Genomic DNA, 53,370 nt, shown 5'->3' with positions numbered 1-53,370 from the left:
GACTTTGCAGGTACAGCTCATAAACATCGCCACGGGCAACAGCAACGATATACTGCTTTGCCTGCTCCAAGGTACGGGGCGGTGCATCAGGGCGGGATTTTAACCAGTACATATTGGCACTGGCATGGGCCAGCGGCCCAACCCATTGAAAAGCGTCTTCCCGCAATGGATTGCGTGAGGTGGAGTACAAACCGGCTTTGGGATCATTTTGCGCCGCTTCGTAAGCACGTAGCCAGGGCAATAAGCGGAACTCACACTGGATCTTGGCAATCTGACAACTACGCCGCACCAGCTCAGTGTTAAGGCCAGTAATTTGCTGATTCTGCTCAAAACTATAAGGAGGAAAATGCTCAGTGTACATGATCAGGCTTTCCGCCCTCAGTACCAGACTCGCGCTTAGCAGCAAAGCCCCCAACAACCATTTCATAGCGATTACGTGTATGACTGTAGATAAGGCTTACTATGGCTGATCTTCTGCAGAAACGATAGCCTTAGCGGTCAATTTATGTACTTATTTGAGTAGTAACACGTTTTGCCAATGATCAGCAAAATATAATCGCTATGGCAGATAGGTAGACTGGCAGACTCCTGAATACGAATTCAGCCTAGCAGGCATTTTTAACAGAAGGCCCTGTTTATCAGGGCCTTTACTACAACATGCGTTAACCTCTGTATTTTCGTAATAAAGCGAGTAATAAAAGTGGCAGGGCGAAGAACACACCCGTTGAACCACCAGATTTACCGCTATCAGGCTGGCTTGGTGTCGTAGGCGGCACCAAAGCCACATCGCTGATGTTAATTGTTGCACTGGACGCAGAGCCGATAGATACGCCAGCGGTAGAACTGCTCAGGTTAAGCTGGAACGAACGTGTACCCTGAGTACCCTCGCGGTTAATTAAGCTCACTACAACCGTTGCTGTTGTCTGATTAGCAGCAAAGTTAACCGTTTGGTTTACTGTCTGATAATCAACCCCCGCTGTTGCCGTACCATTTACCGAGCTAACATTTACGCTTACCGCTTGGGTTAAATCGTTGCTTCTGCGGATTTCAACCGTAGCGGTGTTACCCTCGGTAGCATTGATTTGTGTTTGTGCGAATACCACATCTGTCACATCAGCAATGGTCACTGTCGCTTCGGCCTGACCAAGTGCTGCACCATTAATCTGGCTGATTTTCAGCTTTAAAGAACGCGCCCCCTGGGCGGTATCGCGCTTAATGGTCTCCAGCATTGCAGTGCCCATGTTCTGGCCATCTTTAATGGTCACAGTTGCACTGACAGGCTTAAAATCAACCCCTTCAACAGCGGTGCCGGATTCAGCCGTAACAGTGAAAGTTGCATCGCCATCAGTGCCATTGGTGCGTTTAAATACTACCTCTACAATGTCGCCCTCAAAGGTCGATAGGGTAGAGCGTTCAAAACCCACTTCACCATTTAACGCTTTATTGTCGCTGGCAATGGTTACGCTCACAGGTGTATCGGTGAACGACGCACCAATGGCTTGGCGCACGATAATATCAAAGCGCGTATCTGGGTGACGTTCTGCGCGCGGTAAAATGTCGAACTCAATGGTTTTTTCACTTTCACCTGCAGCAAAAGCCACTTCTTTTAAACCAAATTTAAAATCCCGCAGCTCCCAGGCTGTATCATCTTTCGCCAGCAAGTTTACATGGCTTGGTGCAGATAAATCACCAGTGCGGCGCAACACAACCTGGCCTTTTTCTTCACTACGATTTAATACCAGCTCGTTAATGACAAAGCTGACGCTGGCGCTTGGTGCTGACTTGGCGGTAGTAAATGGGATAACTGCAGCGTTATCTCTTACATACGCAATATTGTTAGCAACACCAAATACACCGCAAGGATCACCATCTACAAAAATCTCTGGATCAGAAAAGAACAGATGTCCTGGATCTGTATAATTGCTGCCGAAACTCCAATCAACGGTTTTTCGCATAGAGTTTAAATCGTTGACATCTTTAGTGACGCTTTTTCTATTGCCGCAAGCGTAAGCCCGATTTGATTCTGATGTAACGGGCTCTGCGTCACTCACTTCATGCATTGTGCCAAAAACATGGCCAACTTCATGGATGAATGTCTGAACTGAACCTAAGCCAATTCTATCAAATACTATATTCTCACCGTTGTCACCATCAAATTTCAGGTATTTCACAGTTGTGAAGTAGCTGTCATATTCTGAGAAAGATAAGCGCAACACTCCATGGCCATTAACATTGTCTAGGCTCTTGTAAGGCTCGACGTCAAGGTTATCGCTTTCGCTTGATAAAAATTCACGGATATAAAAAACGACGTCTACCTTGTTGTGCAGGGTGTTTCTTATGTTAAGTAAATTTTCATCTTCGCAAGTGCTTTTGAAATTGGTGAAATCTAAAGCCAAATCTGATAATTGAATGCACTGAGTAACGTTAATAAGCTCTTTGGCTCCATGATCTCGGGTATTGTAGATGGCGTTATCAGAGACAGCGAAATAAGCCGGAACCAGTCGCGTGTTGACCTTTTGTTTTTCAAAAATACCGTTCAGCGCATCGAATTTTTTCTGAATTCGATCAACCGCAAATTGCGCACCATTTTCGTAGTATTTACCTTGTGGGTCTTTAGTGAATTTACCAGCAGATGTTTCTAAATAGCTTTTGTGGATGACCACCGCGACATTGGTAACATTAACTCCACTGCTAAAAACAGCGCCACCTGATGAACCATTGCTACGTACCTGGCTAAATGCCGCAGCATTTTGCTTGTTTAATGCTACCTGCTTGGCCTGCTCTGCAAACAGCAAGTCAGATAAAGGGGAGTGAACGGCGCCATCACATTGAGTATGATCATGGCCAGGCAGCCAGCTATTTGCTGACGCGGCTGACGTGATTAACATTGTAATTGTTGCTGCAAGTAATTGTTTTTTCATTAACATAACCTTTAAATCCGAAAGCTGACGTCATATTAGGGTATCAATTCAGCTTGAACAACAACCTGAAAGCAGCGATATTGGTTTTTACGCATGCAACTTTCTAAAAAAGCAGTGAACCTAGCAGCTACGGCTTAAAAGATAAGGCGGATACCCATGAGAACGCATTAGACGAGTTAAAATTCTGATGCTAGCTTAACAGATACCTTACTTAAAGACTAACCCATTTGGGCTATACCACCAGCAATAGAATCGAGGTGTTTACTATGTCAGTTTACTTACTAATGGCCGACAAAATTCTGGGCACCAATGCCAGCGGGTTGAATAACCGTGGCTATGTTCAAATTACAGAGCAGGACCTCAATCGTGCCAATGCGGCAATTCATAATGAAGCTCACCTTTTAAATGAAGTTGACAGGCTGCGTAACGAGCTAAATGTTGCACTTAATAAATACCAACACAGCGATGGTAAAGTGCAAACTTTGTCAGAGATGGCCGAACAATTAATCCTTGAAGAGCGAGACGCGAGTGTAAAGGCTTCAACCTATAGAAATATTTACATAAACGATGTTGGATCTGAAAGTAACTTCATTTCAGAATCGACAAGAGCAGATGCATTTGTTAAATCTCAGTTTTATAAGCTTGTCAAGAAGATGGGCTTTAACGAAGGGTTGAGCGTGGATGAGCTGGGCAAGCAGATGAGCTTAAATCAGCGCTATTCGTTCAACATCTACATCACTGCAGCTGCAGACTATATGATGCTACAGAAATATCTTTCTACAGTGTGCTGCGCACTGAGTGATTTTATAAAAACTGCGCAGAACGACCCTAACTCGGTGCTGTATGAAAACAAAGAAGCAATTGATAGGTTAACAGCAGTTAAGCACGCGCTGGTGCAAGATGTGTTAAATTACAGTCGCGTTGATTGTAGTATGTACAAAGATTTCCACAAAACCCGTGTCAATGAAATTGCCGAAAGTGTGAAACTCATCCCAGGAACGTCAAAGTTCATTGAGTCTAGCATTCCGCCCGTTTCGTTAGCTGCGGTTGATGCAATACTGCGTGAATACAACGCTACAGCAGAAATTAAGAGAATGATTTCTAATGAGCATGTGCGAAAAGCATTGGTTGAAAATGACAATAATGTGCTAATACCAAGCGCATACGCTACCAATCAATTCCAAATCAGAAGCTACAATCTGTAATGCATGCTAAACGCTTACCTAGGCTCCAGGAGCTCTTAGAGAGATATTTCTAAGAGTTCGGGCAATTACACCCATGTCAGAATGTAAAATGGGATGGTGCCGGCAGTGCTACTGTATTAAAGGCTGATGCTATACCAGCGAACTAAATACCATCACCGTCGATATGCAAGCCACATTCGCGGCCAAAGCCATTAAAGCGGGTATCTTCTTCACTCATGCCCTGTTCAAACTTTGCAGTAGAATGGGTATCGCCAACCGACAGATAGCCCTGCTCCCACAGCGGATGGTAAGGCAGGTTATGCTGTTTTAAGTAGTAAAAGACGTCCTTATTGCTCCAGTCGATAATAGGCTGCACCTTAACCACCCCCCGGCTGATTTCCACTATGGCTTTATCGGCGCGGGTGCTGCTCTGGCTGCGGCGCAAGCCGGTAAACCAGGTGCCCACATTGAGCTCGCGTAGCGCTCGCTGCATGGGCTCGACTTTATTAAGCTGATTATATTGCTTGATACCCTCAGCGCTTAACCAGAGCTGGCCATAGCGGGCTTCCTGCCACTGTGGACTGAGAGCAGCGCGATAAACCTGCAAGTTCAACCCCAGTCGCTCAGTCAGCTGATCAATAAACTGATAGGTTTCCGGAAATAAATAGCCGGTGTCGGTCAGCACCACCGGAATATCCGGTTTTTGCACACTGACCAGATGCAACATCACCGCGGCCTGAATACCAAAACTGGAGCTGAGCATCGGTTGCTCTGGTAAATGACGCAGCGCCCAGGCCACCCGCTCAGCTGCCGACAGAGGTGCCAACAGCGAGTTAATTTCCGCCAGCCAGACTTGCTGCACTTTGGTGCTCTGCTGCAGGATCTGCCGGTAATCATTCCGTACTTGCCCCATGCTGCTTACTCCGGCTCAGGCGTGAAAATCGGTTTTAGACACTTTGACCTCTGCAACCACACCGCTGCGGATCACAAAGTCACCAAAGTCTTCGCCGGCCTGCCGTTCGGTGGCCCAACGCCCGATAAGCTGGTCAAGCTGAGCTAAAATCTCTGCTTCCGCGACATTATCTAAAAACAGTTTCGGGATCCGGGTACCGACTTTGTTACCCCCCAGATAGACATTGTATTTACCCGGCGCCCGGCCAACTAAGCCGACCTCGGCCAGCATGGCGCGGCCACAGCCATTCGGACAGCCGGTAACCCGCAGCACGATATGATCATCAGCAACGCCGTTTTTGCTAAGCAAGCCCTCAACTTTCGTCACCAGTTCAGGCAGATAACGCTCCGCTTCCGCCATTGCCAGCGGGCAGGTCGGGAACGATACACAGGCCATCGAGTTTTTACGCTGCTCACTGTGGCTGTCATCCAGCAAACCGTATTGACGTGCCAGTTGTTCGATTTGCGCTTTTTGCTCGAGCGGCACGCCGGCAATAATCAGGTTCTGGTTTGCAGTCATCCGCAAATCGCCCTGATGGATCTTCGCGATTTCCGCTAAACCGGTTTTTAATGGTTTGCCAGGGAAGTCCAGCACCCGGCCATTTTCGATAAACAGCGTCAGGTGATGCTTGCCATCAATGCCCTCAACCCAGCCAAAGCGATCACCACGGCTGGTAAAGGCATAAGGGCGTACCGGTTCAAAGGCAACACCAACGCGCTTTTCCACTTCGCTACGGAAATTGTCGACGCCGATGCGATCGATGGTGTATTTGGTCTTGGCGTTTTTACGATTCACCCGATCACCATAATCGCGCTGTACTGTGACCACATGCTCGGCCACTTTCAGTACATGCTCCAGGCTGATAAAGCCCAGCTCTTCCGCCCGGCGCGGATAAGTCGAGGTATCGCCAAAGGTCATTGCCAGGCCGCCACCAACCAGCACATTAAAGCCGATCAGTTTGCCGTGCTCGGCAATAGCAACAAAGTTCAGATCGTTGGCATGCACATCAACATCATTATGCGGCGGGATCACCACTGTGGTCTTAAACTTACGTGGCAGGTAGGTATCACCCAGCACCGGTTCGGTCTCGGTGGTTTCAACTTTTTCCTCATCCAGCCAGATCTCGGCATAGGCGCGGGTTTTCGGCAGCAAATGTTCGCTGATCTTAATCGCCCACTGATACGCCTGTTGATGTAACTCGCTCTCGACCGGATTAGAGGTACACAGCACGTTACGGTTAACATCACCGGCGGTGGCAATCGAATCGATGCCAATACTATTTAAGAACTGGTGCATCGGTTTAATATTCGGCTTTAACACGCCATGGAACTGGAAAGTCTGGCGGGTGGTCAGGCGGATACTGCCATATAAGGTGTGCTCGGCCGCGAACTTATCGATGGCCAGCCATTGCGTCGGTGTAATAATGCCGCCGGGCATCCGCGCCCGCAACATCACATTGTGCAGCGGCTCCAGCTTTTGCGCCGCGCGCTCGGCGCGGATATCACGGTCATCCTGCTGATACATGCCGTGAAAACGGATCAACATAAAGTTATCGCCGGTAAAGCCACCGGTAATCTCATTTTGCAAGTCGCTGGTGATAGTGCCACGTAAATGGTCGCTTTCGGCTTTTAAGCGCTCGTTGTCCGACAACTTGCCCGGCGCGACAAATTCAGGATTAACAGGATACTGACTCATTAATACACATCCTTCTGATAGCGCTTGGCTATCCGTAACTGATCTAAATACTGTTGCGCGGCCTTTTCATCTTTACCGCCTTGCTGCTGCACGATGGTTAGCAACGCCTGATGCACGTCTTTCGCCATCCGGGCGCCGTCACCACAGATATACAGGTGCGCGCCCTGCTCTAACCATTGCCAGACCTCAGCGCCATGTTTCAGCAGCTTATGCTGCACATAGACTTTTTCCGCCGTATCGCGGCTAAAGGCAACGTCGAGCCGGGTTAGCAAGCCTTGCTTTAAGTAATTCTGTAGCTCCACCTGATACAGGAAGTCCTGGGTAAAGTGTGGGTTGCCAAAGAATAGCCAGTTTTTACCGCTGGCGGCACGGACATCCCGCTCCTGTAAAAAGGCGCGGAACGGCGCAATGCCGGTGCCCGGGCCAATCATTATCACCGGGGTGTCATCATTTTCTGGCAAGCGGAAGTTGTTATTGGTTTCAACAAACACCTTAATACTGCCACCCTCTGCTAACCGCTCGGCTAAAAAGCCGGAAGCGCCACCCAGATGCGGTTTGCCATAGGCCTCATAACGTACTACACCCACCGTTAAATGCACCTCGTCTTCCACTTCGGCCTGCGAGGACGCAATAGAATATAAACGAGGCTGCTGCTTACGTAGCGCATCGACCAGTTGCTGCGCGCTAATCAGCGCCGGATGCTCACGCACGATATCAATAATCTGCCGCTCGCTCAGGTAACTGCGTAGCGCGGTTTTATCGGCCACTAAAGCTTGTAACACTTCGCTGCCGCTGGCTTTAGCATATTTATCGACGAAGGCGGGATAGGACTGCGTTAGCTCCAGCTGTTCAGTCAAGGCATCACTTATGGTCAGTCGCTCTGTCCCCAGTAATACCGGGGTATTAGCGGCAATGCCGGTAAGCAGTAACAATTCTTTTACCAGCTGTGGGTCGTTACTGAAATAGACACCCAGGGCATCACCCGGCTGATAACGCAGCCCGGAGCCCGCCAGCGAAATCTCAATATGCCGCACATCTTTGCTGGAATCACGGCCGGTGATCTTCTGATTGGTATACAGCTCAGCGCTAAACGGCTGTTGTTTACTGTAACTGCTCTCTGCCGCCGCCGTTTGGCTGACACCCGGCCAGCTAATAACATCAGCCGTTGCCGCCGGCGCCTGCGCAAATTCCGGCTCTAAGGTCGTGATGAGCTGCTGCTGCCAGTTAGCGGCGGCAGTGCCGTAGTCGACATCCAGATCGGCCCGGGCAATAATAGCTTTGCCGCCTAATTCGGCGAGGCGCTGATCAAAATCCTGTGCGGTTTTGCAGAAAAATTCATAGCTGGTATCGCCTAAGCCCAATACCGCATAACGCAGCTCTGGCAGTTGTGGCGCTTTTTTACTAAATAGGAAGTTATAAAAGCTGATGGCATTTTCCGGCGGCTCTCCCTCACCATAGGTCGAGGTAACAATCACTAAAAAGCGCTCATTTTTCAGATTAGCCGCTTTATATTCGGCCAGGTCCTGCACCTTAACCGTAAAGCCTTTGCCACTGGCTGCCTTGCCCAGATCTTGCGCAACATGCTTGGCATTGCCGGTTTGTGAACCATATAGCACTGTTAAAGTCGCGGCAGGTGCCGCTACCGCCGAAGGAGCAACTGCCACACTCTGACCGGCCAATTGGGCACTGGCCGCCAGATAGCCACTAACCCAGGCTTGCTGGATCGGATTAAGCTGGCTTACCAGCCCCTGTAATTGTTTTACCTGCTGTTCAGACAGCGGGCTGGCCTGAGCGACCAGTGACGATAACAGCATAACAAACCCTGCTTAAATTAATTACCCACATTTTAGCCATCCAGATGACTACTGGTAAAAGAATGGATCTCTCTTGGTTATTCCAGAAAGGAATTAAAAACTCAGGCGGCCTGAATAAGTTCTTTCTAAAGACAGCGACAACCACTTAGTCAAACTCACTACTTTTTAGCCAATCCAACAATAAACTTCCTAAGCCCGTCACTGAATAAATAATTTTATTGTTTAAAATCAGCTCATTAATAGTTGGCATTCACTTTGCTCTACTAACAGGGTCAAATCAGCAAGAAGGATAAAATAATGAAAGCCTTAGTATTAACCGCCACCGTTGTCCTCGCTAACCCGGCTGTAGCTGAGCAAAGCTGCCAGTTTCAACTTGAGCACGATTTAGTTATTTCACCTACGCAGGTGATATTACAACAACAGCAACAGCCGCTGTGGACCATCGACCAACAAGGTCGGCTGTGGTTAGCCGGTAAAGAGCAAAGCACCGATGCTGAGAGCCGCGCTTTACTGCAACAATATCAGGCTGGTGTGCGCGAGCAGGCAATCAACACCGTCGAACTGGTGCAAGCAGGCTTACAACTGGCAGGTACCGCTGTCGAACAGGTACTCACCGAACTGACCGGTAAATCGCTGGCACAGCACCCACAGATGCGTGATGTGCTTGCGAAAATCCAAAAAAGCACCGACGAGATTATTGTACGCCGCGGCGAGCAACTGGAAGTGCGTGGCAGCGCCCTGTCAAAACTCGATCAAGCCTTTGGTCCGGAATTTGATGCCGCGATAGAAAGCCTGGTCGAAGAAAGCATGGGCAATATTATGCTGCAAATTGGCAAAGCCATGGTCAGCGGCCAGGGCACGTTCGAGCAGCGGATGGAAGCCTTTGGCCAGCGCATGGAGAAGTTTGGCGAACAGTTAGAGCAAAATATGCAGGCCAAAGCCAGTGTGCTGGAGCAGCGCGGTGAAGCCATGTGCCAGCAAGTGCAGCAGTTGGATCAACTGGAAAGCCAAATCCAGCAACGTCTGCCGGCCATGGCTGCCTACGACTTATTTAATAATGTAAAAACCGCTAAAAACTAAGCAACGAGTTCAATTTCCTAACCACGGCTTGGCGTACTGCTTCGCATGACAGTACGCCCTTTTTTATGCCCGCAACTGGCAGTTTTCAATAAAGCGCGTTAGCCTATCATTACTCTTTTCCCGGCTAAGGTAGCAATAAAGATGAGCATCCAACATATTGATCCTACAGTCCGTTATTCAGAAGCCGTTATTACCAATGGCCTGATCTTTTGCGCTGGCATGGTGCCGGATACCACGGCAACCGATATTAAAAGCCAAACCGAAAATGTGCTGTCTCAGATTGACGCCCTGCTGGAGCGTTGCTTTAGTCATAAACGCAAGCTGGTCGACGTCACGATTTTTCTGGCTGATATGGCCGATTATGCCGCGATGAACCAGGTATGGGATGCCTGGTTGGTTGAAGGCGCAGCACTGGCACGCACTACCGTAGCAGCTAAACTGGCCGATCCGCATTGGAAGGTCGAAATCAAAGTGGTCGCAGCGCAGTAAGAACTAGTCGAAAAAACACTACTTTGCCGGACATTATCAGTATGATAACTACATAAACGTAGTTGGCAGCGCGAATTGCTGCCTTGCAGAAACTTATCGATAACTGGACGTTCAGATGTTATTACTGAAAAAATTACGTTGGCCCCTGGCTATCGTAGTCATAGCGCTCTTGGCTTACTATGGTCTGAAACCTTACTGGTTAACGCAGCTAACCCAGCAGGAAAGCGCCAGAATTACTGCGCTAAAACAACAGGCCGTGCCGGCAGCACCACAGCAACGTCTTGATGCGGAGCGGATGATGGCCGACCTTAGCTGGCTGGCCGCGGCAGAGCGGCAAGGGCGCGCCCCGGGTACGCCGGGCGGCATCGCTGCCAGATTATGGATTGCCGAACAATTTGCCGCTATCGGTTTAACCCCCGCCGGCAGCGAGGGTTACCTGCACCCCTATAGCGTAACGGAACATTTTTCATTTAATCGCTGGCTTCGACGCAAAAATGCCGTTATTCCTGGAGTGGAAGATGCAGCCAATGTGCTCGGGTTATTGCCGGGTACTGAGCCGGGTTTAAAGCCACTGATTATTACCGCTCATTATGATCACCTCGGCATGCACGGCGATACCATCTTCTATGGCGCCGACGATAATGCCTCCGGCGTCGCCGCCATGTTAGAACTGGCACGTTACCTTACCAAGCATCCGCTGCGCCATCCGGTACTGTTTGCCGCACTGGACAGTGAGGAAAAAGGCTTGCAGGGTGCGGTAGCACTATTTCGTACCGGCCTGCTCAGTGCCGAGCAGCTAAGGTTTAATATCAATATTGATATGTTAAGCCGCGATACCGAACAGCAGCTGTTTGCCGTTGGCAGTTATCATCATCCCTGGTTACTGCCATTACTGGAACAGTTGCAACAACAGAGCGCTGTTAAGTTAATCGCCGCCCACGATCGCCCCTGGTACAAAGCCGGCCACAGTCAGGACTGGACGCTCAGTTCTGATCATGGCGTCTTTCATCAGCAGGGCGTCTCCTTTATCTACTTTGGCGTGGCCGATCATGCCGATTACCACACGCCAAGAGACACGGCAGATAAAGTCGATGTCGCGTTTTATCATCAGGTGGTAGAAACCGTGCTGAGCTTTTTACAACAGCTTGACCTGGCTCTGGCGAAGACTAAGCTCTAGAACGAGTCCGGCGCAGGTTGTTACACCTTTTTACAATTCGTTGTAAATTAACAGTTAGCAAGCTGTCATTTTAACGCTACACTGCGGCGGTGAGCCTAAAGCTAGTAACAGGAGGTTTAAATGAGTACAGCCATGATTTGGATTATTATCGGTGTGGCATTAATTCTTAGCGAATTACTGGCCACCAGTATTGTCGCAGTGTTTCTGGGGTTAGCCGCCATTGTCGTCGGCGTGTTACTGCAGCTCGGCTGGATTGAAGCGGCCAGTACTCAGTACACCGTCTTTGGTATTGTCAGTCTGGTCCTGCTATTTACCGCCCGAGGCCGTTTTAAACGCTGGTTTGTTGGTTTCACCGCCGACAAAGGCGAACATCCATCGCGCTTTACTGAAGACATCGGTGATACAGCCACAGTTTTAGCAGACTTTCAGCACGGCCGCGGCCGGGTAGTGTTGAACGGTGTACAGTGGGATGCGCAATCCAGTGACGAGTTAAAAGCCGGCGATCTGGCGCGTGTTGTTGCGAATGAGGGTATTCATCTCACTGTTGTCAAAGTTAACTAACGAAAAAGGAGTCTTAACTTATGGAACAATTAGATATTCAAACCATTCTAACCTTTGGCTTTGCGCTGGCGGTGGTGATCACCATTTTCAAATCAGCCCGGGTTGTACCGCAACGAAGCAATTATGTGATTGAGCGCTTAGGTAAATACTCACGCACGCTTGATTCGGGTTTTCACATTCTGATCCCTTTTGTCGATAAAGTTGCTTATATCCAAACTTTGAAAGAAGAAGTGATCGACGTTAAACGCCAAACCTGTGTTACCCGGGACAACATCCAGGTCGGTATTGATGGCATTTTGTATCTGCAAGTTATCGATCCGATGAAGGCCAGTTACGGCATCAACGATTATCGCTATGCCGCGGCACAATTGGCACAAACGACTATGCGTTCGGTGATTGGTCAGACCGATCTGGATAAAACCTTTGAAGAGCGTGCAAAAATCAATGAAGAAGTAGTACGGGCATTGGACGAAGCAGCAGGTCCTTGGGGCGTTAAAGTGTTACGTTATGAAATTGCCGATATCGAGCTGCCAATTAGCATTAAAGATGCGCTGGAGCAACAAATGCGTGCCGAGCGGGAACGGCGGGCCGCCATTGCCAAGTCCGAGGGTGAACGTCAGGCAATGATTAACGTCTCTGAAGGTCAGAAGCAGGAAGTGATTAACCTGTCGGAAGCTGACAAACAGCGGCAGATTAACGAGGCCGAAGGTCGGGCGCGTGAAATTGAGCTGATTGCCATCGCTACCGCTGAGGGTCTGCGCAAAATCGCCGAGTCCATTAACCAGCCTGGTGGTCAGGAAGCCGTTAGCTTGCGGGTTGCCGAGCAATATGTAAAAGAGTTCGGTAATCTGGCCAAAGCCAATAATACGATGATAGTGCCGGCCGAGCTGGCGAATATCGGTGGTGCGGTTGCAGGTTTAACAGAAATTCTGAAATCCGTACAAAAATAAACAATTAACTGCGCCGGCCAACACCGGCGCAGCTTTTAGGGTTGCATTACTGCTGATCTGAGCTTGGCAGCTCGTTCTGGCGGAAATCCTGGGTTTTCTCAGCCAGTAAAGCTGCCAGTTGCTGCTCCATCGCCTCAACTTTCTCCCGGGTCCGCAGTAGTACCTGACGCTGTACGTCAAATTCTTCCCGACTAACAAAGTCCAGATCAGCCAGCTTCGCTTGCAGTACCTGCTTAACCTTGCTTTCCAACTCATCGGCAAACTGCTTTAGCTGCGGTGGGATCACAGCGCCGATCTGGCGGGCGATCTCTTCAATTTTTTTCGGATCCAGCATCATCTTCTCCGGTGTTTTCGATTGCTCTGCTCTATTCTACGGCCTAAATGGCAGAACGCGAATGAAATTTCTGCCGTCAGGCCTTACAATGCCACCCCGGAACAAAAGGCAGGTCAGATGAAGTTAAATCCACAGCAAGACGCAGCGGTTAAATTTATTGGCGGCCCCTGTCTGGTGCTGGCAGGCGCCGGTAGTGGCAAAACCCGGGTCATAATTAATAAAATCGCCTACTTAATTCAGGAGTGCGAGTTACCCGCGCGACATATCGCGGCGGTGACTTTCACCAATAAAGCGGCGCGAGAGATGCGGGAGCGGATTAACGCCCAGTTACCCAAAAGCGCCACCCGTGGCCTGACCATCTCGACCTTTCATACGCTGGGACTGGAAATTCTGAAAAAAGAATTTCGCCAGCTTGGTTACAAAGCTAACTTCAGTTTGTTTGACGATCAGGACAGCTTTTCGCTGTTAAAAGAACTGACCGATGGCGAGTATAACGGTGATAAAGAACTGATCCGTAAGCTGCAAAACCGTATCAGCAGCTGGAAAAATGACCTGACGCTACCTGAGCTGGCACTGCAACAAACACAGGATGCGGAAACGATCAGCCTGGCGAATTACTATCTGCAGTACAGCAAGATGCTAAAAGCGTGTAATGCCTTTGATTTTGACGATCTTATTCTGCTGCCAACCCTGTTATTTCAACATCAGACCGAAACCCGCGAACGCTGGCAGCAGAAAATCCGCTATCTGCTGGTCGACGAATATCAGGATACCAACACCAGCCAGTATGAACTGGTGAAATGGCTGGTCGGCGAGCGGCGCCGCTTTACCGTGGTTGGCGACGATGACCAGTCAATCTATTCCTGGCGTGGTGCCCGGCCGCAAAATCTGGTGCTGCTGAAAAAAGACTTTCCCGAACTGCAGGTGATCAAGCTGGAGCAGAACTATCGTTCAGCGGAGCGGATCTTAAAAGCGGCGAATATTCTGATCGCCAATAACCCGCATGAGTTTGAGAAAAAGCTGTTTAGCGTCAACGGCTATGGTGTGCCGCTAAAAGTCTTGCCGTGCAAACACGAAGAAGACGAAGCCGACAAGGTAGTAGCCGAAATTATCTCGCACCGCTTTAGTAATCGCAGCCAGTACCGGGATTATGCAATTCTGTACCGCGGCAACCATCAGGCGCGGGTATTTGAAAAAGCACTGATGACTAACCGTATTCCGTATCGTATTTCCGGCGGCACCTCCTTTTTTGCCCGCAGCGAAATCAAGGATGTGATGGCCTATTTGCGCTTGCTGGTGAATCAGGATGACGATAACGCACTATTGCGGATTATTAATGTGCCGCGGCGGGAAATCGGCCATGCTACCTTAGAAAAAATTGGCAATCTGGCTAATCAACTGCATATCAGCCTGTTCGCCGCCTGCTGCCACCCGGAATTAGCGCATATTTTACCGGCGCGCAGTTTGCAGGCAGTACAGCAATTTGCTGACTGGATCAATCAGCTGGCAGATAATGCCCAGCGTGCTGAGGCCAGCGAAGCCATACGTGACCTGATCCGGCAAAGCCATTATGAAGCCTGGCTGTTTGAAACCAGTAACAGCCCGAAAGCAGCGGAAATGGCGCTGAAAAATGTCAACGAGCTGTACCGTTGGATTGTCGAAATGCTGGAAGGCAAAGATGACGAGCCAGCCATGACGATCAATGAAGTGGTCAGTAAACTCTGTCTGCGCGATATGTTAGAACGGCAGGAACAGGAAGATCAGGCCGATCAGGTGCAATTATTAACCCTGCATGCTTCAAAAGGCCTGGAATTTCCATACGTGTTTATGGTTGGGATGGAAGAGGGCATTTTGCCGCACCAAACCAGTATCGACGAAGACAATGTCGAGGAAGAACGCCGGCTGGCCTATGTCGGCATTACCCGGGCTCAGCGCGAACTGATCTTTACCTATGCCCGCGAACGCCGGCAATTTGGTGAAACCATCAGACCTGAACCCAGCCGTTTTTTGCAGGAATTACCGCAGGATGATTTAGAGTGGCAAAAGCCGGATCAGCCAAAAACGGCCGAACAGCGCCAGCAAACTGCCGCGGCGAATATTGCCCGCTTACGGCAATTGTTGAATAAAGGATAAACAACCCCCGATGGGTCGGCGCTTAGTTACTCAGCGCCTTTAACATCTGATCGCGCATCTCGGGCTGGAATACTGCATAGCGTCCACGCCCCAGCGCTTTTGCATGGTACATCGCGGCATCAGCATCACGCAGCAAAGCATCGGCATGATGATATTCCATGGTCAGCGGGGCTATACCGATACTGACCCCAGACTGAGTTTTATGCCCGTCCAACTGATAAGGCTGGCGGAATTTATCAATAATCCGCTGCGCCACCTCTTCGGCATCCTGAAAGCTTTGTAAATTCAGCAGCATTACCACAAACTCATCACCACCAAAACGCGCTGCCACATCATGTTCACGGATGGCACTGAGCAACCGCTTACTACTCTCAATTAAAAAAGCATCACCAATATGATGGCCCAGGGTGTCATTAATCAACTTAAAGCGATCCAGATCGAGAAACAGCAACGCCATACCCGGTTGGCTCTGGCGTTTGATCAATGCAAACTGCTGCTTAAGCTGCTGCAGAAACATTTGCCGGTTGGCGAGGCCGGTTAACACATCATGATTGGCATCATAAAACAGCTTTTGCTCGGCTTTTTTGCGCTCTTCTACCTGTAAACGTAAAAACAAATTGGTTTGCCGTAATTCCCGCGTACTTTCAAATACCTTACGTTCCAGCTCTTCCTGATGCTGGCGCTGACGCTCCGAGGCTAATTTACGCTGAATGGCAACGGCAATATGTTGTGAAACAAAACGCAGGATAGTTAATTCCTGCTCGGTATACTGATAGCCTGTTTCATAAGATTGCACTGCTATCACGCCCAGTACCCGCTGATCCACTTTTAATGGCGCACCCAGCCAGCTACTGGAGTTACGGTGTGGCTGGTTTAAACTGCCGATACCACGGCGGATCTCACCCCGCTCCACCAACTGCGCCGCTTCCTCACTATTGATCAAACGCGCTTCAGCACAGCGGATCACATATTCGGTAAAGCCTTTACCCAAGGGTCGGTCACTGGCGGCGGGGCTAAACTGGTCCAGATAAAATGGAAAGGTCAGTTTAGTACCGTCCTGATCCAACAGAGCTATATAGCAATTGTCGGCCGCCATTAAGCCACAAAGTACTTTATGCATAGCCCGGTAAAAGGTTTGCATATCCTGACTACTGGCCGTTAATTCGGATATCTCATATAAGGCGGCCTGCAGCTTTTCGGCATGGATCCGCTCTTTGATTTCTTTTTGCAGCGACTCGTTAGTTTGCCGCAGCTGCAAGGTGCGTTGCCGCACTGTCGTTTCCAGCAATTCGCGGCTTTTTACCCGATCCAGTGCGATAACGGTATTACTACCAATGCTATTAAACAGTTTCAGATCATGTTCGTTATAGCGGTACGCCGGATCATAGGACTGAATCGCCATCACACCGATAACTTTGTCTTCGCGCAATAACGGGATCCCCATCCAATGCGCGGATGGCGAGCCTTGCGACTGGATTTCACCACTGCTGACTAACGCATCAAACTGCGCCTCATCACAGAGCAAAGGTTGTTGCGTCCGCACAACATAACCGGTTAAGCCGCTGGAGAAAGCACTGGAAGGCACTGACACGATCAGTTGCTGATCTTTTTCGTCAGAAAAATACTGCAGGCTATATTGTGTGGTTTCGCTGTCATACAGCACGACATAAAAGTTTTCCGCATGCAGTAACTCCGACACCATCTTGTGGATCGCCGGATAAAACTCTGCCATATCGCTGATACTGCTCGCCAGTTCCGACAGTTTCAACAAAGCGCCCTGAATGGTATAGGCTTCTTTATAGCGCGCAACTAAAGCCAATAACCGCCGCAGTCGGGTATTGGTTTTATTGAGTTGATGCTGAAGTGTCGATAACTTATTCAAATCCGCCATTCCGTTGCACAAAAACACTGGTCAGAGCAATAATAACAAAGTGTTATTATGCATAAAGTTTAGACGCATGGAAGAGTGAGTAAAGAAATAAAACTGAATTAGTTTTAAGTGGCTTTAAAACAGCGTGAAGACAAAAAAGCCGCACTATTGCGCGGCTTTTCATGATGCAGCAGTAACTGGTTAAACGCCGTCGGTCATAAAACGGATGGCGGCAGCGATTTCATCTTCCGAACAGTTCATACAGGTACCCATCGCAGGCATATTGTTAAAGCCTTCGATCGAGTGCTTTAACAACACATCAAAACCCTGTGCCATACGCGGCTTCCAGTCTGCTGAATTTGGTTTAGGCGCATCCAGGGCACCTGTACCGTGACAGGCAAAACAAGCCGCCTGATATACTTGCTCACCGCTACGAGGCCCCGAGGCAACGGCAGCAGTTGCGGCAGCTGCGCCAGCAACATAAACCTGGCCAACTGGGGCAATACGCTTGGCAATGGCATCTTTTTCCTGGTCAGTGCTGGCATTGATACCCAGCGTGGTCAGCAGTAATGCCACTGCAAGTGATAATTTCTTCATAGTGATGATCCCATCCTAAAAGCCATACTGATTTTCTGGCATTATAGCCTGCCTTTGCCGCAGAACGGAAGAGTCCCTGTTCAGCCTTTGCACAACAATAACCCAAGATCAAATCGCGATGCTAATCTGCTAAAAGGCCCGTCAAACCTGCTTTATGCTTTTTTGAGTAGAAGCGCATTTTTTTAGGAGCAAAATTTTTTAAAATTAGCTCTGGGCAAAAGCGTCAGTTGTGATAGTCTGTTCAACCTGCGCGGAGTTGCAGGCTGCTGTCGAGAATGGACTCCGGGCGAAAGCTAAAGCGTTTTCCACATTACGCAATGCTAAAAAAATAAGAATCAGGGCACTTGCAGTTAGGCACCTTTCTTTTATAAGACAAACACTTAGAATTAAAATGTTCCCCATGCTGTCAATTACAGCGTGAATATCTCCTATTGTTTTGCACAAAGTTATCCACAGCTTATGCCTTAATAAGTCTCTATCCCGGAAACTTGTTCAGCTAGCCTGATCTGGTCTGCTATGGCATGCTATAGCATCAAGTCCGCGCAGGAACAGCATCATGGTTTATATCCCGACAAATCCGTTAATATTGGTTGACGGTTCTTCTTATTTATTTCGCGCCTATCATGCGCCACCGCATCTGACTAACTCCCGCGGCGAAGCGACCGGTGCCATTTATGGCGTCGTCAATATGCTGAAAAGTTTGCTGAAACAGTATCAGCCAACCCAGATGGCGGTAGTATTCGATGCCAAGGGCCCGACTTTTCGCAACGAAATGTATGCTGAGTACAAAGCGCACCGGCCACCAATGCCAGACGATCTACGCAGCCAGATTGAGCCGCTGCACAAGATTATTCGCGCTATGGGCCTGCCATTATTATGCATTAGCGGCGTTGAAGCTGACGATGTAATAGGTACCCTGGCCCGCCAGGCCAGTGCCGCTGGCCGCCATACGCTGATTTCAACCGGTGATAAAGATATGGCGCAGCTGGTTGATGAGCATGTCACACTGATCAATACCATGACTAATACGCTGCTCGATCCACCTGCAGTAATAGAAAAATTCGGTATTGGCCCGGAGTTGATTATCGATTATCTGGCGCTGATGGGCGATAAAGTGGATAACATCCCGGGTCTACCAGGGGTGGGGGAGAAAACGGCAGCGGCTCTGCTGCAGGGGCTGGGTTCTATCGCACAGATTTACCAACAGCTGGATCAGGTCGCAGGCCTGAGTTTCCGTGGTGCGAAAACCATGGCCGCTAAGCTGCAGGAATTTGAAGCCCAACTAAAGCTGTCATATGAGCTGGCAACCATTAAGTGTGACGTAGAGCTTCCCTGCGCGCTGGACGAATTGCAGATCCAGCCCGCCGACCGGGCACAATTGGCAGAGCTGTACCGGGAGTGCGAATTTAAACGCTGGCTGGCGGAAGTCCTGGCCAACAGTGAGCCGGCGGCGGGAATAGCGAACACCGAGCAGGCAGACAGTCCAACAACAGAAAGCCCTGAGCAAGTCAGACAAGTGATTGATCGCCAGCAGTATCAGACCATTCTGACCTCAGCAGATTTGACTGCCTTATTAGCCGAGCTGGAGCAAGCTGAACTGACGGCTTTTGATACCGAAACCACCAGCCTGGATTATATGCAGGCGGAACTGGTCGGGATGTCCTTCGCTACCGCGCCGGGTAAAGCCTGGTACCTGCCGCTGGCACACGACTATCTGGGCGCGCCGGCACAACTGGATCGTAAGGACTGTCTGCAACGCCTAACACCCTGGCTGGAAAATCCAGCCAAAGCCAAGGTAGGCCAGAATCTGAAGTACGACCAAAGTGTGCTGGCGCGTTACGATATTGCACTTAAGGGCGTTAAGTTTGACACTATGCTGGAGTCCTATGTGCTGAACTCGGTGGCCGGCCGCCATGATATGGACAGCCTGGCGCTGAAATATCTGGGACATAGCACCATCAGCTTCGAAGATATAGCCGGTAAAGGTGCCAAGCAACTCACCTTTAACCAGATTGAACTGGAAAAAGCGGCCGAGTACGCTGCCGAAGATGCCGATGTCACCTTGCGACTGCATCAGACATTGTGGCCACAGTTGCAGCAAAGCCCCGGCCTGGTCAAAGTATTCAATGAGATTGAACTGCCGCTGATTGCTATTCTGTCCGATATCGAGCGGCACGGCGTGCTGATCGATAGCCAGTTACTGGCCGAGCAAAGCAAGCAGTTAAGTCAGCGGATTGCCGAACTGGAGCAACTGGCTTATAAACAAGCCGGCAAAGAGTTTAATCTGGCCTCCCCGAAACAGTTACAAGAAATTCTGTTCGAGCAGATGAAGTTGCCGGTACTGAAAAAGACCCCGAGCGGCACGCCCTCTACAGCAGAAGAGGTGCTGGCAGAATTAGCACTGGAATATGAATTTCCCAAACTGATCACGGAGCACCGTGGCCTGAGCAAACTGCGTTCCACCTATACCGAAAAACTGCCGAAAATGATTAACCCGGCAACTGGCAGGGTGCATACCTCTTATCATCAGGCAGTCGCCGCTACCGGCCGCCTGAGTTCCACTGAACCCAACCTGCAGAATATTCCGATCCGCACCGAAGAAGGGCGGCGGATCCGCCAGGCTTTTATTGCACCGCCAGGTAAGCTGATTATGGCCATCGATTACTCGCAGATTGAACTGCGGATTATGGCGCATCTGTCGCAGGATAAAGCCCTACTGGACGCCTTTGCCAAAGGCCTGGACGTACACCGGGCAACCGCGGCTGAGGTATTTGGGGTAAGTCTGGATCAAGTTAGCAGTGAGCAGCGGCGCCGTGCCAAGGCCGTGAACTTCGGATTAATTTATGGCATGTCAGCCTTTGGTCTGGCCAAACAACTCGGCATAGGTCGGGGCGAAGCCCAGCATTATGTAGATCGCTATTTTGAGCGCTTCCCCGGTGTGCTTGATTATATGGAGCGCACCCGGAAACACGCTCATGAGCAGGGCTATGTCGAGACACTGTTTGGCCGGCGTTTATACCTGCCCGATATAAATACCAAAAATATCGGCCGGCAAAAGGCCGCCGAGCGGGCGGCAATTAATGCGCCGATGCAAGGTACGGCAGCCGATATTATTAAACTGGCGATGATTAAGGTACAGGCTTGGCTGCAGCAACATGCCGCTGACAAAGCAGCGATGATTATGCAGGTACACGATGAATTGGTGTTCGAAGTGACCACCGCCGATGTCAGTTGGTTAGCGACCGAGTTAAAGCAGCTGATGGCTAGTGCCGCTAAGCTCGATGTACCCTTACTGGCCGAAGTGGGTTATGGCGACAACTGGGATGAAGCCCACTAGGGCGTGGTAATTTAATTACATAAAAAGTCTTTAAAATGCACCATTTAGACTTTTATGTAGTTTTATTACAAAAAATTCTTGCAATCGCTCAGAAAATGACTAGAATTTGAGTCGTAGGGTACAGAGGTAAGATATTCTATCTTTCAACCAGGGTGTTGCACCCCGGATTCTGAAAGTAGGCTTTATTTAGCCGCCCCGCTGCTTGCAGCGGGGCGTTTTTTTATGCCCGTTTTTCTGATCACAAGCCAATGGCGCAGCAGCCAGTTGCAGTTCACGTAACTGAACAACACTTTTTAGAGCAAATACTTTAAACAGCGCAAAATTAGTGCTATACTGTGGCCGTCTTAGCGATAAGACACCCTGTTGATTTGATTTTTATATAGCTTCTCCCCGATTGCTATGACCGACCCTGCTGGGTCGGTTTTTTTTTGGGGATCCTGAAGGGTTTACTTAGGGCGCGTCGACGTTTGCTGTCGACTCGTCGCTAAACCAGCCGTTTAATACCTGCTCAAACTCAGGTAAGCCAAGCTTACTCAGCGAACTGAATACCTGCACCTGCACGTCGCCCATAAAAGCCAGTGCGGCTTCGCGCACTTCCAGCAACACCTTTTTTCGGGCGCCGGGCCCCAACTTGTCTGCTTTGGTCAACAGGATCAGCACCGGTAACTGGCTCTCCACGGCCCAGAAGATCAACTGCTGATCCAGATCTTTCAGCGGGTGGCGAATATCCATCAACACCACCAAACCTCTCAGGCTTTGCCGCTGCTGCAGGTACTCAGATAACGACTTCTGCCATTTTTCTTTTACCGCCAGCGGTACCTTGGCAAAACCATAGCCGGGTAAATCAATTAATCTTTTTTCCGGCGCCAGCGTAAAAGTATTAATTAGCTGGGTTCGGCCAGGCGTTTTACTGGTACGGGCCAGATTATTTTGCCGGGTCAGGGTATTCAGCGCACTCGACTTACCCGCATTGGAGCGGCCGGCAAAGGCGACTTCGATACCGGTATCGGCTGGCAAGGCCCTGATATCAGGGGCACTGGTCAGAAAACTGACCTGCTGAAAATTGAACTTAGGTTGTGACACAAGCTGCTCCGGCAGTTAAATTAGGGTTATTGTAACGGATCTGGAGGATCGGAAGAAGCTTTTGACTAAAGGATGGGATTTTACTTTGAGCAGTTTCGTGTAAAATAGGCGAAAAAACACCTTAATACTATTCATTATAGCCAGCTCACTGGCGTTTGAATGCGGACTGAGACGGATCAAAAATGAAAAAACTCGTACTACCTCTGACGCTGTTATTCGGTTTAATCGGTGCAGCAAACGCTTTCGATGGTGATGCCGAGGCTGGCAAAGCAAAATCTGCAACTTGTGCCGCCTGCCATGGCCCGGATGGTAACAGTCCGTTAGCTATCTACCCCAAAATTGCCGGCCAGCATGCTGAATACCTGTACAAGCAGCTTACCGACTACAAACTGGGTATGACTTCAGGTGGTAAAGAAGGTCGTTCGAATGCCATCATGTTTGGTATGGTAGCCGCGCTGTCTGACCAGGATATGAAAGATCTGGCCGCCTATTTCTCGTCACAGCGCATGACACCAGGCACGACACCGGAAGATGTGATTGAGGCCGGCCAGAAACTATATCGCGGTGGCGATGCCGAGCGCGGTATTGCAGCCTGTATCGCCTGCCACGGTCCACGTGGTGCTGGTACCAGCCTGGCGGGCTTCCCTCGTATCGGCTTTCAGAATGCTGATTACCTGAAAACCACATTGGAAGAATTCCGCGCCGGTACCCGTGCTAACGACATGAACGGTATGATGCGTGAAGTAGCGAAAAAGCTGACCGACGAAGATATTCGGGTTCTGTCGCAATACCTGGGCGGCTTACACTAAGCTGAACAAAGTCTGAATAAAAAACCGGCTATCAGGCCGGTTTTTTATTGCCTTTGTGCGAGATCTCTCACAAACACTGTAAGACATCACCCTGATTTTCAATTTTCAGGAACTTTTTTGCTATATTTTATACAGCATAAGTCACTGAAAATATTAAAAACCTAGACTAAAGTCGAATTTTTTTTGTATTTTTTATCAGCAAAGACTTGCCATCTGCTCAGAACAGAGTAGATTTAAACCGTTCGCCAAAGGCGATATAACAACAGGGAAATGCGGTAAAGGAAGCTATCAGCACCCACGGGTGCGCTGTGTTTTAAGATGCCCGGATGGTGTCAGGCGCTAAGGCGCACATGGATGATTACGAAAGTTACCAGGAAGGTCGCGAATAAGAAAAGAGTGCGCACGGACAGCAAATAACAATATATGGATAACTGGCAACACGATGTTGGCTGCGCTTCAGGATGATTTGAGCGATTCGAGAGAAGTGTCCACCACTAGGCACGAATAAACAGGGCGATAAGATATTCTTATCGCCCTTTGTTTTTTTAGGAAAGTTAGATGGAACCATGTCCACTCTGTCTGCACCAGGACAGTACCCTGTTTAGCCAGGACCCGCAGCGTCAGTACCGGCAATGTCAGCAATGCGCACTCGTTTTTGTCCCCGCCGCCCAGTTGTTAACTGCAGAGCAAGAACAACAGCATTATCGGTTACATAATAACGATGTCAGTGATGCCGGCTACCGACAGTTTTTAAGCCGTCTGGCCGGGCCCTTATTGGCCGCTTTACCCGCCGGGCCGCTGCAGGGGCTGGATTTTGGTTGTGGCCCCGGCCCGTTATTAGCCCAAATGCTACAGGAAGCCGGTCATCAGATGCAGCTGTGGGACCCGTTCTTTGCCAATAACCCTGAAGTGCTGACGCGGCGCTATGACTTTATTAGCTGCAGCGAAGCCATTGAGCACTTTGTCAACCCGGCACAGGAGTGGCAATGCTGGTTAAGGTTACTGCAACCCGGCGGCGTGCTGGCGATTATGACCAGCCACTATCCAGCGGTTAGCCAGTTTGCCAACTGGCACTATAAACGTGATCCTACACATATCCGCTTTTTCCACCCGGATACCTTTAACTTTTTAGCCCGCCGCGATCAGTTAAGCCTAAGTTTTCCTGCAAAGGATGTGGTGATCTTACGCAAAGCTGGTTAAAATGTGCGCCCTTTTTTACAGGTATCCAGATTACTATGACGCGTCAAAAAAAATCCCGTAAGGCCAACGACAACGGACAACGCCATTTGCCGGCCAGCGAAATCCGTAAGATCCGTGAGCACAAGGATGAAACCAAGAAAAAAGGCGCCGGTCTGAAATCAGGTAACCGCAATAGCATGCAGCAAGCCAAGGTCACTCAGGACAGTGCTGCCAGCAAACAGAAGAAAGACCCGCGCCTTGGCAGTAAAAAGCCCATCGCATTGCTGCCAGAAACCAGCCCGGAATTGTTACCTGCATCAACAGCGCCAGCCCCGTTACCCCGGGTACAGCTGAAGGCGGCAAAGGCTGAACCGCTAAGCCCTGAGCAGGAGCTGCAGCAACTGGAAAACGATCCTAAGCTGCAACTCTTACTGGAGCGGGTCGAGCGCGATGAGCTGTTAACCGGGAAAGATGCCAAGTATTTTAACCGCCAGACCGCCCGCATCAGCGAACTGTTAGCGCTGTTAGGGCTGGATGATGAGCAACCAGACACACCAACTTCAGAGCAGGATGAGGATCCGCTGAGTCGCTTCGAGCGTACTGACTGGCGTAAAGATTTATTAGGTGATGAGGATCCGGCGTGACCTGGTGGTTAGTATTACTGCTGATTACAGCAGTGTTGATTGTCGCGAGTCTGGCATTTTATGCCGGCAAGCTACTGTGGTTACTGCAGCAGCAGAAACAACAGCAGCAGCTGGCTGAGCAAAAGGCTCGCCAGCAACAGCAGGAAAAGAAAGCGTACCTGCAGGAAAGCATAGTGCTGATCAGCCGCGCCATGCTGGAACAGCAATGTGAATTCTCTGAGGGTGCGTTAAGGCTATGGGTATTACTGGACCACTGGCCGGCCGCAGATAAACCCGATGCTATAAGCAGTTACCCTGGGATTTATCAGATGTATCTGACAGTTAAAGATATGCCAACCCATCAGGCCCGCAAGGATCAGGACAAAAAACTGACCCGGCAGCAGGATAAAGTTCGTCTGACTGCCGAGAAAGATCTGAAAGCGCAAATCGAAGACGATTTGCGACTGATTCTGGCACGGTTTCAGCAGGCCTAGTGCCTGCTGCAATGGCGTTATTGCTTGTAAATCTGACCATCCTTCATCACAAAACTCACCTGGCCCATCAGCTGAATATCCTGCAGCGGGTTGCCGGGCACCGCAATAATATCGGCCAGTTTACCCACCTTAATTGAGCCCAGCTCCTGCTCCATACCCAGTAAACGCGCGCCTTCAATAGTAGCAGACTGAATTGCTGCCATGGCCGGCATGCCGGCTTCGGTCATATACACAAACTCGCGCCAGTTATCACCATGCGCCCCGACGCCAGCATCGGTGCCAAAGGCAATTTTTACACCTGCTTTATAGGCTTCACTAAAGGTTTGCTGGATCAGGGGCCCGATAGTTGCGGCTTTCGGGCGTACCAAATCCGGGAAAAAGCCGTCTATTTCTGCTTTTTGCTGCACCCATTTACCAGCACTGATCGTCGGCACATAGTAGGTACCATGCTTTTTCATTAACGCCATGGTTTCTTTATCCATAAAGGTGCCATGCTCAATCGAATCGACGCCGGCTTTAATGGCGCGCTGCATTCCTTCTTTGCCGTGCGCATGCACCGCCACTTTAAAACCGTAGTCGCGTGCTGTGCTGACAATGGCTGCCAGCTCCTCGTCGGTGAATTGCGGATTCATGCCGCTCTTCGCGACGCTCAGTACCCCGCCAGTGGCCGTTACCTTGATCAGATCCGCACCTTCTTTGTAGCGCTGCCGCACCGCTTTACGGGCCTCATCCGCACCATTAATTACCCCGTCTTTTGGACCCGGATCGCCCTGCAGTAAGTAAGCCAGACCATTTGTCGGATCGGCATGGCCTCCGGTGGTGGCCAGAGATTTACCGGCGGCGAAGATCCGCGGTCCACTGACATAGCCCTGGGCAATGGCTTTGCGTAGCGCCACACTCACTTGATGACTGTCTCCAAGCTCACGTACTGTGGTAAAGCCAGACAGCAGGGTTCGCTCAGCAAACACGGCTCCGCGTAATGCAAAATCAGCCTCATTCAGGCGCTGGCCCTCGCCATAAGAGGTTGCACTCATCTGGGTCGAAAAATGGGTATGCATATCCATCAGCCCCGGCATCACCGTATGCTGGCGTAAATCAATCAAAGTGGCTCCCGCTGTTGGTGTTTGGTAGCCTCGCTCGACGCCAACAATTTTATTACCATCAACAATGATGGTGTGCTCGGTCAGCGGTTGGGCATGTTCAGCGGTAATCAGGCGTCCGGCGTGGATATAGGTCGTCGCGGCGGCATCAGCCAGACTGAATGCGGTTAAACAAGCAAGGGTTAGCACGGAGAGTGACGTTTTCATTATTATTATCCTGTGGCAAGTGTTGCTTCACTATCAAACGCGACAGGCTGCCCCGCAATTGGCTTGCGATATCTGACCAGATTTTGCGATAAGCCGCACTGTCACGATATTAAACCGCTACCCGGGCAGCTCATCCGAGGATGCCAGCAGATAAGGTTGCCCACCACTGTAGAGTACTGCACGACTACCAGCCGCATCCTGTTGCAGCTGCGCCTGGTCCAGCAACTGATAGTACAGATTACGGTGTAAACGGGCTGACAGGCCGCGCCATAGCATCAGATAAGGTAGTTGCTGTCCGCCATAGTGCTGTAGCAGTAGCGGATAGTCAGCACAGACCGGGATCTTATCTTGCAGATTGGTGGTTAACCACAGCTCTGGGCCAGCAGGGCCCGCTTGCCAGTCGCTACTCAATGCGATAAAGGGCGCATCTGCAACCTGGATCCGCACTTTCTCTGCCGGCGTCTGCAAAAAGTAATCAGCCCCCTGGCGGATTAACACCGACGCAAAGAGTTTAATCAGGCCCGGACGGGTAATTTCGCCATCTTGATACCACCAGCGGCCCTGATTATCAATGCGAAGCGGTAAATCGCCACAAAAAGGCGGATCCCATTGCTCAACCGGAGCCAGTTTGGGTTGCTGTAATTGTTGTTGTAATGAAGCTAAGTCCATGGTTTGCCTGGAACAGACAGAATGTTAGCCAAGTATAGCAGGGGGTGCAGCGGGGTTGCAGAAAGAAAAGTGGGGTGACTGATGGGGCTCGAACCCACGACAACCGGAATCACAATCCGGGGCTCTACCAACTGAGCTACAGTCACCACTGAGACGTGCTATTTTAACCAAAAAGCTCACACGCAACCAAGTGCTTTTTTCAGCAGATAGCCCCAGTATAGCCGCAATTGCTCACTTGACGGCCAAAATTGACGATGTTTTATGGTACTATGCCGGTTCGAACCACTTTCACAGGAGTGAACCTATGGAGCAAATTACCGAGTTATTTCAGCAAAACCACGAAGTACTGCTGGGATATTTGCTACAACTTATCGCAGCTATTGTGATTTTCTATGTCGGCCGCATCATCGCCCGCAGTGTGTCTGGGTTGCTGGAAAAAGGCTTGTTATCCCGCAAGATAGATAAAGCCGTTGTCTCCTTCCTGTCCAGTATCCTGTATGCGATCCTAATGATAGCCACAGCCTTGATGGCGCTGTCACAGATTGGTGTACAAACCACGTCCTTTATTGCCATTTTGGGCGCTGCCGGTTTGGCCGTTGGTCTGGCACTGCAAGGTTCGCTGGCGAACTTTGCTTCCGGTGTGCTGATTATACTGTTCCGGCCCTTTAAATCCGGCGATTTTATTGATGCCGGAGGCATTACCGGTACCGTGGATAAAATCGAAATCTTTCAGACCATTATGAAAACACCGGACAACAAGAGAGTAATAGTGCCGAATGCGAAGATTACCGGCGGCCATATTACCAACTTCTCTGCCGAGAGCACCCGGCGTGTCGATCTGGTGATCGGTATCAGTTATGACTCGGACTTACGCAAAGCCAAAGCTATTCTGGAACAGATTATTCAGGACGATCCGCGGGTATTGCCGGAACCGGCGCCAAATATCAGGGTCTCAGAACTGGCGGACTCCTCAGTCAATTTTATTGTCCGGCCTTGGGTAAAGACCGAAGACTATTGGGGCGTGTACTGGGATACGCTGGAAAAAGTGAAACTAACCTTCGACGAGCAAGGTATTGGTATTCCATTCCCGCAAATGGATATACATATCAAGAAAGACGTAAAGGAAGCTGTATGAAAGCATTAACTATCGCGACGTTGGCCGCGCTGGCTGTGTCTACTCAGGCGCAGGCTGCCGATCAGAAAGTCTGGACCACCTCGGCTGAGCTTGGTGCCATTACCACTACCGGTAATACCGAGGGCACCTCGATCACCGGTAAACTGGATGCAAAGCAAGATCTGCGCAAATGGAGCAACCAGTATATTCTGAGTGCGTTTTTCAAAGAAGATCAGAAAACCGATGCCGATGGCAACAAAATCAAAGAGCGCTCGGCCGAACGTTATTTGGTATCGGCCAAAGGTGCTTACAAGCTGACTGAAGAGCACGATAACCTGTTTGTCTTAGGTTCTTATACCGATGATAAGTTTGGTGCCTATACGCGCTACACCACGCTGGCGGCCGGTTATGGTACCCGGCTGTTAAACCTGGAACAACAGTCTCTGGATGTTGAGATCGGTCCGGGTTATTACACCGCTAAACGTGCCAATGATGAAACCGAGAACGGTTTACTAGCCCGTGCTGCTGCTGCCTATAAGTGGACGCTGAGTGAATCAGCGACCTTTACCCAAACGCTAAGTGTCGAGTACGGTGACGATAATACCCGTACCATTGCCGAAACGGCGCTAAGTGCAAGGATCAATGGTGCTATGCAGATGAAAGCTGCCTTTCTGGTACAAAATGACTCTGATGTACCAGTTGATAAAAAGCGCACTGATACCCAAACCTCTCTAACCCTGGTGTATTCATTCTAACGCTGCTACAAGCTGCTGAGAGATTAAAAACGGGCATCACGCCCGTTTTTTTTGACGAGCTCCATACAGTTAGTAAAATTCAGCTATGCTTGATAGCAAAGAGTTCGCAATATCTGTCTGGACAACGCCACGCGCTATGAAGCAATTGGATGCTAAACTCAACAAGCTCCGCTATTACCCTCTGTTCGGTGCCTTGATCTACCTGTTATTTGGTGCGCTATGGATCACCTTTAGCGACCAATTACTCCTGTCTTTAGCTGTGGATCCACAAACCCTGTCCCGCTATCAAAGCTATAAGGGCTATTTTTATATTGCGCTAACCGCCGCACTGGCCTGGATATTGTTAAGGCAACGCCTGCATTTTTCGCGTTCTCTGACCAAATCCGAATACATTCTGGACCAGACTATTGAAAAAGCCGCCGCTGGTATTGCTCATGTCAGCCCCAGCGGTCAGTTCTTGCGTGTTAATCAGGAATTGTGTCGCCTGCTCGGTTACAGCATGGCGGAACTGCGTGAACTGAGCTTCCAACAGCTGACGCACCCGATGGATTTAGCCCGTGACCAGGCACTGGTTGAAGAAACTTTGAGTGGCCTGCGCCAGCACTACTCTCTAGAAAAACGCTATTTACGTAAGGATGGCCAGGTGATCTGGGCCAGATTATCCGTGTCATTAATTGCCGCTACCGATATCTCCGATACATTTTTTGTATCTGTTATTCAGGATATTTCGGATGTGAAGTTGGCACAACTCAAACTGGAAGAGAGTGAGCTGCGCTTTCGTACCCTGCTTGATAGTATGCCGACGATCTCGGTGCAGGGTTATGATGAAGATGGCACTACTTTGTTCTGGAATAAAGGCAGTGAGCTGGTGTACGGCTACAGTAGTCAGGAAGCTATCGGCCGTAGTTTACTGGATCTAATTATTCCGGAAAAAATGCAGGAGGGTGTCAGAGAGGCAGTAAGCCAGATGGCCAGTAGCGGCGAGGCCCGCCATGCTGAAGAACTGGTATTAAAACGCAAGGATGGTAGTCCGGTCACAGTCTATTCTTCGCATGCGGTGGTAATTTTGCCGGATAAAAAGCCACAAATCTATTGTATCGACATTGACCTGACCACCTATAAACAGCAGGAAGCCCAGCTGGCATTTCTGGCGCAATATGATCCGCTGACCCACCTGCCGAACCGGCACTTCTTTGCCAATCAATTGGAGCAGGCATTGAAAGTTGCCCGTCGTGAGCAGTTGCAATTGGCGGTACTGATTCTGGATCTGGATAACTTCAAGAATATCAATGACTCTTACGGCCATAACGTTGGCGATCAATTACTAAAGCAAGTTGCTGAAAAGCTTCGGATTTGCTGCCGTGATACGGATACCCTGGCGCGACTGGGCGGCGATGAGTTTGCCATTTTGATCGAGCATCTGGAGCAGCCGGAAGATGCCGCCCGTTTTGCACAGGAACTGCTGCGTACCATGCAACAAACCCTGATGTTGCCACCGGATTTGGAACTCAGCGCGGCGGCCTCGATCGGTATCAGCCTGTTTCCGCAACATCACGACAACGTCGAAGCCCTGCTACAGGGTGCCGACGCGGCTCTTTATAAAGCCAAGGCTGAAGGCCGTAATACTTATTATTATTATAGTGACCAGCTAACCGCCCAAGCCAGACAGCGACTGGTTTTGGAAGGCCGGTTACGTAACGCCATTAAAACCGGGCAATTACATTGTTATTATCAGCCGCAACTGGAGGTGGCAACAGGCAGGATAATAGGTGCAGAGCTGTTGCTACGCTGGCGTGATCCTGAACTGGGCTTTGTCAGCCCGGAAATTTCTATTCCACTGGCTGAAAGCTCGGGCCTTATTCATGCTCTGGGGATCCAGGTATTGCAGCAAGCCTGCGTGCAAGGCAAAGCCTGGCTGGACGAGGGTCTGCCCGCCATAAGCCTGGCGGTCAATGTCTCAGCTCACCAATTTAGCCGCGGCGAACTGGGACAACAAGTTAGAACCTTGTTAGCGGAGACCGGCTTTCCGGCTAAGTTCCTGGAACTGGAGGTGACCGAAAGCGCCCTGATGCAGGACGAGGACAAGGTTATCGAAACTATGCAACAGTTACGGGCCACCGGCGTCAGATTGGCAATTGACGATTTCGGTACCGGCTATTCCTCCCTCGCATATTTGCAGCGCCTGCCGCTGGATATCCTGAAAGTAGACCGGCGTTTTATCTGCAATATGACCACCAACCCGGATAATCAGCAAATTACCAAGGCGATTATTGAGTTAGGGCATACACTGCGGTTTGAAGTGCTGGCAGAAGGTGTTGAAACTGCTGAGCAACTGGCGATGCTACAACAAATGCGCTGTAACTACTATCAGGGTTACTTGTTTAGTAAACCTGTGCCCGCCGAAACCTTCCGCCAGTTACTGGCACAGCAACAGGGCGTTGGAGTGCGGGCACACTAATGCCGCCGATCACGGCAAGCTTCAGTGGCCAACTCAATTTCTATCGTGGTATTCAGTAGTGAAAACTCGCTGAGTAGCTGCTCAACCTGGCTTTTTAACTGCTGATACTGGCTCAGTTCTTCCAGCTCGACTACCAGATGCGCACTGAGCACATGCTGCTCACCATCCAGCGACCATAGGTGTAAATGATGCACTTCACGCACCTGCGGCTGAGTGAGTAAACGTTGTTCGATCTGCGCCAGTAAGGCGGTATCCGGTACCGCCTGAAAAAACAGTCGCGCCGTGCTGCGTAAATTGCGCAGTACATTAAACAAAATAAATAAGGTAAAGGCGATCGATAACAGCGGGTCAATAATTGGCCAGTCGACAAAATGCATCACCAGCGCCGCCAGCAGCACCGCAACCCAGCCCAGCACATCTTCCAGTAGGTGCCAGTTCAATACCCGCTCATTCAGGGTTTTGCCGCCACTGAGTTTATAGGCGGCAAAACCATTTACCAGTATGCCGAGCACGGCCAGCGCCATCATGCCTTCGGTCAGCGGCATCACCGGCTCACTGAGTCGCGGCATGGCTTCGGCCAGGATCCAGACTGAACCACCAATCAGAATGATACAATTTAACAAGGCGCCAAATAAACTAAGCCGGCGATAACCGTAGGTGTAATGTGCGGTAGGCGCTTTTTTACCCAGCTTATACAGCAGCCAGCCACTGCCCAGCGCCAGACTATCGCCAAGATCATGAATCGCATCCGCCATAATGGCCGTGCTATTAGTCAGCCAGCCGCCGATAAACTCAATAATGGTAAAACCCAGATTCAAAAAAAACGCCCAACCGAGCCGGCTACCGCTATCCTCTGTCGCCGCTAAACCATGGCCGTGCCGGTGCTGCCCATGACCGTGCTGATGCCGCGAGTGCGGGTGCTGCGAATGTGAGTGAGAATGGTGATGTGAATGCGGTGTCATAGTGGCGCTTCCTGCTGAGCACTACTCTGACTATAGACACTGACGCTATTGAATAGCAAGCAGAAAAAAGCCCCTATGGCAGGGGCTTAGTCAACAATCAGTCAACAATCAGTCAACAATCAGAACGGGACTTTTACACTTACCAAGTTGTAAAGACGGTGTCCTAATAAAATCAATACGTTTACTTAAAATTCCTTCCTGCCAACGTCAAAATGTAAAGACGTGGGCGAAATCTCTAAACGTCTTTACATTTACCCAAAACGAATACGTCAAGGCACTGATTATTTTTCCTGGTAGTTATTTTATAGGGTAGCTGACAATAAGTTTCGTGTCATTAGCGACGCGCATTTGATTGCCTTTTAGATCATGGAATGGAAACTCAGCGTAATCAAATCCGCGGGTTGATAAATTCAAGATCAGCGCTGTGTCGGTTAAGGACAGTTTGCAGGCGTATGGAGGATAGACTCCCTCATTCTTTTTAGTGATCATGAATGCTATAGGGAAGAAACTCAGCAGGCTGATTATTGCGGTGTGCCCATTATTCCAGAAAGCTAACTCTTTCGCGCTTAAGTGCATGCGGTAAGGGTAAAACCAATAATAGATATCATGCGTTTCATCTAGCGCAGAATTATCCCCCAGGACAAAGCGTTTGAGCGGGTCAAAATAAGCATGCTCCTTGGGCTCGGCAATGCACTCCTGTGCCGATGTCGCAGCCAAAACATGCCCAATCATCGCCCGGGTAAAGCGCACAGGGTTTACCTTTGCTTGGATGATTGTGCCAGGGTGATCAGCATACTGGAAATAATCCCTAATTTTACCGGTAAGCTCGCTGCACACCTTAGCGATTTCATCATCATTGCCACCAAGTGCCCGATTGTTACAGTCTTGGCATATGGTCTTAAAACCACTCCCCTTAAGAGAAGGAACACCCCTTATTCTATGCGCGTTCTCTCCCGTCATTTCGCCAATGTGGCGCTGTTCAATCTTGGTTATCGTAACGGCGCCTTTCGGCGGCACATGATCAAAGGAAAGATGTCCGTGTTTCCCACATATTAAGCAGTGGCCGTTGTCTACCTTTGTATGTTTTGATCGCTCAGACATTAGCTTGCTAAATTTACCCATCATGACCTCCATGCACAGTTAGTAAACGCGACATAGCCTGGTACCAATTGTTATGCCAAATAACTGCAGTAATAAAACTCGCAATAGGAATGGTGTTTTTATCAAACAATATAACCAATTAAATAGTGGGTGTTTTGTTGTTGGGATTTGCAGCCTCGCCAGGCGCTTGCGCTTCCAGCAATGTTACCAACGAGGTAAAAAGTGCCGCATGCTGTTCAGAGGTACGAATAAGCGTGTTTATCCGGCTGAGCAATAAATCGGCAGGCTGAATATCTTCACCAAATGGTACGCCAAGATATTTGCAATATTTTTTCAAATTCGGTGAAAGGTACCGGCACATTCCACGCTCGATTTTTGACAACTGGCCCACATCCACACCGGTAGCCAGAGATACTGTTTTCAACGTGATCCCGAGGCCTTGCCGTTTTTCCTTAAGTGTTTTACAAACGTGGGATAGCGCCATAAATTATGCATAATTTTTGCAAATTGGTGATATACTACCACAGGAAAATTAAATGTGATATTTATAGTGCGCTTCGTTTTTTTAGGCGGAGTCGACATCCAGGCGTAGGGTGAATGATGGGACGACAACATGACTGATATGGCGACAATATTGACCTCATTCGGGGCCGATCTGTCTGAGTGCGTTCTGTTTAACAGTAACGGGCCTGAGTGTCTGCCCTATGCCACTTTACTGGATACACGCCGGCGGAACCATGCCGATCTGAGTGCGGTGGTGGGGGTCTATCAGTGGCAGGATACGCCTTTGATGTTCCTGGTGGATGCGCAGCAGCTATCTGACGCTCAGCAGTTGCACAAAATTCGCCGCGTCCTGGCCATGCGGGGCGACGCACCCTACCTCGGCGTGATCTCACCGGGTCAGCTGACGGTTTATCATATTGCGTTGGATAAACAAGATGTAAACAGTGCGCGTCTTAACATTGAAACCGTTGATCCTGCATCCGGTGAACTGTTTGTCTATTTAGGTAACCGGCGGCCTAAAGCCGCAATTGCACAGCGTCATTGGATAGCCAATATTGTGCTGCGCCTGTTGGACGGCTCAATCACCCGTCTGATCAACTTAAATGTGATCAGTGACAGCGATGTGATCTCACTGGTAGGCCGGGCCCTGTTTACCCGTTTTCTGGCCGACAGGCAGTTGTTGCCAGCGTCTGTCTTGCCCACATCCGGTGCCGGCGGGTTGTTTGATACGCGTGAGTCAGCAGAAGCCATATCCGGATGGCTGGATCAGACCTTTAATGGCCATCTCTTGCCCATGTCTGAGAAGGTGTTTGATAGCTTGCCAGAACAAGCCTATCGGATCCTGGGTGATATTTTGCGCCGTGCGCCGGATCATCAGTTGTTCTTAGGCTGGGAAGAAAAATGGGATCACCTCGACTTTTCGCATATTCCCGTTGGGGTGTTAAGCCAGGCCTATGAGCTGTATCTACGCAACCATAATGCTGACAAACAGCGAAAGGAAGGTAGTTTTTATACGCCCAGTTTGATCGCGGACTTAATGGTGAAGGCCTCGCTACGCAAGCTTGAACTGGCCGGTACCGGTCATTGCGCCCGTCTATTGGATCCTGCTGCCGGTGCCGGCGTATTTTTACTGACCGCGATGCGTGAATTAGTGGCCTTGCGTTGGAAGCATGATGGTGTCCGGCCGGACACGGGCACCTTGAGATCGATCCTCCGACACCAAATTGTAGGATTCGATATCAATGAAATTGCCCTGCGTTTCGCCGCTCTGGGGCTGTATTTGCTGTCCATTGAACTCGATCCAGATCCGCAGCCGGTTGATAAGCTTCGGTTTGACGATTTAACCGAGACTACGTTGCTGTTGCTGTCTCACGATGAACAGGGTAATGCGAGCAGTCTGGGTAGCTTAGGGCCCGCCGCGGGCGAGAAGCATCTGGGGCAATATGACGTGGTGATCGGCAATCCACCCTGGTCCAGCGGCACCAAGCTGCCCGATTGGAAAACCGTGCGCCAGACCGTTACCCGGATCGCAAAAGGACGTGGGCTGCAGGTAAAAGAACTCCCCATCCCCAATGAGGCGCTCGATCTGCCCTTTATCTGGCGGGCGATGGAATGGGCAAAGCCAGGCGGCCAAATTGCGTTTGCTTTACATGCGAAACTGCTGTTTCAGCAGGGTGATGGTATGCCTGCTGCCCGGCAAGTCCTCTTTGACGCCTTGGATGTGACCTCCATTATCAATGGAACAGAGCTGCGCAACACGAAGGTGTGGCCAAAGATTTCGTCGCCATTCTGTCTGCTGTTTGCCACCAATCAGTTGCCGGGGCCGGCGGCGGGGTTTCGCTTTATTAATTTACACCTGGATGATGCGTTAAATAAAGCCGGGGCGATCCGGTTGGATTCGATCGGTGCCGATATCATATCAACGTCTCAATTGCGGGAGCTGCCGGAACTGCTTAAGGTCCTGTTTCGTGGTACTTCGCTTGATCTGCGGTTGTTGCAGAAGGTCAGGGGGAAATCCCATCCGACGCTCGCGGCGTTTTGGGGCCGTGAATTTGGTCTCGTTAAGGGTAAGCTGGCGTGCAGCGGTAGCGGCTTTCAGACACAAAAAGACAGCAGTCGTGTGAGGAAAAACGGCGATGGTTTGCCGGGGGCGGATGCGGGTTATCTTCATGGCATGCCAGAGCTGACGGCAGCGACCTTTCATAAGGGGATCATCGATGCAAAAACTCTCCCGTTGTTCCGCCATGCCCGGATCCACGACCCCCGTGATGCGGAACGTTTCACCGGGCCATTGCTGATCGTCCACAAGTCCGTACCTGCAGACACCACACGGATCAATATCGCCATCGCCGATCAGAGTATTGCCTTCAATGAAACCTTTTATGGCTACAGCGTGGCCAAACACCCGCAGGCGCAAACACTCTCGCGTTATCTGGCGTTGGTGCTTGGCAGTCACGTCGCACTCTGGATGATCCTGTTAACCAGCGGCGAATTCGGCTTTGAACGGGAAGTGGTGGAAAAAGCCACGTTAGAAAGCCTGCCGATCCCGGACTTTAATGATCTGTCAGCCAATGAGCATGCGGAAGTGTTACGTTTATTTGACCAACTTCAGGCGGGGACGATAACCTGGCAACACGTCGATGAATGGGTAGCGAACCGATACGGCTTATCGGAAAAGGATCTGCAGGTTATCAACGATACGCTGGCTCATCGTCTTCCCTTTGCTGAGATCAAAGAGGCTGCCCAACGTCCACCGCAGGCTCGCGACATGGCCATTTTTTGTGATGCGCTTACACACGAACTGCAACCATGGACAGCACGCTTCGGCCAGCAATTTAGGGTAGATGCCTTACAGACCTCGCCCTTGTCTCCATGGTGTGCCGTTCAGATCACCGCCGTTCAGGAGAGGCAGAAGACGGCCAGTGCGCCCCTGGCAGGTATTGCCGCTGTTGCGGATGATGTCGCGGCAACTGAATTCATCGTGCGTCAGGATGCACACACCCTCATAATCGGCCGCCTGGCGCAATGCCGGTACTGGTCAGCTTCACAAGCAAAGCTATTAGCCCAGCGTTTGGTGTGGGCACATCTTGATTTTCTGCAAGGGAACCCGTCTGCATGATCCGACTGCCTGCATCTGCCCACAAGAAGCATATTGAAGTGCTCACTCAGGGGCTTGTGTTGCCATTACCACCGATCAGTAACGGTCACTTAAAACTCATTGCAGACATATTGTCCGATGCGTTTATGCAAGTGAAGCAACAGGATCGGGTTACCGTGGAAGACGGTGATGAGTCCACTGTTTCCGGTTTGCTTCATTCAACATTAGGTTACCTGATTGATAGTGATCTGCTGGTGGGCCAGGTGTTTAATAATGTGTCACGTGGAGAAGAAACATACAACTTCGACGGCAGTAAGCATGAAAAACGCCCGGATCTCTCCCTTTACTTAACGGGCAGGACGATCAGGTTTCCTTTGTTGGTGGAAGCGAAACTTATCGACCATGCCAAGCAGAAGACCGTAAAACTGTATGGTGATAATGGGATCAGGCGTTTTATAACCGGCGATTACGGCTGGGCCTCACAAGAAGCATTTATGTTGGCGTATGTCCGGGGTAAAGAAACGCCCTCTGGTACCCTTGCGCCCCATTTAAAGCAAGTCGGTCAAACAGACCCAACGCATTACCAGCTCATTATGATACAAGAGCCTTTACAACGGCTGTCAGAAAGCCTGGCCGTATCACAGCACCACCGCCCGTTTACCTATATCCATGTTACCCCACCACATTCACCCGGTGCTATTACGCTGTGGCATCTATGGCTCAGGTAGGTACCAGTAATGAAAAAAGACCGAACTGATAAAAAACAGAAGCCGGCGACATTCTGTGCGGTAAAGCGTGTGCCGGGTCAAACGGATCAAGCGCGCTTCGATTTGTTGAAGACAATTTATCAACAAATGCTTGCTGAGCAGACAAATGCTTGCTGAGCAGGAAATCACATCAAATGGGTCAAGAAAAAGACGCCAGGATGGTCAAGTAAGCTACCGAAATTGAGAGCTGGTTTGTATTCCCCTGAGTGTGGAACAGTTGGTGGGGTATTTGCATGATGTTGATCAGTTTTTTATCGTGGATTCGCACGTAATGACAAATAAGCATCTGGAATTAAAAAGAAATCATCACAGTGTTTGGGCGCATTATCTTAAAGGGTGGTCTCCTGATGGTTCAAACGTTTTTAGTACAACACGAAGTAAAAAAATCATATTTGATTCCGTCAAAATGCTTACGGTTGAAAGGGATTTTTACAAGGTGTGTGTGCTTACCGATGAGCATTTGAGTTGCATTAGGGGCGTTTCAAAGTTGAGCCCTATCCATTTGCATAATTCTCACATGCAAGAGCTGGATAGTTATTTGCAAGTACAGCTAGCTCAGCTGAAAAGTGTTGATGAAGGGTATTGCTCAGAGGATTCTGAAAGAGTTTTCCTTGCATGGGCCCATAACTCCATGGAGAACCAACATGCACAGCACGAGCTAGAAGTTCGTGAAATTGTGAGATCGCTTGCGTGCAGAGATCTATCCGTGCTAGAAAAAGATAATAACATGCTTTTGTTTATGCAGTTTATAGGGCAGCAAGTGGCAAGAACAAAGGTTTTCAAAAGGTCATCAATTGAAAGGCTTTCTTTATCTGAAGTAGCGTCCGTAAGGGAACACGCAAGACTTTTTCAAGAATGTTGGTGGTTTATGCACTATATGTTCGGTATGTCTATAGCATATTCGCTATTTTTTGAGAGAGGTTTGTTCTCTAACACTCTGCTAATAAACGGTGCTTCAGAGTCTTTTATCACTTCAGATCAGCCGGTTATAAATATTCATCCTGCATTAGATCTCGGTGGCGAAAACCTTTCTGGCAAAGAGTGTGATTTTTATTACCCGGTCTCCCCAAAAGTCGCTTACATAATAAGCCGTTCAGGGCGCTATTCTTCAGGTGTAGTTGAAGCATCAGAAGAGCTTGTTCTCGAATTGAATGAGAAAATGGCAAAGTCAGCATTGGTGAATATAATATCTGACAATGAGCGCGCTCTAAAAAGTACCGAAAATACCTCAGCTGAGTGTTGTAGATTTGGGCTGATCAATTTTTCTATGTCTAAATATCGTATGTTCTTTCATAGAATCGTTCTGACGGAGTCAGTTGCCGGGCTTCGTCAGCAAACCTTTTCTCGTAGGATTTTAATCGTTCGGCGAAGCCTTGCGCTGCTTTAGCTTTCTGCTCATCGGTCTCTGTCAGTTGTCTCAGTGCTTTTAAGCTCATTAAGTCCCCGTCCATGTTCTGCACATGCTGTTTCAGCAATGATATGCTAGGCATTACAAATAAAGGTTTAAAACGTAGCGTGCTTAACCACCGATTTTAATATGCATATAAAGGTCACTCGCACTTAATCTTGTTTATACGAGGTAGTATAGCATATTGTTCACCATGCCTGCGTAAAGGGCCTGCAGGAGAAAGTTTTACTCTTGGTGTCACACTCAAATAAAAAGCCCCTAAAACAAGGCTGTTTCTCGATGATATTTTTTTTTGTAAAAAAAATAAATCAATTTAATTCATTTGGTTAAAATGAAAACATGCATAAATAAAGCTTTTATAATTATTTATTAGCTAAAATCGCAGAATTTTGTTGTGAATTTTGAGAAAATTAAATTAACTAATTTTTAAATCAAAAGTCAGGCCAGAAATTGCGCGAAAAACACTGTTTAAATCACTGTTTTGATTAAATTATTAGCATTCACTAATGCTGTCTTTACATTTTAAAAGTGTAAAGTTCTTTTTCCCTGCAACGGGTAAAACCTAATCGTCTTTACATTCCTGATATAGGTAAATTGCACTTTTGAAAAAGAAAAACCCATGAAAATCATGGGTTTGCAGAACAAAACTTTCGCGTCTTTACAAAACGCAAAAGTGTAAAGTCAGAACGGGATATCGTCATCAAAGTCGATTGGTGGTTCCATCGGCGGGCGCTGCTGCGCTGGCGGTTGTTGCTGGAAGCCACCTTGTGGCTGTGCCGGCTTTTGATAATTGCCTTGCGGCTGGAAATTCTGTTGTGGCGCGCCCTGATAGGCGGCTTGCTGCGGAGCGGCTTGTTGTGGCGCCCGCGGTTGATAACCTTGCTGGCCGCCGCCCATTCCACCACCCATGCCGCCACCCTGGCCTTCGCCACGACCGTCCAGCATTTGCAGCTCATTGGCAACGATTTCAGTGGTGTAACGCTCTACGCCTTGCTGATCCTGCCACTTACGGGTTTTCAGCTTGCCTTCGATATACACCTTAGAGCCTTTACGCAGATATTCGCCGGCAATTTCTGCCAAACGCTGGTAAATCACGACCCGGTGCCATTCGGTTTGCTCTTTCATTTCGCCGGTAGCTTTATCTTTCCAGCTTTCAGAGGTCGCAATGCTCAGGTTAGCGACGGCGCCGCCCTGCGGCATATAACGGACTTCCGGATCCTGGCCCAGATTACCGATTAAAATGACTTTGTTAATTCCACGCGCCATGCGTATTTCTCCTGCAAAATTGTTACTGATTGCCAGCGGCAATCAAAGACTGAGCCTGTGCGATGTCAAACTGCTGCGAACTGACTTTCAGGTAGCAGCGCTGATCGGCTAATAAAATCGTGACTTCCTGCACCCCGGCCAGGCTACTGAGCCTGGCTGCCAGCTGGCCGGCTTGCTGCTCAGTGCTGACAGCAACCGGTAGCGATAAGCGCTGGGCACGGGCGGGCACCTGCATGGTGCTGGCTATGATAAACCATACTAAACCAATTACTGCTAAGGCGCCATACACCGCCATAAAACCAAAGTGCTGGGCGATAGCACCACCCAGCAAGCCGCCTAAAAAGGCACCGAAAAACTGGCTGCTGGAGTAAATCCCCATTGCACTGCCTCGCTGGCCGGCGGGCGCCACCCGCGACACCATTGCCGGTAAACTGGCTTCCAGAAAATTAAAGCCGGTAAAAAATACCAGCAGGGCCAGCGCCAACAGCCAGAAGCTGTTTGCCTGCCAAGCTATTAACATCGCAATAACTAATAATAGTATATTTATTAAAAAATACCGTTTTTCCTGCTGCCGGCGCATCGCAATAATCATCATCGGCACCATAAATACAAACGACAGCAATAATACCGGTAAATACAGCTGCCAATGCTGCTCTGCCGCAAACTGCTGCGACGCCAGTAACGGCGGTAGTGCAACAAACATCGCCGTAAGCATCAGGTGCAACAATAATACGCCTAAGTCCAGCTGTAATAGTTGCCGGTGCCGGAACATCGCAGCCAAACTTTGCGGTAAGGCCAAGGTTTCAGCAGCCGGTGCCTTACTGACACTTTTCGGCACCACGAAAGCGACCAGCAACATGGCCGCCACCGCCATTACCGCAGTAAACCAGAACACGCCACTTAAACCGGCCAGTTTCGCCAGCAAGGGCCCCAGTACCATTGCCAAGGCAAAAGATAAACCGATGGTGGCGCCGATAATCGCCATCACTTTCGGTCGCTGCTCTTCGCGCGTTAGATCGGCCGCCAGTGCCAACACCGCACCGGAAATCGCCCCGGCACCCTGTAATACCCGGCCCAGCGTCACCAGATAAACGGACTCTGCCAGCGCTGCTACGACCGAACCCAGCACAAACAGCGCTAAGCCCACCAGCATGACTCTATGTCGGCCAATTTTGTCCGACAACCAACCAAAAGGAATTTGTAAAATCGCCTGGGTTAAACCATAGGCGCCAATCGCTAACCCGATCCACAGCGGGGAAAAACCGGCCAGCTGTTCGCCGTACAGGGCAAACACCGGCAATAGCATAAAGAGCCCGAGCATACGGGTAGAAAACACCAGCGCCAGCGCTACGGCGGCGCGCTTTTCCAGGGCATTCAAATGATGCATGCGAACAGCTAACACCAGAGGTTCAAAATAAACAGGGCGGCAGTTTAGCACAAAAAAGCCGGCCGGCGGCAGCGCCCGCAGCAATGGCTGCCATTGCGACAGTGAAATTCTGCCAGCGGCGGGCCAAAGCCGGATTGGCGGCGTATAAGCAGCTTTAATCCGCTTGTCGCTGGCAATTACTGCGCAGCCTAGTGTATATTTGTACAGCATTATCCGGCTAAATGGAACCACCATGGACAAAATTGAGATCCGCGGCGCCCGCACCCACAACCTGAAGAATATTTCGCTAACCCTGCCACGCGACAAACTGATCGTGGTAACAGGTTTATCCGGCTCCGGTAAATCGTCGCTGGCCTTTGATACCCTGTATGCCGAAGGGCAACGCCGCTATGTCGAATCGCTGTCGGCCTATGCCCGGCAATTTTTAAGCCTGATGGAAAAGCCGGATGTCGATCATATTGAAGGCTTGTCACCGGCGATCTCGATTGAACAAAAGTCGACCTCCCATAACCCGCGCTCTACTGTGGGTACCATTACCGAAATTTACGATTATCTGCGCTTACTATTTGCGCGGGTCGGCGAGCCGCGTTGCCCGGAGCATGATCTGCCACTGGCCGCGCAAACCATTAGTGAGATGGTGGATAAAGCCACCGAATTTCCGGAAGGTACCAAGCTGATGGTGTTGGCACCGGTGGTGCAGGAGCGCAAAGGTGAGCATGTTAAAACCTTAGAAAGCCTGGCAGCGCAGGGCTATGTGCGGGCGCGGATTGACGGTGAAATTTGCGATCTGTCCGATCCGCCGAAGTTAGATTTACAGAAAAAGCACACCATTGAAGTGGTGGTAGACCGCATTAAGGTGCGGGATGATATTAAGTTGCGGCTGGCCGAGTCGTTCGAAACCGCACTGCAACTGTCGGGCGGCGTGGCGCGGGTGGCGCTGATGGACCAGCCTGATGCTGAAGAGCTGGTGTTTTCCGCTAACTATGCCTGTCCGACTTGCGGTTACTCCATGACCGAGCTGGAGCCACGGCTGTTTTCCTTTAATAACCCGGCCGGCGCCTGCCCCAGCTGCGATGGTTTGGGCGTCAAGCAATTCTTCGATCCGAAAAAAGTGGTGGTCAGTGATGAGCTGAGTCTGGCCGGCGGGGCGATCCGTGGTTGGGATAAACGTAACTTCTATTATTTTCAAATGCTAAAGGCGCTGTCTGAGCACTACAATTTTCAGCTGGATGTGCCCTTTAACAGCCTGAGTAAAAAGCAGCAAGACGTGATCCTGTATGGCAGCGGCCATACCATTATCGACTTTAAATACCTGAATGACCGCGGCGATATTGTGCTGCGCAGCCATCCGTTTGAGGGCATTTTACCGAATATGGAGCGCCGCTACCGCGAAACCGAATCGAACTCGGTACGCGAAGAGCTAAGTAAATATCTTGCCAGCCAGCCGTGCCCCAGCTGTCATGGCACCCGGCTACGTACCGAAGCCCGCCATGTTTTTATTGGTAAAACCACCTTACCGCAAGTGGTAGAACTGGCGATTGGCGACTGCCTGGCGTTTTTCCAGCAACTGAGTTTAACCGGCCAGAAAGCCAAAATTGCCGAAAAGGTATTAAAAGAAATTCAGGATCGGCTGCAGTTTCTGGTGAATGTCGGCCTTAACTACCTGAACCTGTCGCGCAGCGCCGAAACCCTGTCTGGCGGCGAAGCACAGCGCATCCGGTTAGCCAGCCAGATCGGTGCCGGTTTAGTTGGTGTGATGTATGTGCTGGATGAGCCCTCTATCGGCCTGCACCAGCGTGATAACGACCGCTTACTGGCGACATTGAATCATCTGCGCGATCTGGGTAATACCGTTATCGTGGTTGAGCATGACGAAGATGCCGTGCGGGCCGCGGACTATATTATTGATATCGGCCCCGGCGCCGGCGTGCATGGCGGCAATATAGTAGCGCAGGGCACGCTGCAACAGGTGATGGCGGTAGAAGAATCACTGACCGGCCAGTATATGTCGGGGGCGCGCAAAATCGCGGTGCCGGCTAAGCGTGCACCACTGAATGATAAATGGTTAAATCTGACCGGCGCCAGCGGCAATAACCTGAAAAACGTCGATCTCGCCATTCCCTTTGGCTTGATGACCTGTGTTACCGGGGTATCCGGCTCCGGGAAGTCGACACTGATCAACGATACGCTGTTCCGCATCGCCCACCGGGTATTAAATAAAGCCGAGGGTGACGATCCGGCACCCTATAAGGCGGTAAGCGGGCTGGAGCATTTTGATAAAGTGATCGATATCGATCAAAGCCCGATTGGCCGCACGCCGCGTTCTAACGCCGCGACCTACACCGGTATTTTTACCGGCGTACGCGAGCTGTTTGCCGGTACCCAAGAAGCGCGCTCACGCGGCTATCAGGTCGGCCGCTTTAGTTTTAACGTCAAAGGTGGGCGCTGTGAGGCCTGTCAGGGCGACGGTGTGATTAAAGTAGAAATGCACTTTTTACCCGATGTTTATGTGCCCTGCGATGTTTGTAAGGGTAAACGCTATAACCGCGAAACGCAGGAAATTAAATACAAAGGCAAGAATATCCACGAAGTGCTGGATATGACGGTGGAAGATGCGCTAGATTTCTTTGACGCCATCCCGGCGATTAAGCGTAAGGTGCAAACGCTGATGGATGTTGGCCTGTCCTATATTAAGCTCGGGCAGTCGGCAACCACCTTATCCGGCGGTGAAGCACAACGGGTGAAACTGGCACGCGAGCTGAGTAAACGCGACACAGGTAAAACCCTGTATATTCTGGACGAACCGACCACCGGTCTGCATTTTTACGATATCCAGCAGCTGCTGAATGTACTGCACCGGCTGCGTGATCATGGCAATACCATAGTGGTCATTGAGCACAATCTGGATGTGATTAAAACCGCCGACTGGATTGTTGACTTAGGCCCGGAAGGTGGCAGCGGCGGCGGCGAAATCCTGATTGCCGGCACGCCGGAGCAGGTAGCCGCCTGTGAGAAATCTTACACGGGGAAATATTTAAAGCCGATGTTGGGATAAACCGATTAAGGCAGCACAACAGTGCTGCCTTGGTTAGACTAACGAGCGAATTAGAAACGGTAATTGATCTTACCGTAAATAAAGCGGCCGCGTGGGTTGTGCACTTTAGAGGCATAGCCATAAAGATCGGCATCACCGTCACCAATCGCAAATGGCGGATCCTTATCCAGCGCATTGTTCATCCCCAGCATCAGAGTGGTATTGCTGTTCAGACTGTAACGGCCCTGAATATCCAGCAATGCCTGGGCACTGACGGTGCGGGTTTTGGTGCTCATCACTTCGGCCGGAGGTGCATAATCTTCAAAGGCACCCACATAGTTCAGGCTGGTCACCAGACCCCAATCGCCGTAGCTCCAATCGGCAGTCGCTAACCAGCGATGCTGCGGATAGTTGTACTCGCCGGCGTACTCGATACCGTTCTTCTTAAATGAATCGGTGTAGGAGTAGTCCAGGCTAAGCCGCAAGGCACCATACTGCTGCAGATTGAAGCGGTAAGCCGTTGACAGATCCAAGCCCCGCGCTTCCTGCGAGCTGATATTAATGTAGCTATTGAAGATCCGGGACAGCTCTCCCAGCGTTTGACCCGGCAAAGGCGCTAACCGCACACAGAGCGTACTGTTTTGACGGTTACACTCCGCAGCGTACACGTTTTCATAGTCGTTTTTGTCGATCTTATTATCCTGAGTGATGCTCCACACATCCGCACTGATATCAAACTGATCAGTGACCTGCCAGACAAAGCCGATATTAAAGGTCTCGGACTCTTCCGGTTGTAAGCCCTCACCGCCGACAAAGACGATGGTATAGTCAGTTGCGGCACAAGCCGGATTACTGGCATCAGGGGTAGGGCAACGGAAAGTATCAGTAAAGAATACCGACTCCTGCGACGGCCCTAAACCAATCTGGGCCAATGATGGCGCCCGGAAACCCTGACCATAGGATGCCCGCACAGTAAAGTTATCCTGCGGCCGCCACTTGATACTGACCTGGGGGTTAGTGGTCGAACCAAAATCGCTATAATCATCATAGCGGCCAGCCAGGGTTAACTCTAACTGGTCGCTCAGTGGCACCAGAAACTCGATATAGGCGGCATACTGATCGCGCTCAGCCTGAGCAGATACCGATTCGGTACCAAAAATCAAACCACGCTGGAACTGATCATCCGGCTGGTCAAAGGCATCTTCTTTGCGGTATTCCGCACCGGCTGCGAACGACACCATCTGATCACCCAGCTTAAACGCATCACCGCTGATACTGGCATCAAAGGCGGTCAGGTGTGACTCGCCGCGACGCACCAGACTGGTGGTAATCGCATCAATCACTTCCGGAGAGTTTCTGAAACCACCAAAGGGGTTATAACGGCCAAGATTGATCTGCTGCTGTAAAAAGTCGGTTCTTACCCAGCCCTGCGACTTGCTGCCGGTTTGCATCGACTCGCTGCGGCCTTTTTGCGCTGAAATATCCCAATCCAATTCATTAAATTGGCCTTTCACACCCAACACCAGGCGTAACGAGTCAGACTCGATATCCCAGGTACGGGGGCCGGCATCAACGGTTCTGAAGCGGTTAATTCTGATATCAGTGCCAAAAGGATTGTTGGGATGAGTACCCGGTACAGTCAAACCTGCATCGCCATCGAGCGGCGTTGCCGCCCCCTGCGCCTTAGACCGGTTATGTTGTACCGATAACTCAGCATAAGCCTGAGTATTGGCACCCAGGTTCTGGCTGGCCATTAATACCGCGCCTACACGCTCAGCAGGGGTGGCAGCCATAATAAAGGGGCCATAATCAAAAACACAGGTCTGGCCAAAAGCCTGATCTGCCGGACAGCCCGGATCGATCCGGGTGACACCGTTGACAATAAAGTTACCTGGATAGCCACGCGATGAACGTAAATCATTACCGCCATAAGGTGCCTGATTGGCAGTACCAAAGCGGCCCATCTCCGAGCCCAGAATAGTAGTGTTCTTAAAGTAATCCAGAATCAGCGTGGCGCTGGCCTCTTTACCCTGAGTACCCCACACCATGCTGGCCGACGTTTCATCATAGGAAGGCCCTGTAGTACCACCGTGACTAAAGGAGATTTCGGTGCCTTCAAAATCTTTACGCAGTATCACGTTGACCACGCCGGCAACGGCATCAGAGCCGTACACGGCAGAAGCACCATCTTTCAGGATTTCCACCCGTTCAATGGCCGCTACCGGAATACTATTAATATCAACAAAGGAATTGGCAATATTTTCGGCAAAGGCACTTACTGCAACCCGCCGGCCATTGATCAATACCAAGGTAGCGTCAGCACCAAAGCCGCGCAAACTAACGGCGGCGCCGCCATTGGCGGTGGAGTCCTGATTATTACCGCGGGTAGAGAACGTGCCCACACCGGCTACCGGCGTCCGCTCCAGCAGCTGTTGCAGATTAGAAAAACCAGACTTGGAAATGGCATCACGGTCAATCACCGTGATTGGTACGGCGCCTTCCAGATCATTACGCTTGATCCGGGAGCCGGTTACTTCAATACGTTCAACTTGTTGTAGGTCGGAAGTGTCAGCATTTTGTTGTTGCGCGATGGAGTCGAGCGGTAATAGCAGGGAAGCCGTCGCCAAAGCGCACAGTGAGAGTTTAAATGGAATGTTCATGGATGTCCTTTTCTTATGTTTATTTACATGGCTACGTTTTAGCCACTAAAAAATTAGCATATGGCTAACCAACCAACAAGAATTAACAACAAACATCGCCAAAACATCGATAAAACCTGGTAAAACCGGGATAAGCACCTAATAACAAGGTACTAGCGCTATAACCATCGCCTTACATTCTGTAAATAAATCTGATATGCGGGACCAAACTTCTGTTGTAACAAATGTTCCTCGGGTTTTATCTGAAACTGATTTAAGTAAAGTACAAACAGCGGTAACAAAGCCAAAGCCAGTAGGCTCTGCAAATAACAGGCAAAGGCTGCCAACAACAATAAAAACCCCAGATACATTGGGTTACGGCTATAACGGTAAATGCCCACCAGCACCAGACTGGAGCTTTGTTGCGGCAGCCGCGGATCCACTGTGGTTTTAGCACGCCGAAATGCCAATACCCCGGCCAGTGCTACCGCTATACCGGTCATCGCCAGACACAGCGCTAACACTGTGGTATAGAGCGCCGGTAGCGCCAGTGGCGCAGAGAGTGGCGTAGTAAGTGGCGCCAGCAGCCACATCGCCAGCGCGAATAACAACATTAAAAGCAGCGGTGGGATTTTAAGTTCTAAAAATGACATAGTTGGCTCCCTGTAGCGATAACGTCTAACCTTTATGTCAACAGATGCTGAGTAACGGCATGCGCGGTGTAATAAAGTGGGTACACCAGATGTTGCTGTTCCAGCGCTGAAGAGCCCTGAGTTCCCGTTAATTTGATCGTTTTTAGCGGCTGGCATTTTTCAATAAAGGATTGCAGCGATCGGGCACGGGTGCGCTTACCGCTTTTCACTTCCAACGGAACAATATTGCCTGTCGCATCAGTTAGAATAAATTCAATTTCCGCTCTGGCATCATTCCAGGAAAAACATGGATCGATCCCCAGAGCTGCCAACTCCTGCTGTACAAAATTTTCTGCAATATAGCCTTTATACTCAAAATTCTGCTGCTTAAGCTCCAGATAACTTACACCAAGCATATGGTTTAGCAGACCGACATCAAACAGAAACAGCTTTACCATATTATCCTTTTTATAAGCAGCCAGCGGACTACGCGGCAACCCCTCAAGCGGATAATTTTTTAATACCAGACGGCATTTTTCCAGCCAGGCAATGCCGGTTTCCAGATCCTGATAACGTGATTTTCGCGCATAAACATATTTAAATTTAAAGCGCTTAACCGACTCATCTACCACAGCTGCCAGCTGTGACGGTACAGCCGTAAAAATAGCTTCTATCAGCGCCGCATCGGTTTTACCGGCATATTTACCAAAATCCCGACGATAACCAGCCAGCAGATCCGCCTGTACTTTTGCAACCGCTTTAACCCGCTGCAAGATGCTCTGATCAACCAATTTAAACCACAAGCTCACCGCCTCCGGCATACCACCAGTAAAGTAATAATCAGTTAACTTATCAAACAATCTGCTGTGCGCAGCAGCGGAGTTTTGCGCGGCGTCATACACCTTTAGTAAGGCTGGCTCATTGGCGGCCAACAAAAACTCGCGAAAGGTTAAAGGGCGTAAATTGTATTGTTCCACCTTGCCCACCGGAAAAGTATTCAGCAAGCCGATATTGGAGCCACTGGCAGCAATAAAGGCTTGCGGCGTTTGCTCGGCAAAGTACTTTAGGGCGGTAACGGCTCGCGGGCATTCACCAATTTCATCGAGGATTAATAAGTCGGTTTGCAGATTAAACGGCTGGCCTGTTAATAGCTCTATATTGGTCAGTACATCTTGCGGTACTAAAGAGCCGGCAAAGGCATCAGCCATCTTTGGCGATTCCAGAAAATCAATACGCAGTACTCTAGGGAAATGCTGACCAAACAGAGTTTGCAGTAAGTAGGTTTTACCGGTCTGCCGGGCGCCGTCAATTAGCAGCGGCTTGCGTTCCGGCAATGCTTTCCAGTTTAGTAAGGTCGTCAGTAGCTCACGTTGCATGGCAGGCTCCAGCAGGGACACTGCAGCAAGACTACACTTTTATGCGCATAAAAACAAACAAATCAACATTTTTATGCGCATAAAAAAGTGATAAACTACACTTTTATGCGCGTAAAAGTGAGGTCGCAGTGCATGGAAACGTCTTATCGCCACGATGTGGACGAAAATAGCAGAAAACAAATTCAGCCTTTACACCGCCTTCTCAAAAATCTGCTCTCGGTGAAAGGTTAGAAACTCGGGAGCAGGTAAAAACTTCTCTGGCAATAGAATCGGCTTACCATCAAAGCGCAAAATCGTTTCATCGAAAAATGGATCTGTTGTCGGTTTATACTTTGTCGAAACGATGACTCGATAATCCTCGCTAATAGTAATCAATCCCAAATCAAAAGCTTTATCGTGGAGAGCTGATAGCGCCAAACCATTAGTTGGGTTAAGCCGATTTTGCTCGTCACTACGCCATGGCACGATATGGCTCGCGACCAATAAACGAGGATTTGCTAAGCCGGTAATGCAACAACGATAGTCATAAGCGCTTAATACGGCATTACGAAAAAAGCTCTGACCAACCCGCTGTTGAACTTCACTTAGCTTAGTGGTGATTTTAACGTCTTCAGTTTGCTGCATTTGCTCTGATTGGGAACCCGTAAAACTTGCCTCTGCCTGTGCCATAGCAAGTACAAAGGTCGGCCAATCTTGCTGCATTTCTTGCCATAATGCTTTATCCATTTTTGACGCGGCTTTTAATCCCGAGCGACCGGTCATCAAAATGGCAGGATCTAAACTGGCAATGTTGGAGAGCTTCATTGCTAACGCCGATGGGGTGCGCTGAATTAAAGCAGCATATTTTATAATTTCTGGATTATTGGAGTGAAAACGCCCGAAAGGTAAACGCCAGTACAAACTAAAAGCGACTAAGCTTTGGTCTCTGCTCCAATTTAGTGGCGCCATCCGTGTCTCCCCAAGTTTATTTTCGCTAGTAAAAGCATATTAACTAAAAAGTCCAAGATCATTGCTTATATCGCAAATACTGAGATGGCGTACAAGATTTGATTGACTCTAGCTGCTGGGCTATTATCAATTTTATAACGGAAAGGAGATCTGAGATGTCAAGCGAAGAGAGCTTAAGAGTGGTGCTGAAACTACAACGGATTCAGCTTATACCTGGTTGGCTCAAGCTGTTAGCGATTTTAGGGCTTGGGCTTCACCTGCTGTCATATTTTTTCTTGGCTTTCTATTGGTTTCAACCACACCTCTCTGACGCTGTCAGCATCAACATTGAACGCTCATTCGCCAATTTTATCCTTGTCTCTGCTTGTTTTGTTGTTGTAATCAGCAGTATCTGGGGCTTAATTCGAGGCTATAGCTGGGGCCTGAATATTTGCATATTGTTAGGTGGGGTTAGCATTCTTAATGATGTTTTTGCACTACTAAACAGTAGTAAATTCGAGCTGATGTTAATTTTTAAACTATTTCTGCTCTGGAAACTGATCAAACTGCATCTCGCTTGGAGCAAGGTGAATTGCTCTGCGCCAAATACCGCTGTAACGTCTCCACCCGCTTGGGGCGGTTAAACAAGCCGTACAGTTCCAGCCAGTCGCTGGCGGGCATAAAGCAGATCTGGTTTTGCCAGTAGCAGCGTTCCGGGTGGAATGTCCATTCGATTAGCTTGCCTTGTTGTAGTACGGCAATGCCGGCCATCAGTTCAATATCACGCTGACCCGGCTGGCTAAAACGGGCAAAGTGGCGGGTGACAAAGTCAGGGTTAAAAGTCACGGCTTCTGGTTGATAATGCTGAGCTAACAGCTGGCAAATGGCGTCGAAATCCTGCTCGCGGCAAACCACGTCGATATCGCCCGGGTTCGCTTCCAGCCCCAATTGCCAGAGTAAACAACTGCCACCAATACCAAAGGGGTAAGGTTGTAGTAACGTCGAAAGCTGCTGTAACTGCGCAGACAGGTTCATTAAAACGTCTCCAACTGCCGAATCAGGCTAACCAGATAAGCAATTTTCTCATTATTAAGCTGCCGGTAGTCAAAATACGGGCAAACCATTAGCCGTTGCCGCTTATCAATAGCAAATTCGGCATTTAGCCACTGCAACTGTGCTGCTAACCCCTGTTCCAGCAGCGCTTTGGCAAAGGTGCGGCCGGCAATAATATGGATGCGATCTGTTACCGGCTCAAGCTGTGGTGCGGAAAATAATAGCGCAGTATCACTACCGTTTTGTAACAGCCGGCTATCGCGATAATCTTGCCAGCTGGCGGCATGCTGGTGGAATGTAAACAACGGCGTTTGCGGCAGCGCAAACAGCAGCTTGGCATAAACATTAAATACTTTGCGCCAGCCATTGCCGCAGGCCTGATTGATCAACGCGATTTCGCTGCGGCATAGCGGCTGAATCTGGGCCAGAGCCTGATATTCCAGCATGGGTGGTCGGTTCGCGACATAAACACAAAAGCGGGCATCGGGATCACCCAGGCCATACTGGCTTGTTGTCTGTATTTGATTGGGCTTGCTCACCATTGGCTGTCTGATATCCGGCGTTACAACGGCCGGCAGTATAGCAAAATCCCTAAGGCCCTATGACAGACTTTTCCAATACACATCAGATATCAAGCGGCCGGATCATAAAGCCAGTAGCAATACCACCAGGTGGCATTTCCGACTAAAACGCCGCATGCTGCGGCAAAACGGCTTGGGCCAGTCCGCACTTGTGCTAACATCGCAGCGACAATAAAAAACAACCGGAGTCCAAGATGAAAAAACTACAGCAACTCTGGCTGTTACTTCTGTGGTTACCGCTGGCGGCACTGGCCAGCAGCGAACAGGATAACAGCTTAAGTGTCGAGCGGATGTGGCAACTGGAGCGCATAGGCAGCCCGGTAGCCTCCGCTGACGGTAAGTTTATCGTTGCCCCTGTTACCCGCTTTGATGTGAAAGCCGATCAGGGCCATACCCGTCTATGGTTATTTGACGACAAGGGCCAGCAGCGACCGCTGACGGTGGATGGTATGCGCGCCAGCGAAGCGACTTTTTCGCCGGATGGCAAAACCCTGGCCTTTATCAGCCAGCGTAATAAAGATGAAGCCGGCCAGATTTACCTGCTGCCATTAACCACACCGGGTGAAGCCCAGCGCTTAACCGAAGTGCCAACCGGGGTTTATGGCATTAAATGGGTAGGTGAGCATCTGTATTTTATCAGCCGCGTTTGGCCGGGTAAAAACTGGGAAGAGATGGCGGCAGAGTTAAAAGCCAACAAAGACAAAAAAGTCTCGGCCTGGCAGTGGAACGCCTTACCCTATTCCCATTTCGATCACTGGATTGACGAAAACCGCCAGGCTCATGTGTTCCGTATTCCGGCCAAAGGCGGTGCCGTTGAGCCGGTAACCCAGAAATTTGGCCGCGAGCTGCCGCGTTCCAGCCAGAGCGCCAGCAGCTACGATGTGCACCCGCAAGAGCGCTTTATCGCCTTTAATGCCAACGGTTCAGACAATACCGTTGATCCAAAAATTGATATTTTCTTAGCGGCTATTGGCAGCGATAAAGCAGAAAATATCACCCCGGATAATCAAGCACCGGACAGCAACCCAAGCTTTAGCCCTGATGGCAAAAG

Annotated in this window: 43 protein-coding genes and 1 tRNA gene (1 of these 44 running past the window's edge); 21 read left to right on the top strand and 23 right to left on the bottom strand. The window is 49.8% G+C overall.

The window, feature by feature from the left end; translation table 11 throughout:
* Together AEST_RS00960 and AEST_RS00955 are read right to left on the bottom strand one after the other, a co-directional pair.
* Positions 1-427, bottom strand: a 427-nt coding sequence (locus AEST_RS00960; RefSeq protein ID WP_238534522.1) for a substrate-binding periplasmic protein, incomplete at its 3' end; no start/stop codon positions are given.
* Positions 428-662: 235 nt separating this feature from the next.
* Entirely contained in the window at positions 663-2,921 is a 2,259-nt protein-coding gene (locus AEST_RS00955; protein WP_008606388.1) for a Calx-beta domain-containing protein, read from the bottom strand.
* A gap of 266 nt (positions 2,922-3,187) precedes the next feature.
* Between AEST_RS00955 and AEST_RS00950 the strand changes: the two genes are divergently transcribed.
* Positions 3,188-4,126: a hypothetical protein gene (locus AEST_RS00950; protein ID WP_008606387.1), complete on the top strand. Its 939-nt coding sequence runs from the start codon at positions 3,188-3,190 to the stop codon at positions 4,124-4,126.
* A 142-nt stretch (positions 4,127-4,268) separates the two neighbouring features.
* Here the strand turns inward: AEST_RS00950 and AEST_RS00945 are convergent, their stop codons facing one another.
* From AEST_RS00945 to AEST_RS00935, 3 genes are read right to left on the bottom strand one after another with little or no spacing between them, the layout of a single operon-like run.
* Positions 4,269-5,018: a phosphoadenylyl-sulfate reductase gene (locus AEST_RS00945; RefSeq protein ID WP_008606386.1), complete on the bottom strand. Its 750-nt coding sequence runs from the start codon at positions 5,016-5,018 to the stop codon at positions 4,269-4,271.
* Positions 5,019-5,033: 15 nt separating this feature from the next.
* Positions 5,034-6,752 carry an assimilatory sulfite reductase (NADPH) hemoprotein subunit gene (gene cysI, locus AEST_RS00940; RefSeq protein WP_008606385.1) on the bottom strand — a complete coding sequence of 573 codons (1,719 nt, stop codon included), beginning with the start codon at positions 6,750-6,752 and terminating at the stop codon, positions 5,034-5,036.
* Positions 6,752-8,566, bottom strand: a complete 1,815-nt coding sequence (locus tag AEST_RS00935) for an assimilatory sulfite reductase (NADPH) flavoprotein subunit (protein WP_008606384.1) — start codon at positions 8,564-8,566, stop codon at positions 6,752-6,754. The genes cysI and AEST_RS00935 overlap by 1 nt, the downstream gene beginning before the upstream one ends.
* Before the next feature lie 297 nt (positions 8,567-8,863).
* On the opposite strand from AEST_RS00935, the gene AEST_RS00930 reads away from it, so the two are divergent.
* The 5 genes from AEST_RS00930 (at position 8,864) to AEST_RS00910 (ending at position 12,823) form a co-directional block, all read left to right on the top strand.
* Positions 8,864-9,646 carry a DUF2884 family protein gene (locus AEST_RS00930; RefSeq protein WP_008606383.1) on the top strand — a complete coding sequence of 261 codons (783 nt, stop codon included), beginning with the start codon at positions 8,864-8,866 and terminating at the stop codon, positions 9,644-9,646.
* Between the two features lie 141 nt (positions 9,647-9,787).
* Positions 9,788-10,135, top strand: a complete 348-nt coding sequence (locus tag AEST_RS00925) for a RidA family protein (protein ID WP_008606382.1) — start codon at positions 9,788-9,790, stop codon at positions 10,133-10,135.
* Positions 10,136-10,250: 115 nt separating this feature from the next.
* The gene (locus AEST_RS00920) at positions 10,251-11,312 is read left to right on the top strand and encodes a M20/M25/M40 family metallo-hydrolase (RefSeq protein WP_008606381.1); all 1,062 of its coding nucleotides are present in this window, start codon (positions 10,251-10,253) and stop codon (positions 11,310-11,312) included.
* Positions 11,313-11,432: 120 nt separating this feature from the next.
* Positions 11,433-11,873 carry an NfeD family protein gene (locus AEST_RS00915; RefSeq protein ID WP_008606380.1) on the top strand — a complete coding sequence of 147 codons (441 nt, stop codon included), beginning with the start codon at positions 11,433-11,435 and terminating at the stop codon, positions 11,871-11,873.
* Between the two features lie 20 nt (positions 11,874-11,893).
* On the top strand, positions 11,894-12,823 hold the full coding sequence (locus AEST_RS00910; RefSeq protein WP_008606379.1) for an SPFH domain-containing protein: 930 nt from the start codon (positions 11,894-11,896) through the stop codon (positions 12,821-12,823).
* A 46-nt stretch (positions 12,824-12,869) separates the two neighbouring features.
* Here AEST_RS00910 and ubiK read toward each other — a convergent pair whose 3' ends face one another.
* Positions 12,870-13,157, bottom strand: a complete 288-nt coding sequence (gene ubiK / locus AEST_RS00905; RefSeq protein WP_008606378.1) for a ubiquinone biosynthesis accessory factor UbiK — start codon at positions 13,155-13,157, stop codon at positions 12,870-12,872.
* Between the two features lie 117 nt (positions 13,158-13,274).
* Between ubiK and rep the strand changes: the two genes are divergently transcribed.
* Positions 13,275-15,290 (top strand): DNA helicase Rep, encoded by a 2,016-nt coding sequence (gene rep, locus AEST_RS00900; protein WP_008606377.1) that lies wholly within the window; start codon positions 13,275-13,277, stop codon positions 15,288-15,290.
* 22 nt (positions 15,291-15,312) lie between these two features.
* Here rep and AEST_RS00895 read toward each other — a convergent pair whose 3' ends face one another.
* Positions 15,313-17,181: a sensor domain-containing diguanylate cyclase gene (locus AEST_RS00895; protein WP_008606376.1), complete on the bottom strand. Its 1,869-nt coding sequence runs from the start codon at positions 17,179-17,181 to the stop codon at positions 15,313-15,315.
* Between the two features lie 180 nt (positions 17,182-17,361).
* Positions 17,362-17,757 carry a c-type cytochrome gene (locus AEST_RS00890; RefSeq protein ID WP_008606375.1) on the bottom strand — a complete coding sequence of 132 codons (396 nt, stop codon included), beginning with the start codon at positions 17,755-17,757 and terminating at the stop codon, positions 17,362-17,364.
* Positions 17,758-18,313: 556 nt separating this feature from the next.
* On the opposite strand from AEST_RS00890, the gene polA reads away from it, so the two are divergent.
* On the top strand, positions 18,314-21,094 hold the full coding sequence (gene polA, locus AEST_RS00885) for a DNA polymerase I (RefSeq protein WP_008606371.1): 2,781 nt from the start codon (positions 18,314-18,316) through the stop codon (positions 21,092-21,094).
* A 450-nt stretch (positions 21,095-21,544) separates the two neighbouring features.
* Here polA and yihA read toward each other — a convergent pair whose 3' ends face one another.
* The gene (yihA, locus tag AEST_RS00880; RefSeq protein WP_008606370.1) at positions 21,545-22,177 is read right to left on the bottom strand and encodes a ribosome biogenesis GTP-binding protein YihA/YsxC; all 633 of its coding nucleotides are present in this window, start codon (positions 22,175-22,177) and stop codon (positions 21,545-21,547) included.
* Positions 22,178-22,359: 182 nt separating this feature from the next.
* Here yihA and AEST_RS00875 point away from each other — a divergent pair, with 182 nt between their 5' ends.
* The 4 genes from AEST_RS00875 to AEST_RS00860 all read left to right on the top strand — a co-directional run bounded on the left by AEST_RS00875 (position 22,360) and on the right by AEST_RS00860 (position 25,282).
* Positions 22,360-22,986: a c-type cytochrome gene (locus tag AEST_RS00875; RefSeq protein WP_008606369.1), complete on the top strand. Its 627-nt coding sequence runs from the start codon at positions 22,360-22,362 to the stop codon at positions 22,984-22,986.
* A 558-nt stretch (positions 22,987-23,544) separates the two neighbouring features.
* Positions 23,545-24,186, top strand: a complete 642-nt coding sequence (locus AEST_RS00870) for a class I SAM-dependent methyltransferase (protein WP_008606368.1) — start codon at positions 23,545-23,547, stop codon at positions 24,184-24,186.
* A 35-nt stretch (positions 24,187-24,221) separates the two neighbouring features.
* A complete protein-coding gene (yihI, locus tag AEST_RS00865) occupies positions 24,222-24,809 on the top strand; it encodes a Der GTPase-activating protein YihI (protein ID WP_008606367.1) in 588 nt (195 codons plus the stop codon).
* Positions 24,806-25,282, top strand: a complete 477-nt coding sequence (locus AEST_RS00860) for a DUF2489 domain-containing protein (RefSeq protein ID WP_008606366.1) — start codon at positions 24,806-24,808, stop codon at positions 25,280-25,282. Before yihI ends, AEST_RS00860 begins: the two co-directional genes overlap by 4 nt.
* A gap of 17 nt (positions 25,283-25,299) precedes the next feature.
* Here the strand turns inward: AEST_RS00860 and AEST_RS00855 are convergent, their stop codons facing one another.
* The 3 genes from AEST_RS00855 to AEST_RS00845 form a co-directional block, all read right to left on the bottom strand.
* Positions 25,300-26,589, bottom strand: a complete 1,290-nt coding sequence (locus tag AEST_RS00855; protein WP_008606365.1) for a metal-dependent hydrolase family protein — start codon at positions 26,587-26,589, stop codon at positions 25,300-25,302.
* Positions 26,590-26,706: 117 nt separating this feature from the next.
* Positions 26,707-27,258 (bottom strand): DUF1285 domain-containing protein, encoded by a 552-nt coding sequence (locus AEST_RS00850; RefSeq protein WP_008606363.1) that lies wholly within the window; start codon positions 27,256-27,258, stop codon positions 26,707-26,709.
* A 70-nt stretch (positions 27,259-27,328) separates the two neighbouring features.
* Positions 27,329-27,404, bottom strand: a tRNA-His gene (locus AEST_RS00845).
* A 158-nt stretch (positions 27,405-27,562) separates the two neighbouring features.
* Between AEST_RS00845 and AEST_RS00840 the strand changes: the two genes are divergently transcribed.
* From AEST_RS00840 to AEST_RS00830, 3 genes are all read left to right on the top strand, one after another.
* Positions 27,563-28,393, top strand: a complete 831-nt coding sequence (locus AEST_RS00840) for a mechanosensitive ion channel domain-containing protein (protein WP_008606362.1) — start codon at positions 27,563-27,565, stop codon at positions 28,391-28,393.
* Positions 28,390-29,127, top strand: a complete 738-nt coding sequence (locus AEST_RS00835) for a DUF481 domain-containing protein (RefSeq protein WP_008606360.1) — start codon at positions 28,390-28,392, stop codon at positions 29,125-29,127. The genes AEST_RS00840 and AEST_RS00835 overlap by 4 nt, the downstream gene beginning before the upstream one ends.
* Positions 29,128-29,263: 136 nt before the next feature.
* On the top strand, positions 29,264-31,585 hold the full coding sequence (locus AEST_RS00830) for a putative bifunctional diguanylate cyclase/phosphodiesterase (RefSeq protein ID WP_039924750.1): 2,322 nt from the start codon (positions 29,264-29,266) through the stop codon (positions 31,583-31,585).
* Here the strand turns inward: AEST_RS00830 and AEST_RS00825 are convergent.
* The 3 genes from AEST_RS00825 to AEST_RS00815 form a co-directional block, all read right to left on the bottom strand.
* Positions 31,582-32,547 (bottom strand): cation diffusion facilitator family transporter, encoded by a 966-nt coding sequence (locus AEST_RS00825; protein WP_008606358.1) that lies wholly within the window; start codon positions 32,545-32,547, stop codon positions 31,582-31,584. The genes AEST_RS00830 and AEST_RS00825 overlap by 4 nt on opposite strands.
* A 297-nt stretch (positions 32,548-32,844) precedes the next feature.
* Positions 32,845-33,672 (bottom strand): metal-binding protein, encoded by an 828-nt coding sequence (locus tag AEST_RS00820; RefSeq protein ID WP_238534521.1) that lies wholly within the window; start codon positions 33,670-33,672, stop codon positions 32,845-32,847.
* A gap of 115 nt (positions 33,673-33,787) precedes the next feature.
* Positions 33,788-34,132, bottom strand: coding sequence for a helix-turn-helix domain-containing protein (locus AEST_RS00815; protein WP_083840359.1), 345 nt, complete (start codon positions 34,130-34,132; stop codon positions 33,788-33,790).
* A 129-nt stretch (positions 34,133-34,261) separates the two neighbouring features.
* Between AEST_RS00815 and AEST_RS00810 the strand changes: the two genes are divergently transcribed.
* The 3 genes from AEST_RS00810 (at position 34,262) to AEST_RS00800 (ending at position 39,403) form a co-directional block, all read left to right on the top strand.
* On the top strand, positions 34,262-37,270 hold the full coding sequence (locus AEST_RS00810) for an HsdM family class I SAM-dependent methyltransferase (protein WP_008606354.1): 3,009 nt from the start codon (positions 34,262-34,264) through the stop codon (positions 37,268-37,270).
* A complete protein-coding gene (locus tag AEST_RS00805; RefSeq protein ID WP_008606352.1) occupies positions 37,267-37,977 on the top strand; it encodes a hypothetical protein in 711 nt (236 codons plus the stop codon). Before AEST_RS00810 ends, AEST_RS00805 begins: the two co-directional genes overlap by 4 nt.
* A 310-nt stretch (positions 37,978-38,287) precedes the next feature.
* The gene (locus AEST_RS00800) at positions 38,288-39,403 is read left to right on the top strand and encodes a DUF4238 domain-containing protein (protein ID WP_008606350.1); all 1,116 of its coding nucleotides are present in this window, start codon (positions 38,288-38,290) and stop codon (positions 39,401-39,403) included.
* 702 nt (positions 39,404-40,105) lie between these two features.
* On the opposite strand, the gene ssb is transcribed toward AEST_RS00800, so the two are convergent.
* A complete protein-coding gene (gene ssb, locus AEST_RS00795) occupies positions 40,106-40,690 on the bottom strand; it encodes a single-stranded DNA-binding protein (RefSeq protein WP_008606349.1) in 585 nt (194 codons plus the stop codon).
* A 22-nt stretch (positions 40,691-40,712) separates the two neighbouring features.
* Positions 40,713-42,287 (bottom strand): MFS transporter, encoded by a 1,575-nt coding sequence (locus tag AEST_RS00790; RefSeq protein WP_008606348.1) that lies wholly within the window; start codon positions 42,285-42,287, stop codon positions 40,713-40,715.
* A 22-nt stretch (positions 42,288-42,309) separates the two neighbouring features.
* On the opposite strand from AEST_RS00790, the gene uvrA reads away from it, so the two are divergent.
* Positions 42,310-45,132 (top strand): excinuclease ABC subunit UvrA, encoded by a 2,823-nt coding sequence (gene uvrA / locus AEST_RS00785; protein ID WP_008606347.1) that lies wholly within the window; start codon positions 42,310-42,312, stop codon positions 45,130-45,132.
* Positions 45,133-45,182: 50 nt separating this feature from the next.
* Here uvrA and AEST_RS00780 read toward each other — a convergent pair whose 3' ends face one another.
* The 4 genes from AEST_RS00780 to AEST_RS00765 form a co-directional block, all read right to left on the bottom strand.
* Positions 45,183-47,771, bottom strand: coding sequence for a TonB-dependent receptor plug domain-containing protein (locus AEST_RS00780; RefSeq protein WP_008606346.1), 2,589 nt, complete (start codon positions 47,769-47,771; stop codon positions 45,183-45,185).
* 158 nt (positions 47,772-47,929) lie between these two features.
* A complete protein-coding gene (locus AEST_RS00775; RefSeq protein ID WP_008606345.1) occupies positions 47,930-48,403 on the bottom strand; it encodes a methyltransferase family protein in 474 nt (157 codons plus the stop codon).
* A 32-nt stretch (positions 48,404-48,435) separates the two neighbouring features.
* A complete protein-coding gene (locus tag AEST_RS00770) occupies positions 48,436-49,758 on the bottom strand; it encodes an ATP-binding protein (protein ID WP_008606344.1) in 1,323 nt (440 codons plus the stop codon).
* Between the two features lie 189 nt (positions 49,759-49,947).
* Entirely contained in the window at positions 49,948-50,706 is a 759-nt protein-coding gene (locus AEST_RS00765; RefSeq protein WP_008606343.1) for an HNH endonuclease, read from the bottom strand.
* Between the two features lie 155 nt (positions 50,707-50,861).
* Here AEST_RS00765 and AEST_RS17110 point away from each other — a divergent pair, with 155 nt between their 5' ends.
* Positions 50,862-51,329: a hypothetical protein gene (locus AEST_RS17110; protein WP_156803854.1), complete on the top strand. Its 468-nt coding sequence runs from the start codon at positions 50,862-50,864 to the stop codon at positions 51,327-51,329.
* Here the strand turns inward: AEST_RS17110 and AEST_RS00760 are convergent.
* A complete protein-coding gene (locus tag AEST_RS00760) occupies positions 51,247-51,720 on the bottom strand; it encodes a hypothetical protein (RefSeq protein ID WP_008606342.1) in 474 nt (157 codons plus the stop codon). The two genes, AEST_RS17110 and AEST_RS00760, sit on opposite strands and share 83 nt — an antisense overlap.
* On the bottom strand, positions 51,720-52,280 hold the full coding sequence (locus AEST_RS00755; RefSeq protein ID WP_008606341.1) for a DUF6942 family protein: 561 nt from the start codon (positions 52,278-52,280) through the stop codon (positions 51,720-51,722). The genes AEST_RS00760 and AEST_RS00755 overlap by 1 nt, the downstream gene beginning before the upstream one ends.
* A 233-nt stretch (positions 52,281-52,513) precedes the next feature.
* Between AEST_RS00755 and AEST_RS00750 the strand changes: the two genes are divergently transcribed.
* Positions 52,514-53,370: the beginning of a S9 family peptidase gene (locus AEST_RS00750; protein ID WP_008606339.1), read on the top strand. Its footprint extends 1,174 nt past the window's final position; the window shows 857 of its 2,031 coding nt (coding positions 1-857); it begins with the start codon at positions 52,514-52,516; the stop codon falls past the right edge of the window.

It is taken from the genome of Alishewanella aestuarii B11 (assembly GCF_000280055.1).
In the GTDB taxonomy this organism is placed as follows: Bacteria; Pseudomonadota; Gammaproteobacteria; order Enterobacterales; family Alteromonadaceae; genus Alishewanella; species Alishewanella aestuarii.
Note: the sequence above shows the minus strand (reverse complement) of the source record. Positions and strands in the feature narration are given on the sequence as shown.

Excerpts from the sequence above, each read along its gene's own strand:
- AEST_RS00955 (WP_008606388.1), bottom strand. The coding sequence starts at position 2,921 with ATGAAAAAACAATTACTTGCAGCAACAATTACAATGTTAATCACGTCA.
- AEST_RS00950 (WP_008606387.1), top strand. The coding sequence starts at position 3,188 with ATGTCAGTTTACTTACTAATGGCCGACAAAATTCTGGGCACCAATGCC.
- AEST_RS00945 (WP_008606386.1), bottom strand. The coding sequence starts at position 5,018 with ATGGGGCAAGTACGGAATGATTACCGGCAGATCCTGCAGCAGAGCACC.
- cysI (WP_008606385.1), bottom strand. The coding sequence starts at position 6,752 with ATGAGTCAGTATCCTGTTAATCCTGAATTTGTCGCGCCGGGCAAGTTG.
- AEST_RS00935 (WP_008606384.1), bottom strand. The coding sequence starts at position 8,566 with ATGCTGTTATCGTCACTGGTCGCTCAGGCCAGCCCGCTGTCTGAACAG.
- AEST_RS00930 (WP_008606383.1), top strand. The coding sequence starts at position 8,864 with ATGAAAGCCTTAGTATTAACCGCCACCGTTGTCCTCGCTAACCCGGCT.
- AEST_RS00925 (WP_008606382.1), top strand. The coding sequence starts at position 9,788 with ATGAGCATCCAACATATTGATCCTACAGTCCGTTATTCAGAAGCCGTT.
- AEST_RS00920 (WP_008606381.1), top strand. The coding sequence starts at position 10,251 with ATGTTATTACTGAAAAAATTACGTTGGCCCCTGGCTATCGTAGTCATA.
- AEST_RS00915 (WP_008606380.1), top strand. The coding sequence starts at position 11,433 with ATGAGTACAGCCATGATTTGGATTATTATCGGTGTGGCATTAATTCTT.
- AEST_RS00910 (WP_008606379.1), top strand. The coding sequence starts at position 11,894 with ATGGAACAATTAGATATTCAAACCATTCTAACCTTTGGCTTTGCGCTG.
- ubiK (WP_008606378.1), bottom strand. The coding sequence starts at position 13,157 with ATGCTGGATCCGAAAAAAATTGAAGAGATCGCCCGCCAGATCGGCGCT.
- rep (WP_008606377.1), top strand. The coding sequence starts at position 13,275 with ATGAAGTTAAATCCACAGCAAGACGCAGCGGTTAAATTTATTGGCGGC.
- AEST_RS00895 (WP_008606376.1), bottom strand. The coding sequence starts at position 17,181 with ATGGCGGATTTGAATAAGTTATCGACACTTCAGCATCAACTCAATAAA.
- AEST_RS00890 (WP_008606375.1), bottom strand. The coding sequence starts at position 17,757 with ATGAAGAAATTATCACTTGCAGTGGCATTACTGCTGACCACGCTGGGT.
- polA (WP_008606371.1), top strand. The coding sequence starts at position 18,314 with ATGGTTTATATCCCGACAAATCCGTTAATATTGGTTGACGGTTCTTCT.
- AEST_RS00875 (WP_008606369.1), top strand. The coding sequence starts at position 22,360 with ATGAAAAAACTCGTACTACCTCTGACGCTGTTATTCGGTTTAATCGGT.
- AEST_RS00870 (WP_008606368.1), top strand. The coding sequence starts at position 23,545 with ATGGAACCATGTCCACTCTGTCTGCACCAGGACAGTACCCTGTTTAGC.
- yihI (WP_008606367.1), top strand. The coding sequence starts at position 24,222 with ATGACGCGTCAAAAAAAATCCCGTAAGGCCAACGACAACGGACAACGC.
- AEST_RS00855 (WP_008606365.1), bottom strand. The coding sequence starts at position 26,589 with ATGAAAACGTCACTCTCCGTGCTAACCCTTGCTTGTTTAACCGCATTC.
- AEST_RS00850 (WP_008606363.1), bottom strand. The coding sequence starts at position 27,258 with ATGGACTTAGCTTCATTACAACAACAATTACAGCAACCCAAACTGGCT.
- AEST_RS00840 (WP_008606362.1), top strand. The coding sequence starts at position 27,563 with ATGGAGCAAATTACCGAGTTATTTCAGCAAAACCACGAAGTACTGCTG.
- AEST_RS00835 (WP_008606360.1), top strand. The coding sequence starts at position 28,390 with ATGAAAGCATTAACTATCGCGACGTTGGCCGCGCTGGCTGTGTCTACT.
- AEST_RS00830 (WP_039924750.1), top strand. The coding sequence starts at position 29,264 with ATGAAGCAATTGGATGCTAAACTCAACAAGCTCCGCTATTACCCTCTG.
- AEST_RS00825 (WP_008606358.1), bottom strand. The coding sequence starts at position 32,547 with ATGACACCGCATTCACATCACCATTCTCACTCACATTCGCAGCACCCG.
- AEST_RS00820 (WP_238534521.1), bottom strand. The coding sequence starts at position 33,672 with ATGATGGGTAAATTTAGCAAGCTAATGTCTGAGCGATCAAAACATACA.
- AEST_RS00815 (WP_083840359.1), bottom strand. The coding sequence starts at position 34,132 with ATGGCGCTATCCCACGTTTGTAAAACACTTAAGGAAAAACGGCAAGGC.
- AEST_RS00810 (WP_008606354.1), top strand. The coding sequence starts at position 34,262 with ATGACTGATATGGCGACAATATTGACCTCATTCGGGGCCGATCTGTCT.
- AEST_RS00805 (WP_008606352.1), top strand. The coding sequence starts at position 37,267 with ATGATCCGACTGCCTGCATCTGCCCACAAGAAGCATATTGAAGTGCTC.
- AEST_RS00800 (WP_008606350.1), top strand. The coding sequence starts at position 38,288 with ATGACAAATAAGCATCTGGAATTAAAAAGAAATCATCACAGTGTTTGG.
- ssb (WP_008606349.1), bottom strand. The coding sequence starts at position 40,690 with ATGGCGCGTGGAATTAACAAAGTCATTTTAATCGGTAATCTGGGCCAG.
- AEST_RS00790 (WP_008606348.1), bottom strand. The coding sequence starts at position 42,287 with ATGCTGTACAAATATACACTAGGCTGCGCAGTAATTGCCAGCGACAAG.
- uvrA (WP_008606347.1), top strand. The coding sequence starts at position 42,310 with ATGGACAAAATTGAGATCCGCGGCGCCCGCACCCACAACCTGAAGAAT.
- AEST_RS00780 (WP_008606346.1), bottom strand. The coding sequence starts at position 47,771 with ATGAACATTCCATTTAAACTCTCACTGTGCGCTTTGGCGACGGCTTCC.
- AEST_RS00775 (WP_008606345.1), bottom strand. The coding sequence starts at position 48,403 with ATGTCATTTTTAGAACTTAAAATCCCACCGCTGCTTTTAATGTTGTTA.
- AEST_RS00770 (WP_008606344.1), bottom strand. The coding sequence starts at position 49,758 with ATGCAACGTGAGCTACTGACGACCTTACTAAACTGGAAAGCATTGCCG.
- AEST_RS00765 (WP_008606343.1), bottom strand. The coding sequence starts at position 50,706 with ATGGCGCCACTAAATTGGAGCAGAGACCAAAGCTTAGTCGCTTTTAGT.
- AEST_RS17110 (WP_156803854.1), top strand. The coding sequence starts at position 50,862 with ATGTCAAGCGAAGAGAGCTTAAGAGTGGTGCTGAAACTACAACGGATT.
- AEST_RS00760 (WP_008606342.1), bottom strand. The coding sequence starts at position 51,720 with ATGAACCTGTCTGCGCAGTTACAGCAGCTTTCGACGTTACTACAACCT.
- AEST_RS00755 (WP_008606341.1), bottom strand. The coding sequence starts at position 52,280 with ATGGTGAGCAAGCCCAATCAAATACAGACAACAAGCCAGTATGGCCTG.